36 protein-coding genes (2 of these 36 cut by a window edge) are annotated in these 57,671 nt (G+C 55.0%); 22 read left to right on the forward strand and 14 right to left on the reverse strand.

Annotated elements, in window-relative coordinates:
- Both HG15A2_RS19715 and HG15A2_RS19720 read right to left on the reverse strand, forming a co-directional pair.
- Positions 1–262, reverse strand: partial view of a hypothetical protein gene (locus HG15A2_RS19715; RefSeq protein ID WP_145062544.1) — the 5' portion only. The gene continues 185 nt to the left of window position 1, outside the view; only the first 262 of its 447 coding nucleotides appear in the window; it begins with the start codon at positions 260–262; its stop codon lies off the left edge, out of view.
- 21 nt (positions 263–283) lie between these two features.
- Positions 284–1,417 (reverse strand): DUF1559 domain-containing protein, encoded by a 1,134-nt coding sequence (locus tag HG15A2_RS19720; protein WP_145062546.1) that lies wholly within the window; start codon positions 1,415–1,417, stop codon positions 284–286.
- 504 nt (positions 1,418–1,921) lie between these two features.
- Here HG15A2_RS19720 and HG15A2_RS19725 point away from each other — a divergent pair.
- The 5 genes from HG15A2_RS19725 to HG15A2_RS19745 all read left to right on the forward strand — a co-directional run bounded on the left by HG15A2_RS19725 (position 1,922) and on the right by HG15A2_RS19745 (position 8,905).
- Entirely contained in the window at positions 1,922–2,740 is an 819-nt protein-coding gene (locus tag HG15A2_RS19725) for a PEP-CTERM sorting domain-containing protein (protein WP_145062549.1), read from the forward strand.
- Positions 2,741–2,840: 100 nt separating this feature from the next.
- Positions 2,841–4,553: a gamma-glutamyltransferase family protein gene (locus HG15A2_RS19730; protein ID WP_145062551.1), complete on the forward strand. Its 1,713-nt coding sequence runs from the start codon at positions 2,841–2,843 to the stop codon at positions 4,551–4,553.
- Between the two features lie 13 nt (positions 4,554–4,566).
- Positions 4,567–6,120: a M14-type cytosolic carboxypeptidase gene (locus HG15A2_RS19735; protein WP_218932115.1), complete on the forward strand. Its 1,554-nt coding sequence runs from the start codon at positions 4,567–4,569 to the stop codon at positions 6,118–6,120.
- A 1-nt stretch (position 6,121) separates the two neighbouring features.
- Positions 6,122–7,465: a PEP-CTERM sorting domain-containing protein gene (locus HG15A2_RS19740; protein WP_145062555.1), complete on the forward strand. Its 1,344-nt coding sequence runs from the start codon at positions 6,122–6,124 to the stop codon at positions 7,463–7,465.
- 60 nt (positions 7,466–7,525) lie between these two features.
- Positions 7,526–8,905: a hypothetical protein gene (locus HG15A2_RS19745; RefSeq protein WP_145062557.1), complete on the forward strand. Its 1,380-nt coding sequence runs from the start codon at positions 7,526–7,528 to the stop codon at positions 8,903–8,905.
- A 115-nt stretch (positions 8,906–9,020) separates the two neighbouring features.
- Here the strand turns inward: HG15A2_RS19745 and HG15A2_RS19750 are convergent, their stop codons facing one another.
- Together HG15A2_RS19750 and HG15A2_RS19755 are read right to left on the reverse strand one after the other, a co-directional pair.
- On the reverse strand, positions 9,021–9,941 hold the full coding sequence (locus HG15A2_RS19750; protein WP_145062559.1) for a sugar phosphate isomerase/epimerase family protein: 921 nt from the start codon (positions 9,939–9,941) through the stop codon (positions 9,021–9,023).
- 168 nt (positions 9,942–10,109) lie between these two features.
- On the reverse strand, positions 10,110–12,368 hold the full coding sequence (locus tag HG15A2_RS19755) for a sulfatase/phosphatase domain-containing protein (protein ID WP_246117798.1): 2,259 nt from the start codon (positions 12,366–12,368) through the stop codon (positions 10,110–10,112).
- A 620-nt stretch (positions 12,369–12,988) separates the two neighbouring features.
- Between HG15A2_RS19755 and HG15A2_RS19760 the strand changes: the two genes are divergently transcribed.
- A complete protein-coding gene (locus tag HG15A2_RS19760) occupies positions 12,989–20,314 on the forward strand; it encodes a choice-of-anchor Q domain-containing protein (protein ID WP_145062561.1) in 7,326 nt (2,441 codons plus the stop codon).
- 191 nt (positions 20,315–20,505) lie between these two features.
- Here the strand turns inward: HG15A2_RS19760 and glpK are convergent, their stop codons facing one another.
- The 5 genes from glpK to HG15A2_RS19785 all read right to left on the reverse strand — a co-directional run bounded on the left by glpK (position 20,506) and on the right by HG15A2_RS19785 (position 28,152).
- Positions 20,506–21,993: a glycerol kinase GlpK gene (gene glpK / locus HG15A2_RS19765; protein WP_145062563.1), complete on the reverse strand. Its 1,488-nt coding sequence runs from the start codon at positions 21,991–21,993 to the stop codon at positions 20,506–20,508.
- 189 nt (positions 21,994–22,182) lie between these two features.
- Entirely contained in the window at positions 22,183–23,088 is a 906-nt protein-coding gene (locus HG15A2_RS19770; RefSeq protein ID WP_218932116.1) for a glycerophosphodiester phosphodiesterase, read from the reverse strand.
- 159 nt (positions 23,089–23,247) lie between these two features.
- On the reverse strand, positions 23,248–24,552 hold the full coding sequence (locus HG15A2_RS19775; protein WP_218932117.1) for a PEP-CTERM sorting domain-containing protein: 1,305 nt from the start codon (positions 24,550–24,552) through the stop codon (positions 23,248–23,250).
- A gap of 85 nt (positions 24,553–24,637) precedes the next feature.
- The gene (locus HG15A2_RS19780; protein WP_145062569.1) at positions 24,638–25,618 is read right to left on the reverse strand and encodes a DUF1559 family PulG-like putative transporter; all 981 of its coding nucleotides are present in this window, start codon (positions 25,616–25,618) and stop codon (positions 24,638–24,640) included.
- Positions 25,619–25,722: 104 nt separating this feature from the next.
- Entirely contained in the window at positions 25,723–28,152 is a 2,430-nt protein-coding gene (locus HG15A2_RS19785; protein ID WP_145062571.1) for a hypothetical protein, read from the reverse strand.
- Between the two features lie 564 nt (positions 28,153–28,716).
- On the opposite strand from HG15A2_RS19785, the gene HG15A2_RS19790 reads away from it, so the two are divergent.
- Positions 28,717–30,204, forward strand: coding sequence for a sulfatase family protein (locus HG15A2_RS19790; protein ID WP_145062573.1), 1,488 nt, complete (start codon positions 28,717–28,719; stop codon positions 30,202–30,204).
- Between the two features lie 9 nt (positions 30,205–30,213).
- Here the strand turns inward: HG15A2_RS19790 and HG15A2_RS19795 are convergent, their stop codons facing one another.
- From HG15A2_RS19795 to HG15A2_RS19805, 3 genes are all read right to left on the reverse strand, one after another.
- On the reverse strand, positions 30,214–31,611 hold the full coding sequence (locus HG15A2_RS19795) for a dockerin type I domain-containing protein (RefSeq protein ID WP_145062575.1): 1,398 nt from the start codon (positions 31,609–31,611) through the stop codon (positions 30,214–30,216).
- A 147-nt stretch (positions 31,612–31,758) separates the two neighbouring features.
- Entirely contained in the window at positions 31,759–32,874 is a 1,116-nt protein-coding gene (locus HG15A2_RS19800) for a glycerophosphodiester phosphodiesterase (protein ID WP_145062577.1), read from the reverse strand.
- Between the two features lie 292 nt (positions 32,875–33,166).
- Positions 33,167–33,748, reverse strand: a complete 582-nt coding sequence (locus HG15A2_RS19805) for a glycerol-3-phosphate responsive antiterminator (protein WP_145062579.1) — start codon at positions 33,746–33,748, stop codon at positions 33,167–33,169.
- Between the two features lie 339 nt (positions 33,749–34,087).
- On the opposite strand from HG15A2_RS19805, the gene HG15A2_RS19810 reads away from it, so the two are divergent.
- From HG15A2_RS19810 to HG15A2_RS19825, 4 genes are all read left to right on the forward strand, one after another.
- On the forward strand, positions 34,088–35,653 hold the full coding sequence (locus HG15A2_RS19810) for a glycerol-3-phosphate dehydrogenase/oxidase (RefSeq protein ID WP_145062581.1): 1,566 nt from the start codon (positions 34,088–34,090) through the stop codon (positions 35,651–35,653).
- 46 nt (positions 35,654–35,699) lie between these two features.
- Positions 35,700–36,470, forward strand: coding sequence for an MIP/aquaporin family protein (locus tag HG15A2_RS19815; protein ID WP_145062583.1), 771 nt, complete (start codon positions 35,700–35,702; stop codon positions 36,468–36,470).
- A gap of 135 nt (positions 36,471–36,605) precedes the next feature.
- Positions 36,606–38,288, forward strand: coding sequence for a family 16 glycosylhydrolase (locus tag HG15A2_RS19820; RefSeq protein WP_218932118.1), 1,683 nt, complete (start codon positions 36,606–36,608; stop codon positions 38,286–38,288).
- A gap of 77 nt (positions 38,289–38,365) precedes the next feature.
- Positions 38,366–39,439: a DUF3500 domain-containing protein gene (locus HG15A2_RS19825; protein WP_145062587.1), complete on the forward strand. Its 1,074-nt coding sequence runs from the start codon at positions 38,366–38,368 to the stop codon at positions 39,437–39,439.
- Positions 39,440–39,457: 18 nt separating this feature from the next.
- On the opposite strand, the gene HG15A2_RS19830 is transcribed toward HG15A2_RS19825, so the two are convergent.
- Entirely contained in the window at positions 39,458–39,811 is a 354-nt protein-coding gene (locus HG15A2_RS19830) for a cupin domain-containing protein (RefSeq protein ID WP_145062589.1), read from the reverse strand.
- A gap of 16 nt (positions 39,812–39,827) precedes the next feature.
- Positions 39,828–40,976: a Gfo/Idh/MocA family protein gene (locus tag HG15A2_RS19835; protein WP_145062591.1), complete on the reverse strand. Its 1,149-nt coding sequence runs from the start codon at positions 40,974–40,976 to the stop codon at positions 39,828–39,830.
- 158 nt (positions 40,977–41,134) lie between these two features.
- On the opposite strand from HG15A2_RS19835, the gene HG15A2_RS19840 reads away from it, so the two are divergent.
- The 11 genes from HG15A2_RS19840 to HG15A2_RS19910 all read left to right on the forward strand — a co-directional run.
- Entirely contained in the window at positions 41,135–42,754 is a 1,620-nt protein-coding gene (locus HG15A2_RS19840; protein ID WP_145062593.1) for a sensor histidine kinase, read from the forward strand.
- Positions 42,755–42,790: 36 nt separating this feature from the next.
- Complete coding sequence (locus HG15A2_RS19845) at positions 42,791–43,816, forward strand: alpha/beta hydrolase family esterase (protein ID WP_218932119.1); 1,026 nt, start codon at positions 42,791–42,793, stop codon at positions 43,814–43,816.
- A gap of 278 nt (positions 43,817–44,094) precedes the next feature.
- Positions 44,095–45,246, forward strand: a complete 1,152-nt coding sequence (locus HG15A2_RS19850) for a DUF1501 domain-containing protein (protein ID WP_145062596.1) — start codon at positions 44,095–44,097, stop codon at positions 45,244–45,246.
- 257 nt (positions 45,247–45,503) lie between these two features.
- Positions 45,504–46,142: a hypothetical protein gene (locus HG15A2_RS19855; RefSeq protein WP_218932120.1), complete on the forward strand. Its 639-nt coding sequence runs from the start codon at positions 45,504–45,506 to the stop codon at positions 46,140–46,142.
- A 195-nt stretch (positions 46,143–46,337) separates the two neighbouring features.
- The gene (locus HG15A2_RS19860; protein WP_145062598.1) at positions 46,338–46,493 is read left to right on the forward strand and encodes a DUF5076 domain-containing protein; all 156 of its coding nucleotides are present in this window, start codon (positions 46,338–46,340) and stop codon (positions 46,491–46,493) included.
- A 360-nt stretch (positions 46,494–46,853) separates the two neighbouring features.
- Entirely contained in the window at positions 46,854–48,359 is a 1,506-nt protein-coding gene (locus HG15A2_RS19865; protein WP_145062600.1) for an FMN-binding glutamate synthase family protein, read from the forward strand.
- 552 nt (positions 48,360–48,911) lie between these two features.
- Positions 48,912–49,745, forward strand: coding sequence for a polysaccharide deacetylase family protein (locus tag HG15A2_RS19870; protein WP_145062602.1), 834 nt, complete (start codon positions 48,912–48,914; stop codon positions 49,743–49,745).
- Positions 49,746–49,877: 132 nt separating this feature from the next.
- On the forward strand, positions 49,878–50,867 hold the full coding sequence (locus HG15A2_RS19875) for a BtrH N-terminal domain-containing protein (RefSeq protein ID WP_145062603.1): 990 nt from the start codon (positions 49,878–49,880) through the stop codon (positions 50,865–50,867).
- Between the two features lie 261 nt (positions 50,868–51,128).
- Positions 51,129–54,590, forward strand: a complete 3,462-nt coding sequence (locus HG15A2_RS24260; RefSeq protein WP_218932121.1) for a tail fiber protein — start codon at positions 51,129–51,131, stop codon at positions 54,588–54,590.
- Between the two features lie 258 nt (positions 54,591–54,848).
- The gene (gene nagB, locus HG15A2_RS19905; RefSeq protein WP_145062605.1) at positions 54,849–56,813 is read left to right on the forward strand and encodes a glucosamine-6-phosphate deaminase; all 1,965 of its coding nucleotides are present in this window, start codon (positions 54,849–54,851) and stop codon (positions 56,811–56,813) included.
- Positions 56,814–57,128: 315 nt separating this feature from the next.
- Positions 57,129–57,671, forward strand: the 5' portion of a protein-coding gene (locus HG15A2_RS19910; RefSeq protein ID WP_145062607.1) for an adenylyltransferase/cytidyltransferase family protein. It continues 534 nt past the right edge of the window; the window shows 543 of its 1,077 coding nt (coding positions 1–543); it begins with the start codon at positions 57,129–57,131; its stop codon lies beyond the right edge, outside the window.

Here is a 57,671-nt window from a genome sequence, read left to right on the forward strand (position 1 = left end):
CAACGATCATCACGAGATAGGGTCCTTGCTCAGGGCCTTCTAATTGGGGAATCTCGTACCGGCCGTCGATAATCTTGGCACCCGCAGACTTGCCGTCAAATCCGTTGGCGGGAATCAGGTCGATCGTGCCGTTTGTGATTTGTTGGCCGTCGTACGCTACGGTGCCGCTGACTGCAAAGCGTCCCACCGCATTCTCGTCGGCGCACCCGCCAAGTGGTGCGACACACCCGAGGGCACAAAACAGCAGCGTACGTAGCGACATTGAATTAGGCATATTTGGAAACTACAGCTGTCCCGCGTCGACGATTTCGCCGCCTTCAGGGGTCGCCAAAGCCCACCAGACGACTTGATCGATCGAGTCGTTAATGAACCTCGTCGAGGCATCAGCCATGGCGACGTTGACACCGCCGGTGTGGTAGCTGCGTGAATGTTGTTGCCAGACGCCGGCATACGTGCCAGCGGAGGTCGGTTGGCACGGTGCAATCAGTTCGGCGTTTTCAGCCTCGCACCAGCGCGTGTAATCGGCAAGCTTGAGGGAAGGTCGATACGGATGCCCAGTCCCGGGCGGCAAATTCGGCGGCCAGTCGTGCATGTAAAGCGCAGCCGGACCGAAGTGCATCGCGCCGCGGGTGTCTTGCCCGGGCACCAGCCGCAATTCAGAGATCGCGGCAGTATTGCTAGTGCCGTCGCCGAATTGTCCAAATGTGCGACCCTTGATCGTCCCCTTGATTGGATCGTCGGCGTCGCCTCTCGTGGGTGGCAAGTCTGCGACGACGAATGTCCCCAGTCCCGTCATGTGCGGAACTCCATCGGCATGCGACGGCGTGACCTTCAACGGATCGGCATTCGGATCGCCAGCGAGTCGATCTTCCCACCCCTGGATTGCTTGCTGCGGGGTGATGTCGTGAGCGTAATAGAATCCGCGCCCTGCGTTCGCAACGTAGTTTCCACGGGCTCCATAGAATCCGTTTACGATGCCAATATCTGCCGGCTGATTTGCCTCCGAAGGGCAACTAAACGAATTCAGTACGATGTGATGTGCCGTGTCGTCGTTCCTGTCTCGCTCTTCCAGGCGAATTCTCCAATCGGTGCTCGCAAACACATTCGCTTCTTCAAGGTAGGGCATTAGCAAAGTGACCCAGCTTAGGAGAGTCTTTGAATCGTTACCCGCTTGTTCACGCACCTCTGCCGGTGGCAACGATCCCTGACTCGTCGCATAGTTCTGCACTGCCAGTCCAAGGTTGTGCAAATTATTCACACACTGCGTACGACGAGCCGCTTCGCGCGCAGCTTGCACCGCGGGGAGCAATAGTCCGACGAGCACGCCGATGATAGCGATTACGACCAACAGTTCGACCAGCGTAAAACCGCGTTGCGCTTGTTTAATCTGCAGGGCGCGCTTAAAGCTTCGGGACATCAGGATGTCTCCCCAGAAGAAATGAAAGTGCTCGGACGTACGGCAAAGTACCCGCTAGGAGAGTTTCTTCTCCACGGGCTGCATTCCGCTGCTCTGTTCCAATTGCGATAGTAGCACAATCGCTGCTCCTGCACCATTTTAATCTGCTGCATCCCAGGCCTCAGGAGGGTTCGCCGGAAGGTCAAGCTGTTAGGTCAGCTTCTGGGCGTGACTAGCCTGCAGGTGTCCTGAGACCGGCCTGCCGCAAATGTGACTACTCACAACAACTGGTGGAAAAACGCGGTTTGTTAGAGCGAGCCCCCACCCACAACTCGGCCGGTTCGCGTGGAATTCTCCCAAATAATCTGCAGGTGGGGCTCATTTTAGTTGGCAGTCACGCTTGCGGGTCGGTATCATAACCATTGATACAAAGAAGGAAGAAAGAGTCATGGTCGGCGGGATCGATCCGGTCGATTCGGGGGAGTTCACACTCTCAACACCACGGTCTATTAGGAGGGAAGTCTAATGAGAAGTTTCGGAATTTGTTCGGTTTTTTTGGCGGTGATTGCTCTATGCCAACTGCCGCTTGCGTCGGCGGGCATCATTGAAGACTTTCAATTCAGTGATGTTTCAGGTACCGAAATTGAGAATGCAGCGAACGACGCCGGCACGGGACATCAGTTTGATGTCGACTCTGATTTAGCCGGCGTAGTAACTAATGGCTCAGGCCAGCTTGACTTGTCCACAAAAACAAATCCCGAGTTTGGCTCTACTTATGTAGATCTTGATCCAGATTTTGCCTCAGGCACCCTGTACGGCGTGATGGAGTTGACTTGGGACTTTGACGCGAATTCACTCGACCCTGCGGAGAACGAAGAGATACGTCTCTCGCTTATTCAGTTCGACCCTCGCTCAACGTTCGTTACTGCCGAGTTCGAGATTCAGCGCGAAGACGATCTCTCGGTGACACTCTTTGGAAATGCCGTCGGCACGGGATCAGTTGATACTGGCTCAGCGACGCTCAATGCCGCACAAACGAGCAACTTCATCGCAGTCCTTGCAATTAATTTGGATTCCGATGACTTGTCTCTCCACTATTCCGACGACAACGGTGCTACCTTCAATACATTGGGTGGCGGTTCACTCGATCCAACCCGCGGCGTCGCTTCGCTACGTGCCGTCTTTAACAATGACTTCCTCAACGATCGTGTGTTAATTGACCGCGTCTATTTAACCGACACGAACCCGTTCCCTGGTCAGATTCCGAGCATCCCCGAACCAGCCAGCTTTGCCCTGTTCGCACTTGGGCTGATTGGTTTGTCAGCAGGTCGCCGTCGTCAGTAGGCACTTCTGCTGGCAAGACATCGACATTCATCATTGGCTTTCCACCAAGGCTCCGCACGTTTCGTGCGGAGCCTTGGCCTTGTTATTCGTGAAAGTAGTTATGCGTTCTCGCACGACCACAGCGATACTGTTTCTGTGCCTAACAACGCCTTGCGTTGACGGATTGGCGCAGCAACGCATCGAAGCTCAGAAGTACGCCGTCGTCAGCGGCCATCCCGCAGCGACCGTCGTGGGGCTGGAAGTGCTGCGCCAGGGCGGTAATGTCGTTGATGCGGCCGTTGCTACTTCGTTGGCGCTCGGCGTTGCCGAGCCTTACGGTTCAGGGCTCGGCGGCAAACTGGTCATGCTCTATCGCGACGCACAGACTGGCAAAGTGCATTCCATCGTGGCGCTGTGCGCTTCGCCTGCGGCACTGGATGCCGGGGAGTTCACAAAGCTTTCGGACTCGAAACGCAAATATGGCTACAAGGCCGTCGGCGTACCTGGCTTGATCGCCGGACTCCATGAAGCTCACAGCCGTTGGGGCTCGCAACCGTGGAACGACTTAGTAGAACCGGCAGCTGTATTGGCTGACCGTGGCGTCGAGATTGATGCCACCATGCATGACATGTTCCTCCCGAAAGTGGGGAGTCTGAGAAAAGATGAAGAAGCCTCGCAACTCTACCTCGTCGACGGGCAGGCTCCGCCGGTGGGTACGCTCATGCGAAATGCCGACTTGGCAAATACCTTGCGAGACATCGGAGCAGGCGGCGGGAAAGCGTTTTACAACGGCCCCATTGCTGAGAGGGTCGTGGCCGCCTCGCGTGCCAGTGGCGGCTATCTCGTAAAAGAGGACTTTGAGGACTACCGTGCAGAGGTGGGCGAACCACTGGAGATCGAATATCGGGGACATCGCATTTACTCGTGCCCTCCTCCGCTCACCGGCGGAGTCACTGTGCTTGCAGCGCTTGAGTGCTTGGAACACATGCACTCCAAGCTACCCGGGAATAATTCCAGTGATGGAGCATTTGTTCAATTCACTGATCAGGCTTGCCGATCGCTGCAATGCTTGTATCCACCAATTCGCGACCACGTGGCCGATGTGCCTACGGCTGCGCAATCTTGCCGTACGATGCTTAGTGAAACATCGGCTAAGCAATTCGCTCGTGCGGCTAGCGAACTTGATCCGCGCAATCCACTGCAAGACCCCAAGCGGACTGAGGAGAGAGAGACAACTCTGGAGGGTCTACCCGCGGCAAGCACTTCACACCTGCTGGTCGTTGACCGGGCTGGCAATATGGTGAGCCTCACGCAGTCGCTGAGCCTGCATTTCGGTGCAAGTGTCGTTGCGCCTGAGACGGGTTTCCTACTGAACGACAGCATGAGTAACTTCGCCACCCAAAGCCAAAAGTCGGTAAATCACGTTGCCGCCAAGAAGCGGGCACGCAGCACCATCGCCCCGATCATCGTGACCAAGCAGGACAAGCCATGGTTAGCTTTGGGAATCCCTGGGGGGCAGCGGATTCCTACTACTACACTTCAATTACTCTGGAGGGTGATCGACCAGCAATCTCCGCTGGAGGATGCCTTCGCTGCGTCACGTTTTCATCTGCGCAGACCGCTCCGAAAAAACGCTCCTGAGAACGTCATCGATTACGAAGTAGATGCACCCTCGGAATGGGTAGCACAGGTGAAGGATCACGGCTGGCAGCTCGAACCGCGCCCGCGAGATGGCCACTACTTCGGTGGCGGAGGAGCAGCCCAATACCAAGAGAGTGGAACCATTGTCGGCGTTGCCGATCCCCGTCGCACCAATTTTGCCGCAGGAGACTGAACCTAGGATTTTCATGTCATTCAAACTGCTAACGTCGAAGGTATTACTGGCCGCAATTCTTGGAATCTGGCTAGGTATGCTGCTAGGTACCGGCAATGCGCTAGGTCAGATTACCCTCGATGGGGATTTTGATCACGGTAGCTTGGACGAAGCGAACTCGTCTGTGAGCGGGAGCCTGGTATCACTAGCTGGCCGCGATAACTTTAATTCAGGCGACTGGAAGTGGCTCTATTTTTCCGCCGACAATGTAAACGGCCTGCAACCCACATTCCAAATTGACGACGACTTTGCCACGGGGGGTAGCAGTCTTAACAACCACGAAATGGTCTATAGCTACGACCAACAAACGTGGCAGTTTTTCGACAATAATGCCCGTAGTTCCGGGGCGGGGACTTTCACGTTTTCGAACAACGCGCCGTTTAGCCAGAATGAAGTTTATGTGGCGTACGGCCTACCATATTCCAATGGACGCTCAGTCGCACACACGGCACAAGCTGCCACAAGTCCCTGGGTTTCGCCGACCGTTAGCGGCAATGCATCGCTAGTGATCGGCCAGTCACCCGGCGGGATCGACGATCTGGGTCGGCCGATCGCGTCCCGCGACATGTACGGCTACAAGATCACCGACTCCTCAGCCACGGGACCTAAGCAGAAGATCGCCGTGATGGGTGGCGTGCATGCGAACGAAACAGTGGCCAACTACACGCTTGAAGGTCTTGTCGACTTCCTGTTGAGCGACGATCTCGAAGCGGGCCGGCTACGGAGTCTGGCTGAGATTTACGTCTATCCGATGGTCAACCCCGATGGCCGCCATGCCGGGTACAATCGCAGTACGGTCCAGCGCCCTAACCATGATCCGAACCGTTTCTGGGATTCCCCCTCCTACGGCGGTATGAGCGACGTGAAGGTCGTGGGCGATGCACTACTGGCCGACACCGGCGGCGATGTGGATTACTTCATCGATTTTCATTCGACCGTCAATGGCAAAGATGGGCACTACGGATACGTTCACCCCGATTTCCAAGCCGACCCCTTCTGGCAGACGTTGCTGCAGCTCGAACCAAGCGTCAACACGCAAAGTGCAAGTTTGGTTTCGCTCACAGGGCAAAAATTCGGTCGCGACGAGCTCAACGCCGAATTCACAATGACGTTTGAAACACAATTCATCGCCGGGGAGAACATCGACCGCTTTCACGATTTGGGTGCCAACTTTGGCCGGTCGCTTGAGCAGACCTTTCGAGTTGCTGCCGACGTGAATTTCGATCGCGTACTCGACAGCCAGGATTGGCTGCAGTTCATTGCCGGTGCAGAAACCGATCTCTCTGGACTCACGGCGGTCGAAGCCTACGCCGCTGGCGATCTCGACGGCGACGGCGTCAATAGCATTGAGGATCTTAGTATTTTCAAGAATGCTTACATTGCTGAGTACGGTATCGCGAGCTTCGCAGCACTTCTAGTTCCCGTCCCTGAACCGACTACAATGGCACTGCTGCTACTCGCGCTTGCGGCCAGGCCGCGGTCCAGCAGAAAACAATTTGATTCATACCCAACCCATCGGAGGATTTAGAATGTCTAGAATTAACTCTTGGCAAGCCTCGTGTTTAGTCGCCCTGCTCATGACAGCCACAGTTTCGGTCGCCCAAGGTGTCGACCTTGAGGCATTCGAGTTCAGCGACTCTGGCGGCACCCAGCTCAGCGCAGCGGCGAACTCCGTGAATGCTAGTAACATGTGGTCTGCCGATATTTCTGGTTCAAGCGTCCAAAGTGGTGCATTCTTTGTCGGCAAAGATCTGGACGACTTGGCAAGCAGCTACCTGCAAATCGACAACATCAACGCCGCAACCGGCAGCAGTCGATATATCGTTGCCACAATGTCAGGCTGGGAATTCTTCGACAGTGTTGTTGGCCAAGGCGAGGAAGTAAGGTTCGCTTTCATCGACGAAGACACTGGCAATAGCGGCAATACGGTTATCGGCGAAGTGCGGATCGATCGCAACACCGACAACGAGACCATCGAGTTGCGGGGCGTCGCCTCGGGGAATGGGTCGGTCGATATTGGCAACCGGGCAACCCTTGCCACTGCGCAATCAAATCCCTTTACGATGGCTTTGGAGTACAACCCGGTCTCCAGGACTTACGAAGTGTTCTACAAAGATGGCTCGAATCCCTCACAGTCCCTTGGCATCGGCAGTGTGGCTCCTGGTCGCGACGCCAACTCTGTTCGCCTTGTCGTGAACAACAATTTTTTTAGCGATTTCAGCGAGTTTCTCAACATCGATCGCGTCGCATTGACCGACACGAATCCGTTCAGCGATTTGTTAACGCTAGAAGTAAATCGCGACACGGGCGTGACCAAGCTGATCAACACGACAGGTGCGACGCTCAGTGGAATTACGTCCGGGACGCTGAGTTCCGATGTCGGGGCTGTGAATTCTGGCAGCATCAACGCGCCGCCAAGCTCCTTGGCAATCGGAGCGGAAGTGACCCTCAGCACCGGTTCCGGACCTTGGATCAAGAATAATACCGAAGATTTACTCTACGAGCTCGTCGCCAGTGGCGTCACGCGTAGTGCCAACGTCAACTTCGTCGGCAACGGCGGCCAGCGGTTTGACGTCGGCGATCTCGACTTCATGAATGGCATCACCGCTGCCGATTGGAACATTTTCATTGCCGGCGCTGAAACTGATCTTTCAGCACTGACCGTGGCCGAAGCTTACCAGGCTGGCGACCTCGATGGCGACGGCGTTAATAGCGTAGTCGATTTCGACATCTTCAAAGCCGCGTTCGACGAGGCCAACGGAGTCGGCGCTTTTCAGGCGATGCTGGCTAGCGTGCCTGAGCCGAGTTCGTTTCTCCTGGTCGCCTTCGGAGCCAGCATCTTGCTCACAACCAATCGACGGCGTACGGCTTAGCCAATTGATCAACCAGACCGCAACCTCAAGTGACTTCCAATCTCGATAAGGATTCAACTCATGCTACGCAAACTTACAAATAGAATCATCCCGTGGGGAGCCATCGGCCTATCATTGGTGTTCATTTGCACGTCACATGCAGGCGTACTGGAGGACTTCCAATTCAACGACTCCAACGGCACGACTCTCGGCGATGCGGCCAATAGTGCGAATAACGGGAACAACTGGGAACCGTCGACACAACTCAATAATTCGTCGGTACTCAATGGCGTATTTCGCATCCAGAATGACGATCCGGGATTGAACTCGAGTTACTTGCAGATCGACAACATCACTAGTGGCACGGTCTGGATGGTTGCCGAGATGGACGGGTGGAACTTCACCCCCGACCCTTCGGGCGTTTCAGGAGATTTTGAAGAAATTCGCTTTGGGTTTCTCACTAACGACGACCTCACCGGCAGCACCATCACTGCGCAAATGGAAATTGAACGAAACAGCACAACCGGCGGCATCGAGATTAACGGGCAAGCATTGGGAGTCGGATCGAATATAAGTGCCACTTCGTTATCGTTCAATCAAGCTCAACCTTTTACTTCGGTGCTCAAGCTGGATAAGACTGCGAACACCTACCAGATTCTTATCGACGACGGTTCTGGGTTTACTTCGATTGGCAGCGGCAATGTCGATCCCGCACGTGATGGCAATTCCATTCGCTTCTCGATCGGCGACAACTTTGCCGGTTCCGGTGAGTTTTTTGACGTCGATCGTTTCTATATCACCGACGTTGATCCGGTTGGTATAGAGACCGACAACCTCACGCTGCAAGTGAATACTACAACCGGCATGATGGAGATTCTCAATGACGGCACAACCCCGTTCGACATCGATTGGTATCGGATCGAAAGCACGACTGACGACCTTAACTTCAACGGCTGGAGCAGCCTCAGCGATCGTAGCGTCGACGCCATCGACGGCATCGACCCCGATTCAACAGTCGGCAACGGCATTGGCGAGACCTGGGACGAAGCGGGCGGCTCCGACGACGGGGTACTCTCTGAGTCGTTTCTGCAAAGCAGTTCGGTCTTCGGCAACAATCGCTCCGAGACTTTGGGCAGTGCGTTCAAAGTTGGTGGAGATACCGACTCGCTCACGTTCGAGTACCGTAGCGCAATCAATGGAGCTGTGTTCACCGGTGATATCGACTTCGTCACGGGTGGCCTTGCAGCCGACATCAATGGGGACCTCAAAGTCGATGGAGCTGACTTTTTGCAGATTCAGCGCGACAACCCGTCGCTGATCCCGAATTTCCAAGCCGAGTACGGCGCTGGCTCCAGTGCCCAAGCTTCCTCAAGTGCCGTGCCAGAGCCGACAGCCTTGAGTTTGCTCGCGGTGATGCTGGCCGTCACTACGTTAGGAGTCCGCCGGCGGGAAGTCGCGTGATTCAACCAGGCGACCCAGTCCTGCTGCACCAAGTTCGTCGAACCTGCGATAGACTGCTGACTCTTGACAGCGGGCCGTCTGACAGGGCTACCATAGAGACCAACTACAAGGCAAACTAGGCGAATGCCTTGCGGATCTCGGCGAGGTGCTTGGGGCACTCTGTGCGCGGGTCGCCCGCTTCTTCGTACTCCAGGACGATATATCCGCGGTAATTGGAGTCCTTTAAGATGCGAGCGAGTCGATCGTAGTCCGTCGGCTGCTTGTTGGTTCGCTCTTCGTTGTTAGAAGTCACCACTTTCACCTGCACGTTCAGTGCGTAGGGGGCAATCTTCGCCAAGTCGGTGTAAGGGTCGTCGTAGTAAAAGTTCCCACTGTCGAGATTCACGCCAAACCACGGGCTGCGGACATCTCGCACAAACGACAACACGCCTTCTGCCGTGCTCGTCGGACCGCCGTGATTTTCCAACGCTAGGTGAATGCCATGCTCGCCCGCGTACTGGCAGCACGCTTCGATTCCTTCGACCATCAAGTCGTGCGTTTGCTGCTGCGACTGACCCTGCTTCGGTTTGCCGGCGAAGATGCGAATCACCGGCGCGCCGAGCACCTCCGCGCGGTCGATCCATCGCTTAACGTCGGCAATTTGCCGATCTCGTTCCGCACCGGGAGGAAACCCAAAGTCGTTCCCCACTGCTGTGCCCGAAACGCTCAGGCCCAAGTGAAAACATTGCTGCTTGAGCTTGCGAAGATCGGCGTCGGTTGTATCAGCGGGGAAGTAGTACGATGTGAGCTCGGTCGCATCCAAATTCATCTTCGCACAATCGTCCACGAAGTCCGCCAGCGTGAGCTCTGCAGGATCGCCGGTGAGCAAGTCGCGATAGCTGTAGGCAGCCAAGCTCAACTTGAACTTGTGCGATCCATTCCTCGCGATGGGCTCGATCGCCGAAGCATGCTTCCCTGGAGAACCAACTCCACCAGTGGCCGCTGTTGCGGCAGCGCAGCCCAGCATGAACTTTCGACGATCAAAATTCAGTGACATGTAATGGCTCTCCGTAGATGGAAAAGGATAAAGTGTAACCGCCCATGACCTACGGTCAGCGCGGGCGCAGATGCGAGCAACCTGCCAATCTCTGCCAGACTGCGCATCCTCAAGGCGCGCAACGGCTTAGTCAACTTCGTATCGCTCTAGCAACTACAGACCCAGCATCTATAGTCCCAGTTCCTGAAGCTTCGGCTCGAGCGCTTCGGCCCAGCGCTGGTAGCCTTGTTTGCTGAGGTGGAGTGCATCGGGCATGATCTCTGCGCTGAGACTGTTATCGGGTTCCAGGAAAACCTTGCCGATATCCAACCAATGAACTTGCTTACCATCGGCAAAGCGGCGAATGCGTTGGTTGATTGCCTGATTGTTCAGGCGCTGTTCGTCTAACTCGGTCCGCCCACGCGGGAAGATGCCGTGCAGCACGACCTTGGTTTCGGGCGATTGGTCGGCGATAATCTCCAAGATTCGCTCGATGCCCGCTGCTACTTCCGCCGGGTCCTGCATCATGTGCCCCGTGTTGTTCGTTCCGATCATCAGAACAGCGACTTCGGGCTTGATCTCCGAAAAACCTCCACCATGTTGCAATCGCCAAATGATGTGCTCAGTGCGGTCGCCGCTGATACCTAGGTTCACCGCATTGCGAGGCGCAAATGTTTCTTCCCAAATACTCTTACCCCCATTTTCCCAGCTATGGGTAATGGAGTCTCCAATAAATGCCAGTCGAACCGGATCACTACCCTTCTTTACACGACTCTTAAGCAGGTCTTCACGTTGCTTCCAATTCTTATCGTCGCCGCGCGTCTCGGGAATGACTGCCGAATTTACTTCGTAGAACGATCGCTGGTTTCGGTAGAGCTGCTTCATGCCACGTAACACCTCTGCATATTCTGGATCGTCGTGGAAGCTGGTCAGTTCTTGTGGATCGACCTCCAGGTCGAACAGGTTCCACTCCCTCGTTCGTGGGAAGTACATCAGCTTGTAACGCTCCGAGCGAACACCGTCGTGCTTGGGTACGTTGTGCACAGCATCGTTTTCGTAGTAAGCATAGTAGACCGCGTCGCGCCAGTCTGAAGGGGCTTCGCAGTTTCCCCGGAGCACGGGCACGAGGCTCCGCCCTTGAATCTCTGGCGGAACGGGCGCCCCGGCTAGCTCCAGAAAGGTAGGAGCGTAGTCGATGTTTTGAATTAAAGTTGGAGTGCGCGACCCCTCAGTAATCTTACCAGGCCAACGGATAAGGAACGGCATTTTCATCGACTCTTCGAACATCCAGCGTTTATCGTACCAACCATGGTCGCCCAAGTAGAAGCCCTGGTCTGAGGAGTAGATCACAATCGTATTCTCTGCCAATCCCGTCTCGTCGAGGTAGGCCAATAGCCGCCCTACCCCGTCGTCCACAGCGGCGATGCAGCGCAAATAGTCTTTGATATATCTTTGGTACTTCCAACTGAGGATCTGCGTATCGGACAGACTGCCGGCGCGCATCTTTGCTAGGAAGTCTTGGTTTTCTGGCTCATACTGTGCATCCCATGCTTGCTTTTGCTCCTCCGTCATGCGGGCATACTCCCCATTGCGCCCTTCCGTCTTAAAATGCTTTGGGAACTCAATTTTCCCATGCAGTTTCATGTCATGTCTCCACATCATGTGATCGCGGATCGACATCTCGTTTTGCTTGAGCAACTCCGAACGATTAGAGTAGTTGTCGTGAAGTGTCGGAGGTTCAGGAATATCCGACTCTTTATATAAGTCAAAGTGACGCTGCGGTGGCGCCCAATTGCGATGAGGGGCCTTGTGCTGGCACATCAACAGGAACGGTTTCTCAGTATCGCGATCTTGGAGCCAGTCTAATGAAAGGTCGGTAATAATATCGGTGCAGTAACCCATCCGCCGGTGTCGACTACCATCCATCTGAATAAAGTCGGGGTTGTAGTACGAACCTTGTCCAGGCAGCACTTCCCAATGATCGAAACCGGTCGGATCGGACGACAAATGCCATTTGCCGATCAAGGCAGCTTGATAACCGGCTTGTTGAATCAGTTTAGGGAATGTCGTCTGATTCCCATCAAAACGATTCCCGTTGCGTAAGAACCCGTTCTTGTGGCTATGCTTGCCCGTCAAGATGCAAGCTCGCGAGGGACCGCAAATGGAGTTGGCGCAAAAGGAGTTAAGAAACACAGCACCTTCTTGAGCAAGCCGATCGATGTTCGGGGTCTCGTTGATCTTCGATCCGTACGCGCCAATTGATTGCAAAGCGTGATCGTCGGAGAAGATGAAAACGATGTTCGGTTGCTGATCAGCCGCGAAATTTTCGGCAGAGCCGATAGTCCCCAGCACGAAAGCCCAAAGCAAGAAAACACCGAGAAGCTGCGGCGAATGCAACGCTACCTTTGTGGGGGTGCAGTTTCCAGGGAGATAGAGAGCTCTCATCATGATTTGGGGCATGGACCTGACAGTCGGGGTAAGAGAAATCTGGATGGTAGGGGCAGGCTTAATACTCTCGGCAGCGCCGCTAGCGAGCGACCTAGCACAGAAAATAGCTGGGGCAGGAAACGCTGGAAATAGTTTACCTGAAACCAGATAATCTTCCAGCAAATTCTGCTCTCGCGGCAATTGACTATGTTGCCATTGGTCAGCAACTTTGCCGATGCAACACCTGTTCACGCACTGTCACTTTGTGGCTCTAAAAACCCGGAGTTTGGGGAAATCCGCCTGCTGTTTGTGTCTTGCCTACATGTGTGCGACAATTGATGAAGTTGACCCGAAATGTATTGGGTCTCCCAAACGGTAACCCTTATATGGAGAACTGATTTCGCTTAAGGAAGTCGGCTGGCCGCTCGTCAATACTCTTATCTTGTTTGATCTGCCAGAAGGCGCTCGTGTTTTCTTCCACCTCAGGTGACGTAATAGTCGTGCTAGGTGGGAGAAAACGCCAGCGCCTTTTTGCCTGCGTTGATGAAGGAGATCCGTAAGGTAAGTCCAGACTCCGACGGAGATCTCAGCAGCAGGAAATTGCTGCGAAGTCGATTCGACCTACATTGAAAGACCATTTCATGTCTCGCATGCGACTCTTTGAGTGGCTTAACAGCCATCGCAACTTCCGCTTCAATAATCTCCCTCGCCACGATCGACGTCTAGGGTTCGAGCCGCTTGAAGCTCGCCACCTATTAGCAACCTTCATGGTAACCAACACCAACGACAGTGGTGCCGGTTCACTTCGCGAAGCGATGAGCGATGCTAACACAACTGCCAATGTCGGAGGAATCGACGAGATCCACTTTAGCATTGGATCGGGCACGCAATCGATTCAGCCTCTGAGCCCGTTACCGACCATCACCGACCCCGTGGCGATTCTTGGCAATACGCAACCAGGTTTCACCGGGGTGCCCCTGATCGAGCTGGATGGCGCATCGCAAGTTTCCGGTGCCGGGTTAAGGATCGACTCGGGAGGTTCCGAAATCCGAGGCATGGTTATCAACCGATTTTCGTCTCATGGAATCGTTCTTGAATTCGGTGGTGGCAACCAAGTGACCGGCAACTATGTGGGAATGAATTCCACGGGGCAGACGATACTCGAGAATGAAGGGAATGGGATCATTATCTTTGAGTCAAATGACAATGAGATTGGCGGAGTCCTTGAAGTAGAAAGGAACGTCATTTCCGGCAACGCTCTCAATGGAATAACGATAGTCAGCAGCTCGGGTACCAAGATCAAGGGAAATTATATCGGGCTCGACGCAGGAGACGGAATAGTTCGAGGCAACGAAGGCGATGGCATCGCGATCTTTCGATCGCCAAACACTATAGTTGGTGGTGATAATCCTGGCGAAGGGAATGTCATCTCAGGCAATAAGGCCAATGGAATTGTCGTTTTTGGAACTGACTCAACCGAAAGTGTGATCCAAGGAAATACTATTGGCTTAGATAGCACCGGGATGCTCTCCAGGGGCAACACAAGAGCGGGAGTCGTAATCACCCATGAAGAAGGACTTCCTGAGACGGGGGCTTCAAAAACGGCCATCGGCGGCTTTACGCCTGGGGCGGGGAACGTGATATCCGGGAACGGGCGGAGCGGGATCGAGCTGCTTCGCGTCCACGAGAATGTCATTCAAGGAAACCGAATCGGCTTAACAAGTGATGGCTTAGGGGTGCGAGCGAATGGGATGAGTCAGGATGCTTCTTTCTCCCATGGCATCGATCTCTATGATTCTTTTGACAACTTCATTGGGGGCGACGATGACGATGATGGCGTGCTCGATGACATGATCTTGGCACGCAACTATATTGCAGGCAGTATCGAGTCGGGTATTAGTATCGCTGGCGCTGCTTCATCGGGGAACGTAGTCCGCGGTAATTATATTGGGACGGATATCAACGGCCTAGGTGCGAGTAGTACCTTCGGCAACGGGCTCTCAGGAGTACATATCGATACCGCGTCGAACAACACCATTGGCGGCGTCGAGCCCGGTGCGGGCAATCTGATCAGTGGCAATAAAGAAGGCATTCGCATCTCGGGCTCAACTTCCACCGCCAATGGCATCTACGGCAATGTTATCGGGCTAGACGAGCAGGGCGACAAACGGGGCAACGAGTTCGGTGGTGTCGTCATCGAAGGAGCCTTTGGGAATTTCATCGGCGCTTTCACTGGAACTCCTGGCACCAATCCAGGAAACGTGATCTCAGGAAACGACAGTCATGGTGTCATCATTCAGGGTGTTACGGCGAAGGAAAACATTGTCCTGGGGAATCTTATTGGCGTAAATTCTTCGGGTGAACCGGCGGGCAACGATGGTGACGGAGTGTTCATTGACAACGCGCCTGACAATCGGGTTGGCAATACCGATTTCATTTCCCTCAAAGGAATGAATGTCATCTCAAAGAATGTCGCAAATGGCATCCGTATCGAGGGTATTTTGGCTTCAGGCAATCGTATCGCTGCCAATCACATCGGAGTTAATCTTGCCGGAACAGTTGCTGCCGGAAACCTTGGGCGGGGAGTCGCTATTATTGGTGCTCCCGATAACTTTGTCGAAGAGGGCAACGTCATCTCGGGCAATCTTAGTGCCGGAGTTGTCATTTCTGGCGCGCTGGCAATCGGGAACGCGCTAACGGGCAATCTGATCGGCGTTGCCTCTAATGGCAATGATCCTCTCGGCAACTTATTGCACGGTATTTTTGTCACTCAGAATGCAAGCTCCAACATCATTGGAGATCCGGTCGGCGATGCGGGCAACGTTATTGCATTCAACGGCGTCGTGCTGGGATTACAAGGACATGGCGTCGTGATAGAGTCAGGTCTTTTTAACCAAATTCGAAAGAATAGTATCCACAGCAACAGTGGCCGAGGTATCGATCTTAACAACGATTCGTTTACGGTGAACGACCATCTCGATGTTGATGGAGGTGCAAATGCATCTCAGAATTTCCCTGTCGTCTCGAAGGTTGGATTTGCTGGGCCTGTCAAAACGATCACTTGGTCATTGACGGGGCCTGCGCTGGCGACATTTACATTCGACTTTTTCGCCAGCGATTCCCTAGACCCTTCCGGATTTGGCGAGGGGAAAACCTATCTAAATACCCAAACCGCGATAGCCGATGACAATGGCTTGGTCAGCCATACGACAGTGTTCGATTCGAGCGACCAGTATATTTCGGCAACTGCCACCGACGTGTTAGGCAACACTTCCGAATTCTCGATGGTCGACACCGATGGCGACGCCTTGGCCGACGCTTGGGAGCTGACAGGAATTGACTTCGACGAGAATGGTACGATCGATCTGCCGCTCAATTCCAATCCGAATCATAAAGATATTTTCGTTGAGGTCGACGCGATGGTTGGTCGCGCGCCCGACCCCGGTGCCCTCACAGATGTCGTCGCAGCGTTCGCTTCGGCTCCAAACACCCTGGTGCAGAATCCGGACGGTGAGAATGGAATCTTTCTGCACGCAGCGCTCGACGAGACGGACGTTTCGCTTTCTGCATTTCCTAATAAATGGATGGAAGCTAGCGTTGTAAAGTTGGCCCAGTTCGGCACCGAGGCAGAACGAGACGATGCCAATGCGGCGAACATCCTAGCGGCAAAAGGACTGACCCACCGCTGGTCGATCTTTGCAGACACGCATTCTGGTGATAGCAGTGGTGGTTCGTCGGAGCCGTCAAGCAACGACTTTTTTGTCTCGCTGGGTTTATGGAGCACAACTCCAGGCGTACCTGGTGGCATGCCCGGCGGTACACACCAGCAACAAGCCGGCACCTTCATGCACGAACTGGGGCATACTTTGGGTCTCGGCCATGGGGGCGATGATGCTATCAGATATAAGCCCAACTACCACAGTGTGATGAACTATATTTGGCAGACGCCCGGCCAAAAACTTCCGACAACTGGCCGCCCTACTAATGCCAACGAGCATGCCTACTTCGATAGTTGGGTCCTAGACTACTCACGCCAGGTCTTTCCTGATCTCGATCAGCTTAATCTCATCGAATCCGAGGGGATTGGAGGCGACCCAGGAAACACTGTGAGAATTCAGAGCACCAGCCGATATGTGAAAGAAGGCGGGCCTGTCGATTGGGACAAAGATGGCCTATTCAATGAGACGGTGCATGTTACCCTTACCCCGGATTGGAGGTTTGGACTCACGGGTCATGAGGATTGGTCGAATTTGCAGTATTATTTTGTCGAATCGAAAGACTTCGCCGACGGGGCATCAACAACTAGCTCAGATAACGAATTGACCTTCGAATTGTGGCAGAGCCTGGTCGACTGGCACGCGCTACCCGGCGACTACAACCTTAGCGGCACCGTCGATGCAGGGGACCTGACCGAGTGGCAGGACACCTACGGACAGGCCGCAATTTCTCCGTTCGCATACGCGGATGGCAACGGCAATAGCCTTATCGATGGTGCCGACTTTCTGAGGTGGCAAAGGAACTTCGGTAGCGATATCGATGACCCCGGGCAACTTCAGTTTCTGCAACCCAGCTATACTGTCACTGAAACCGCTGGCGTGTTCAACGTGATCGTGGAACGAATCGGCGGGACCCAAGGCGCCATCACAGTTGACTATGAATTGGAAGACGGCACGGCCTTGTCCACTGAAGATTACGTTGACGCCAGCGGGACATTATCTTTTGCTGACGGCCAAACGAGCCAGTTCATCAGCGTCGAGATTATCCACGACGAGTCGGCCGAGAGCGACGAGTATTTTAATATCACGCTGAGCAACCCCACAGGGGGCGCCTCGCTGGGCAATCCGTCAACCACAACCTTTACGATTAGCGAAACTGAACCGCCGATCGTAGTCACCAACATCAACGACTCGGGCGGCGGTTCCTTGCGCCGAGCAATTCAAACAGCTAATCTCCGACCCGGTGCCGATACGATCACGTTCGATGTCGGCATATTCGCCACACCGCAAACAATTTCGCTGAACACGGGTGAAATCGCAATTAGCGAAGCGGTCACCATCGATGCGACGGCACTGGCGAATAACGTGACGATCGATGCCAACTTGCTATCGCGTATTTTCAACATCACCACCACCACCGGCGATTTTCAGTTCAACGGCCTCACGCTCAAGGGCGGCCAAACTACCGGCTTTCATGCCAACTCCTCAGACAATACCTACAGTGGCGGAGCCATCCGATCGCTCACTACCGGGAATCTTACGTTGGATAGCAGCACGATTTCCGGGAACAGCACTGCGGGATATTATGTTTCAGGAGGAGGGGTGTTCGCTGCTGGCGATGTCACGCTCACGAGCTCCACCATCAGCGGGAACAATAGTTATGGCTATGGCGGAGGGGTGTCTGCCGATGGCAATGTCACGCTCACCAACTCCACCGTCAGCGGGAACAGTAGTTATAGCAGTGGCGGAGGGGTGTCTGCCGATGGCAATGTCACACTCACGGGCTCCACCGTCAGCGGAAACAGTGTTACAGGAAGTTATTCCTATGGCGGCGGGGTGTTTGCTGCTGGCGATGTCACCCTCACGGGCTCCACGGTCAGCGGGAACAGCGGTGTTGACGATGGCGGTGGGGTGTTCGCCTTTGGCAATGTCACGCTCACAGGCTCCACGGTCAGCGGGAACAGCAGTTTTGGCGATGGCGGAGGGGTGTCTTCCTTTTTTGGCAATGTCTCGCTCACCAACTCCACGGTCAGCGGGAACAGTATTTCCGGATTTTATGCCTATGGCGGAGGGGTGTTCGCCCGTGGCAATATCACGCTCTCTCAAAGTACCGTCACGGACAACGAGGCGATCGGCACAACCGCAACCGGCGGTGGCATTCGGAACTTCAACGGTACGATCATCATCGATGGTTCGATCGTAGCTGGCAACACGGCTGGCGGCGGCATGGATGACATCCACCCAGGCACGGGCACGCTCAATGTCAACTTCAGCTTGATTGAACAGACCGGCCTGACGATCACCGGCACCAATAACATCATCGGGCAATCGGCAAGCCTGGCGCCACTCGCCGACAATGGCGGACCAACCCTGACGCATGCCCTGCTCGCCGATAGCCCGGCGATCGACGCGGGCGACCCCAACCTTTTGTTCGACGCCAATGAGTTCGATCAACGTGGCGCGCCGTTTTTCCGCGTGTTTGACGATCCGGCGGTAGGCACGGGTCAGGACATGGGCGCCTACGAACGTCAGAACCTGCCCGGAACTCACATAGTGGTCGACACGTTCATGGACGAGAACGATGGCGACTACAGCGCCGGCGATCTGAGCTTACGCGAGGCGGTCGAACTCGCCAACAGCAACGTGGGAGACCACACAATTACGTTCGACCCAGGGGTGTTCGCCACTCCGCAAACGATCTTGCTGACACTCGGTGAAATCGAGATTACCGAAGCGGTTACCATCGATGGCCCTGGGCAGGAACTGCTCACGATCGACGCCCAGCAGCAGTCGCGCATCTTCCATATCACCGCCTTCACTGGTGTCAATGTCTTCGCTGGGGATTTTCTACTCGCCGGGCTCACCCTCACCGGCGGCCTGACGACGGGCGACAGTAACATATCCGGGGGATCTGCCTCGTCCGGCGGCGGCGCCATTCGAGTATCGAGAGGCCATCTCACCATTGACCAGAGCACCATCAGTGGAAATAGCACGACGGGCCTCAACTCGAAAGGCGGCGGGATTCATACGTATTTTGCCGATGTGACGCTCACTAACAGCACGGTCAGCGGAAACAGTACCGCCGGCGACGGCGCCCATGGCGGCGGCATCTCTTCGCACTTCGGCACGGTGACGCTCACCAACAGCACGGTCAGCGGAAACAGCACGACCGGAGACTATGCCTCTGGCGGCGGGATTCATAAGAGTGTCGGCGCGTTGAATCTGACCAACAGCACGGTCAGCGGAAACAGCACATCCGGTTACCGTGGCAGAGGCGGCGGGATCTCTACCAGTGGTGCTGAGGTGACTCTCACCAACAGCACGGTCAGCGGAAACAACACCGCCGGCCAGAATGCCAATGGCGGCGGGATATTAACTTATGGCGCTATTGCGATGATCCATAGTACCATTACCGCCAATCACACCTATCATGCTATCTCGACCGGTGGGGGCATCTGGAGCTTCAACAACCCGATCACCATCACCAATTCGATCGTAACGGGCAACACGGCCGGCGACGGGATGGATGACATCCGCCCAGGTACAGGCGCGCTCGATATCGACTTCAGCCTGATCCAGCAAACGGGGCTGACGTTCACAGGCACCGATAACATCATCGGGCAATCGGCCGACTTGGGGCCGCTTGCAGACAACGGCGGGCCAACCCAGACGCATGCGTTGCTCGCCAGTAGCCCGGCGATCGACGCAGGTGATCCTAGTATTGTGTTTAACGTGAGCGAATTCGATCAACGCGGCGTCGGCTACGCTCGGGTAGAAAATGGTCGCATCGACATCGGTTCCTTCGAAAGTAGCGAGCCGATTGGTGCCTCTGCCAACTTCGATAGCGATGTCGTCGGGGGTGACTTCCTGGCTTGGCAGCGTGGCTGCGGTATTCAACTGCCGAATGCCCTGAAAGCCGATGGGGACACAGAAAATGACCTGGACGTGGAACTGGGATCCCACCTGCGCGGGAATGACAGGAACTCTCAAGTGTTGTTGAGTGATGACCTTACTGCTGTCGCGATGGCTATGGAGTGGATAGGACAGACTTCCCTTGAAGTCGATCCTATTACCGAGGATGAATCGACGCCGGATGGGGCGGCACTCGATGTGGTATTTACGTCGGATTACTCAATCCCAGTGTCTCCTGTTAGTGCGGACAGCGAAGCATTTCAAGCAAGGTCCGATGATGAGCATCAACGCGAGGTGACTTGGCTGTCGGGCGAGTTGTTGGAGCGAGTGTTTGGGTAGGCAGAGGATCGGCTCGTTCCCGTAGAAGAACAATAAGTCGCCTGATGCATCGCAGATATGCCTGAAGCGTTTCGAGGACTCATTCCGTTCCAATTATACTGCCATTTGGCGGCAATTCATGCCAGCGTCGATAGCCTGAGAACACCGACAGTTGATGAGCACGTACCTCACAGCGAACAAGTCTACGGAAGTTAGCTTTCCCAGTTCATCGAGCGATCTACCGCTTGCTTCCAGCGGGATCGCAGTGCCGAAGACTGCTCGGCTGAGATTTGCGGCTCGAAACGAACATCAACGGCCCATTGGTTGGCGATTGTTTCGCAGTCTTTCCAAACCCCTGCGGCAAGACCAGCCAGATAGGCGGCCCCCAGCGCGGTAGACTCCGTAACGACGGGCCGTACGACGGAGATCTGCAACAGGTCGGCTTGGAACTGTAAGAGGTGCGCATTGACGCTCGCCCCCCCGTCGACACGCAATTCCCCCAGTTCGACACCCGAGTCGCTTTGCATGGCACCGACGAGGTCGGCCACTTGAAAAGCAATCGATTCGACCGCGGCCCGCGCGATGTGTGCTGCAGTGGTGCCGCCGGTGATACCGACGATCGTTCCGCGTGCGTAGGGGTCCCAGTGCGGAGCGCCGAGACCAGCAAAAGCAGGCACGACAAAGACGCCGCCATTATCCTTAACAGAATTAGCGAGCGCTTCCACTTCCGAAGAGCTCTTGATGATGCCCAAGCCATCGCGAAGCCAACTCACGACTGCACCGCCGGTGAATACGCTCCCTTCAAGGGCGTACTCCAACTGGTCGCCCACTTGCCAGGCAACTGTGGTGAGCAGATTGTGCTCAGAAGTCACCGCTTCCGGGCCGGTGTTCATGAGCATGAAACAACCGGTGCCGTACGTGTTCTTCACGGATCCTGGCACATAGCACGCTTGCCCGAACAACGCAGACTGTTGATCGCCGGCGATTCCGCCGATCTTGATTCCCTTGAGCTTATCCGAAGAGCTGACTTCGCCGTAGACTTCACTCGAAGGACGTATCTCGGGCAGCAACGCACTCGGTACTCGGAAGCATTCGAGCAATTCATCGTCCCACTTGCCGGTATGAATGTTCATCAACAAGGTGCGCGAGGCGTTCGACACGTCGGTGATATGCAGCTTGCCACCAGTCAGATTCCAGATCAGCCAAGCGTCGATCGTGCCGCAAGCGAGCTCGCCCTGCACAGCTCGCTCGCGTGCTCCCGGCACCTTGTCCAAGATCCACGCGATTTTGGTGCCACTAAAATAAGGATCGAGCACGAGCCCTGTCTTCTTCTTGACAAGCGCCTCACGCCCTGCGTCTTTGAGTTCCTGACAGACCTTCGCAGTCCGTCGGTCCTGCCACACAATTGCTGGGTGGATCGGCGCTCCTGTCTTGCGATCCCAGACGACGATGGTCTCTCGTTGATTGGTAATTCCCAGGGCCGCGATGTCAGCAGCTTGCACCCCATTGGACGCGAGCACCGCTTCTGTGACTTCCAACTGCGAAGCCCAAATTTCCTCTGGGTCGTGCTCTACCCAACCTGGTTGCGGGTAGTGCTGTTTAAATTCTTTCTGCTCGACGCCAACAATCTTTCCGTCATCAGAAAACAGGATTGCACGAGAGGAAGTCGTGCCTTGGTCTAAAGCAAGGATGAGGGCCATCGAATTACCGATTGATAAGGAGGAAGTTGAGAAGGAGTTGCACTGAAATTAGATAGGGTGGATTGCAGGAGCAATGAAGAACTCCGCATAGCAAAGACATCTCACATTTCGGCGCTATAGCACCGCAATACTTTGATTCACTAGGCTGCCCCCACTAACGCCCTCGGGCTGCTGCTAAAAGTCGTCTGGCTACTTGGCCGCAGGTTCGAGTGTCGGACTTGGTTTCAATGGAGCGTTTTCTAGTGAGCTCTCAAGTTGTTTCGCACTGGGCATTAACTGCTCCTGGGTCGCGTGTCGCAGAAGCTTGGGCACGTTTGTCGTTATTGATTCATAGCCGCTTTCTGCGAGCCGAATGGCTGCCTCGGGTTGATCAACGGTCCACGCATGGAGGCTCAGGCCGGCCTGTTGGCAGCGTAGGATAAATGCCTCATCATAGGCCGGTTTATTGGCCTTCAAGTCGATCCCGTCGGCGTCGTGCTCCACGGCAATCGCGATAACCCGTTCGTGTGTGGGATACCAATGATCGAGTTTCTTATCGAACTTGAATTCAACTAGCCAATAGGCTTGCACCTGTGGCAGGGCTTGTTTCGCAGCTTTGATGACATCGCGTTTGAATGAGATAATCCTGAGGTCTTGGTAATTGACATCGCTCTTGGCTAGCACGTTTACAAGATGGGGAACAATCTCCGGTCCGCATTTGATTTCAATATAAAAAAGCTTTCCTTGGGGGACAGTAGACAAAACATCAGAGAGCGTGGGCATTCGCTCGCCGGCAAACCGCCGACCCTTCCAGCGGCCGACGTCTAGTTTTTGGAGTTCGGCAAGTGTCGATTCTGCAATCTTGGTGTCCACACCACAGAGGCGTTTGGTCGAAGCGTCGTGAAAACAGACAATCTGCCCATCAGCCGTGAGATGGAAGTCGCCCTCGATGCCGTCAGCTCCTTGCTCCCAGGCTAGTTGAAACGCGCTGATCGTATTTTCTGGTGCGTCGGACGACGCGCCTCGGTGCGCAATAATGGTCTGCCCATAAGCTTCGGGCAAAACGCCATTCGCTAGGCACCAGAGGACTGCAGTGATGAACACTCGGTTAATCACATCATTTCTTTCAAAGTTTCGCGATGCGTGTCGACGTGGGAGTCCCACTGAAGTGGGTCTCCATGAGGTAAACATTATAGGTCAAGACAAAGAAAACCCCCACCGTGGTAGACCACGGTGAGGGCGAAAATCTTGACGAAATTTTAGCATCCTTCAACACTAGCTACGTAGCGAACGTCTCCGTAGTCCTAGGACTCCGACAGCGCTCATTAGCAGCAGCACCGACGAAGGCTCGGGCACTTGCACCCGAAAGAGCTCAAATGTTCCATCAGTTCGAGAGTCAGCGTGATAGTAAACAAATCTGCTATCTGAGCTGAAGGAAATTTTATCGACTCCTGAACCAACATCGGAACCCGGGTGATTCAAGGTGTGGTTTTGAACCGAGGGAGTACCACCTGTGATCGGGATAACGTACAGCTCATTGACACCGTTGGTGTTCAAGTCGCCCGCGAAGGCAATTTTAGTTCCATCGGGGCTGATCTTGAAAAAGCCGGCGTCGAGATCGACATCCGTGTTCGACGGAAGTAGCGGAGTGGCGTTGCCGCCGGCAATTGGCAGGCTATAAAGCTCGTCAACTCCGTCGGTGGTGAGATCGCCTCGGAAGATAATTGTCTGCTGATCCGGGGTCACAGCCATGAAGTCGATATCTCCTACGAAATCGTTAACCGGATCGGGAAAGTTGGAGATGAGAATAGGTGTCGGAGTTGCAGCCGTGGAGCCATCGGCAGCCGTGCGATAGAACGCATCCTCGGGCGTGCCGTTGCCTGCACCTAGCACTGGCGAACTGAAACCAGAGAAAACGATGTCAGAACCGACTTGGGCATAACTACCTGTGTCAATTTCTGAAATATCGTGCTGGATTAGATCAGGTCCAACCAAAATACCTACCGTAGGATTGAGCACCGTAGCAGGCTGCGGTCCCACACCTGGGAACGAAGTTACGAACAACGATTTGGTATCGGAGAAGAACAGGGAGTTGCCATCAGAGCTGACCTGCTGATCGTAGGCGTTGACCCTGCCGCTAGTGAGCATCGTAACAGCCTGCGACCCACTGGCCGGAGCTAAGTAAAGCTCGTTTTCCAGTGTGGGATCGTTAATATCCTCTTCATAGCGGATGACCACGTTCAACCCGTCTGGTGTCCAAGCAATGCCGCCGTCAACGTCTCCGACGCCAGCTGGATTGATCTTTACTGCCGTGCCACCACCAATGGGTGCCACCCACGCCTGGTCATCGACCGTAAGCGGACCATCTGGGGCCTCATTCAACGAGCCAACAAATGCTATCTGCGTGCCGTCCGGTGAGATAGCGAATTCCTCGAAGTCGCCGACCGCTACAGCGGGATTGAAATTAATCACAATCGCACTGGCGTCGCCTGCCAAAATGGCGATCAAACTCAAGGCAACGACAGTTGCTGTGGGGATTTTGTTTTGCAACAGAATCCTCGAACTCTTCAAAACATTCATTAGAACTACTCCTCCCAAAAGGTTAAAAAAACCAAAAAGCATTCCGCTAGTAAACTACTATTTGAATGCGAACGACAATCAATCTTTAAGGGTAATCAGTGACAATTTCTTCCCCAGCTCTGCTGTGCAGGGCTGCAAATACGACGGGGTCAAGATCCTCTTGAATGAAATGTACCGAGCCATCTCCATAGCAGAAGTTGGCTCCTGAAGTGTGGAAACTGTAAATCTCCTCCTCATTGGTACAGTTCATCAGTGCCGTCTCACCGCAGGCTCTACTGCCTCCTACCGACATAAAATTACTGCGGTCTGCCCAGCTTATGCCCTGTGTGTTCGGAGCATTGCCCGTGTCGACTCCGTTTTTGTAGATTAGCGGGCGACCCGCATCCTCGAACAGCATGAACGAGTTGGACAAACCGTCGGTGACATAACGCATCTTTGTAGGGTCAAAATCGTCAACCCGGTCAATCTGCTTGAAACCCCGCGCGTAAGGGTGCAAAATGCTCGCCCACTTTGTTTCTACATCATCGGTTACGCCTAGGTCCATTAGCAGAGCATGGGCAAAGGGAGGGCTCTTATTGATGTTAACCGAGACTAGATAGTCCGTCGTATTCTCAACGAGGCGCTCCCCCACGGAAGGGCATTTCATTACCGGCATGGGTGTCTGAACATGCTCCCAGTTCGTCGAGCCGTCCGGATTGGGTTGAACCTTTTCATCCCAGTCGAGCTTCAAGTAGATCCGCTCCGCCATATTGCCTTGCTCAACAAATGGCAGCACAAAAGTCATGAGGCTGTGCTCCCAGCGAATCTGTCGCCCGTTGATCGCCTCCTTTTCAGTATAGGCAGGGGGGAATTCGCCTCTCTGTTCTTCATACAGCAGGCACGCTAGCCCAACCTGGCGCATCTGATTGACACACGCCGCACGCCGCGAGGCTTCGCGAGCCGCTTGAACAGCAGGGAGTAACAGACCCACCAAGACGCCGATGATGGCAATCACCACCAACAACTCCACGAGGGTGAAGCCCTGATTAGCGCGATCAAAGTGTTGCTTCGGTCTATTGAGTGTCATGTCGAATCCCTTGCTATCCTCGAAACTTGTTTGCAAGCCGAGAATAATGACGTGTGAAAAATAATGACCAGTGGTATCAAAACGATTAGATAAGCAGTTGGGTATCAGGAGCGATTGGTCTTGCGAGTTGAAGTTGCGGAAAAGATGAACATCACTAACCCGCACAGCAGCGCGGAAGACGGCTCAGGAACCATGCTGGTTGAAGCAACAGCAGAGTTGTCAGTCCCGTAATTGCTCTGAATGTCAGCTAGTACCGAAGCGTCGTAAGTCCCGGGAAATCCTCTTTGGAATTCGAGAAAGTCTGCTCCGTCTACTTTCAGATCAGCGTTCAGGTCTCCATCGAGCCCCGCGCCTGCCAGTTGCAAATCGTCTACGAAGTCGATAAAAGCAAACGAGAAGGCGGTATCTTCCAGTCCGTCGACAGAAGGCGTTGCGAAGGAGTCGATGCCCAGAATGCGAAAGTTATCGCCGTCTTTCACATAGGACATAATATTGTCGTCGTCGTTACCTTCGCTAACTGAGTTGAGCAAAAGCATGCCTTGCTCATTGGTCTTACCGGCGACCACAAGGATGTATTCGCCCTCATCGTCCCTCGTAAGAGTGAAGCCTGCAGGGGCGGTTGAATTAACAATCGTACCGTCGGCGTTCACGCGACCGGCGACCAAGTTCTCGGCATCGTAAGGCAAGTAAACGTAGTTGGCTCCGTCCGACGCATCGGTTGGGTTACTTTCCGCATCTTTGTCATAGTCTTTCACATGAATGTCCCATGAGCCATCGGTTTTCGAGGTGACGGTAGCAAAGTTATTATCATTTCCCCACGCGGTAGCCATAAGCACACCGTCGGTCTGAGAATCCACGTCAGCAATAGTTACGCCGATACGACCAATGGTGTTGTTGGAATCGACTGCGGTACCGGTCTCGAAGCCCGAGTCGGCACCAAAGAAAGCAACAGCCACGTTGATGTTATGTTCTTCGCCACTGAGAAATGACGAGGTGGAAACACTCCACAGGTTGCCGCCATCATGGGTGGTGTCTGCAATGCCGTAGCTCTTGTCGCCGAGAAAGCCCGTGTTGTCTCGAACTCCCTGAGTGACGGTAGCCAACATAACCCCGTCGCCCACGGCTAGTTCGGCACCATCAACGTAGAAGTTGAGGTCGCCGCGATTGGAGCCGATGCCAGACACGTTGATTCCCGTGCTCGACTGGGGGACGACTGCAAGCGTGGCATCTGAGGCATTGAGCCCAATGTCAGATGGTAAAGCAGTAACCTCTGTGTTCCAGCCCATGACTCTGCTGCGGCTGAAACCGGTAAGCGTGGACAGGGCGGGAATGGCACCTGGTCCGGTGGGGCCGCCAGTGAATGGAACGAACGCTAGATCGAAGTAGGTGCCGCGGGCGGCATCCTGCCCTTGCGGGAAGCTATCGGCGATCCCCCCCGTTTTTCCATCAATGGGATCGCTGTTGCTAATATCCTCGGAGAGAACGACCCAATCAGTTCCATTGCTGTGAGGTGCAAAGCTTGGCAGATTGTCTGTGCTGGGCCCACCGCTCGGGTTTCCTCCCAGGTCGTCGTGAGAACCGTGCTGATTGATGAGTAGCGACCCGCTCGTTGGCGTGTGGCCTGCGATCGACAAGCGGAAACGCCCTTGTGCTTCGCGTACCATCGTGACCGCGTTGCCGCTAGAAATCAGTACCTCAGCTGGTTCATTCGCGTTGCCCGTATGAACTCTCGCGAGTGACATATTTGGCGTTCCGAGTGGGAGAAACACAAAAGAAGAGTTATCGCCCGCTTGGCGGATCGGAGCATTGAACTGGCTATTCTCGTCGCTAACCGTGCTCTGCAAGGTAAAGGCAGAACCATCGCTCATCTGGCTCACCGATGCAAAAACCTTGTTATCTTCGCCTGAATTTGCCAAGAAAATGCCCTGGCGCCGTGTGTCCGTGACACCAGGGATGGTGATCACTGACAAGCCACTTTCTGGCGTCGTGCCACCATCGAGAGAGTCTTGCTGAATGTCTGCAGCGGTCATCCCGTTGAGCACAAACTCGTTAAAGGCAGTACCACCGTTTGAGTAAACGTTTCCGCCCACCCAGCCCTCGCTGAAGGGGAAGTAGATGGCATTAAGGTTGGAATCTAGCGAACCATTGTTGGGGAGCGTTGTACCAGGAGCATCGATGCCCGCTTTGCGAGTCGTTAGCGAGAGACTGCCGCTCGGGTCACGCACTACTGAGGACGAGGACCAGAGTGTCTCGGAACCAACAGTGCGACCCAATTCGCCGACCGACCCGAGCAGAATGCCATTGGCAGCATCGTCGGATGCAGAGGGCCCGATCTGGACCGGCACAACACCGGTGGTCCCATTGCCGACGACCGAGAAACCGCTCGTCGATTGGCCCGCTGGAATGCTGACCGTTCCGCTCGCGCTAACTTGGATGTTGGCATTCTCGACTGCCTTGGCAACTTGGAAGCCGCTCGCCATAGAAGCGAGAGCAAAAACGACGGCTAGCGATATCGATCTCAAAGGCGAGTACATGGGTTATCTCAACACCTGAAGGGCTAATGTGATGCAGAATGAAGTAAAATATTTCGCTAGGCACCATCGAGTTTTGACATTTGGAGGGAACCTTTCCCAACGGCCGAAACTCTGGTGCTAGCGTAGATCATCTTGATGGGCGTTCGCCCAAATGTTAGGAGAGGCCGGTGAAGGTCTCATGAAGAGTAATCGATTAGCTTTCCGCGGACATTTTTGGCACGAAAAAAGGCTCCACGGATCAACCGTGGAGCCTTCTCGTTATCTCTGGGCTCTCAGGATGCTTTGTGCCGAAATCGTCAGCACGAGCAAAATCGTTTTGTTACTACTACAACCACACTAAAGCCTACAGTTGTCCCTGTCAACTGTTTTGTAAAAGTAGATTTCTTCACATCGCGCAACAGCAGACTCCACAACGACTTGCAGAGTCCAGGGACACCTTGGTAATTTCCAGCAGACTACCGCGACACATCGATTTGCGATACTTTGCGAGCCGGAGTGGACCTTGTCAGTGATATTAAATCGCTCTTCTCTTTCACCGCCACTTTTCCAAGCGAAGGATAGCAAATGTCCGCACTTTCTCACCTTTACCCCGCCGCCAGACTCCCGTTCGCCCGCTTAGCGTTGAAATGCGGTTTCAAAATTACAGCCGCCTTGACGGTCGTGACATTGCTCATTTCCGCTAGCTTTGCCGCAGAGAAGCCCAACCTAGTGATCATCTTCGCGGACGACCTGGGCTACAACGACCTCGGGTGCTTCGGCGCCGACGAGATCAAGACCCCTGCGATCGATCGCATGGCGAAAGAAGGCCGGCGCTTTACCAACTTCTACGTGGCCGCACCCACATGCACGCCTTCGCGTGCCGCGTTACTCACGGGCTGTTACCCGGTGCGATCTGGGATCGACGACGATGTTGCCGTGACCGCAAGCGGTTGGCGATCACCGAGCCGGGTGGTTCATCCCAACGCACCCTTCGGCCTCGCGCAGGCAGAGGTGACGGTGGCTGAGGTGCTTAAGCAAGCGGGCTACCAGACGGGCATGGTCGGCAAGTGGCACCTGGGCGACGCGGAGCAATTCAACCCCGTTCATCAAGGGTTCGACGAATACTTCGGCGTACCTTACAGCAACGACATGAATCCGTATTACTATCTTCGCGGCACAGAGCGACTGGACGAGGAACTCGAGCGAGATCAGCAGGTAAGGCGTTTTACGGAGGAGTCACTCAGCTTTATTAAGGAGCACAAAGACGGGCCCTTTTTCCTCTACGTTGCCCACGCCATGCCCCACACGCCGCTGGCCGCTTCAGAACAATTTCGCGATAAATCCGAACGTGGTTTGTACGGCGATGCGGTTGCTGAAGTCGATTGGAGCACGGGAGAAATACTGCAAACACTGCGTGACCTGAACCTCGACAAGAACACGCTAGTCATCTTCACCTCTGACAATGGTCCGTGGTTGTCTCAGGCAGAGCACGGCGGAAGTGCCTTCCCGTTTCGTGCCGGCAAAGGCACGACATACGAAGGTGGTATGCGAGTTCCCTGCGTCGTGTGGCAGCCAGGGACAGTGCCTGAAGGAACCGAGTGCAACGAGCTGGCTACCGCTCTGGATGTGATGCCCACGTTCGCCCATTTGGCAGGCGCAGAGCCGCCCAGCGACCGTGTGATTGATGGTCACAATATTACGCCGTTGCTCATGGACGAACCAGGTGCCAAGACCCCCTACGAGTATTTCTACTACTACTTCGGTAACGAACTGCACGCAGTGCGCAGCGGTCGCTGGAAGCTGCGAACGAAGAACAAGATGATCAACGAGAATGTCTACTCCTATCGCGGTGCCAAGGTGAAAGACGTGCCGATTCCTCACGCTCTTTATGATTTACAACGTGATCCCGCCGAACAGAAATCGGTCTTCAAAAACCACCCTGAAATCGTCGAACGATTGCAGGCCGCGCTCGATAGAGCTAGGGAAGATATGGGCGATGCGCTCACGGGGGTAGAGCCTACCAACGTTCGCCCGGTGGGCAAGATTGCCAGTGCCCCAGCGATACCGAAGTAGTCGCTCTAGTTAAGCTTCCACAGCTTTGGGCTCGTACTGGTCACGGCGAGGTAGCCGCTGGCGATGGTTTCCTGCACGTCGGCTTCGGTGCGGCACACGGCGACTGGCAAGTCCGGTAATTGCGAGCACCAGCAGGCTACTAGAGGCTGGTTCGGGAACTGCGAAACTATTGGCGGCAGCTAAGCTGCTTGCATCGTAAGCTGCATGCCAGGCGGCTAGGTCCTGAGCATCGACCTCGCCGTTGCCATCGGCATCTCCTTGGGCGGTGGTAGCTGATGGCGTGTTGAAACCGCGTTGCCATACAAGCAAGTCGATACCGTCGACTTCACCATCGTTATTGAAGTCAGCATCAATTATAGGAGAAATGTACTCCACGTCACCGGTAGTTAGAAACGCCGGATTGCCCGCGATGTGATAGCTAAAGCTCAAATCCTCCTGAACGCCCGCTTTATCGAAATCAAAAGCGTTGCCCAGTGGGATTGAGGTTCCATCTGCAATCGTGCTATCAGCCGTGAGATACGACTCGATCAGCTGGTGCGTGCCAACCCCGCCCGCTTCCTCCCAGCCATTGCCATTACCGGGTGCTCCGTTGCCTTCGTAGTCGCTGTCTTGCAAGCTATTCCAGGCAACTGCGTCCAGAGAGCTGGATGCACTGGTGATTTCATAGGAGTCGATCGCAAAGCTCTGGCCTGAAGTATTTTGGAGCGTTACTTTTCCAGTCGTGGTGCTAACAACGAGCTTGAGCTTGGCAGCCGATGCCCCAGTTTCGCCAAAGCTAAGGTTGTCGATCGCGGATCGCACTCGATTCGCTCCGCCGTCATCGAATTTCAAACGATAGTCTTCGCCCAGCGTGCCGATGAAGTCAAAACTCACCGTATCCATATTGCCTGCGCTCAGTAGCCCAGTTGACCTCGTCTCGACGACCGACATGTCCGAGAGGCGAATCAAGTCGATCGTCCACCCGTAGGGCGCTTCGCTTTGGTCGGTGGCGTTGCCGATCTGGAACGAATGGAGTTCCAACGCAACCGTGGAGCCCACCGTAAATTCGATCGTTGGGTCAGCCGGGGGCTGACCGTTGGACTGGGCGCTGGCATCCACATCGAGCTGAGCAACAGGCACGTCGAAGCCCGCGCCGCCAAACGTACCGGAACTGTGAAACTCCCAGACATTTGAACCGGTTGATCCAGCGGGAGCCCATGTCAAGCCGATGTTGGGTGTCGCACCGGTGCCGTCGGTCGTCACGAAGCCGGGACTATCGCCCGTAACATTGCTGCCGAAAAACTCTCCGATGTCTGAGTTACTGCCGGGCGAAGGGCTTACCGCGAAGTTAATGGTTGTGGCAGGAGCCTGTCCTGAAGAATCGACCAGAGCGATCAGGGCTGCCAATGCGAGGTAAAGAACTTTCATGATACCCTTGCGACGAGTCTTAGATGTTTTTGACAGGTTCAACTTATCACTGCCAGCTCGCCACCACTGGATCTCCAAGGCGAACGTGGAGGCAATAAAGCAAGCTCTTGATAAGCGTCGTGAATGAACAAAGCGACCGTAGAACACTCAGCCGCGGCGGTAAGAGCAGTTGAGGCGGTTCTTTGGTATCCGCAGTGAGAGTCTAGACATTGATGCCGAGTTGCGATGCGTCATCCCGAGTGTTAGAAGTCCCAGCAAGGTTAAGGAAACGGAACTCGGCTCCGGGATGGCTAACAGCGACTGAAAAGCCCCTATTCCGTTTGCTTGCTCGTACAAGAACTTGAATTGAATAAAGTCCGTCAAGTCGTTGTCAAAGTCGAAATCTAAGTCGCCCAGAGCGTGTGCTTGTGAATAGCTCAACCCGGTGAAATCTGCGCCTCGTCCCGCATTGTAAACGAGCCAATCGGAAACGTCCAAAGTGCCATCCTCATTCAAGTCTGCCCATTCCGATGTATAGGTGACGATCTCATAGAGTATTTCAGGCCGATTGGTAGTAATGCCATCGACTCCGTAGTCGATTAATTGTCGCATGCGGCTCACATCGTCGACGGTGTAGACCACGAGCTCTAAATCGTTCGCGTGGACTAAGTCCACCGTCGCCTGACTAATCAAGTTGTGCGACCAGTCCAGGAAGTCGGCCCCCTGGGATTTCACGGTATCGATCACCGTTTGATCGATCGTGCCAGCCCCCAACGCACCGAGATTGTAAGTAGGGTCTAGAGCGTTTAAGTCGTTCAGGAAACTCCAGCTGAAGGAAATAACCCGAAACTCGGTAGTTCCGATCCCAATTTGTACGAACTCGTTGTGATAATTTACTGCAGATCCTGCCTTCCTCTCGACCACGGGTTCAACTTCCGAGGTGACGGACTCACTAATAGCTTCCGCTAGCGTTGGCACCGGCTCTCCTGCATACGCAGGAGAAAACCAGGACCCCGCATCTAATGCCTGCAGTTCTGCTAGAGTCTTCCCAGCAACTAAACCCGTGCCATTGGTCGTACGATCAACCGTGCTGTCGTGCATGAGGACCAGCTTTCCATCGGCCGAAACCCGCACGTCGAACTCCGCTAGATCTGCCTTGGCGGCCGACGATTCGATGGCAGCGAGAGTGTTTTCAGGTGCGCTCGTCGAATCGCCACGATGGGCTAATACCAGCGTTCTGCCCCCCGCTGAAGGCATCCCTGCAACGTATGCGAGTGTAACCACAGCCAAGCAGAAAAAATGTTCTCGATAGCGATTTTCGGTATGCAACTGAACCACCCCTACTGAGCCTAAGGTTTGATAGAACTAAGGTTATGGAAATTGTTTCATCTAAGAGTGTAGATAGACGAGTATTGGTGTCGCCCCTCATAAATTGGATCCACAGGTCGGCGCTGTTGGCAGATCAAGGCGGCTCGGATTTTGTTCGGTTTCCTATGGCAGTTCGTAGTTCACCCGCCAGTTGCTGACTCGCACTTACGACCGCTGGCAACCAAGGCCTCGCCAGTTCTGCGCGCTTCTACACATTTATTTCCCACAGCTTTGGGCTAGTACTGGTCACGGCGAGGTAGCCGCTGGCGATGGTTTCCTGCACGTCGGCTTCGGTGCGGCACAAACCGCCGGCGATGTGTGGGATGCGCGACTTTTTCATATCCGCGGCAACCTTCACCGCGGCAGCCGCGGGTAAGCACTCCACCACATCGGGCTTTGCCGAGCCGGCAACTTTTAAGCCCCGCTCTAGCGCGCGACTGTCGGAGAGGAAGGTGCGCAAGATAGAAAGCATTCCTAATCGCTTGGCAGCGCGGGTGAGGTGCTGATGCACGGTCACGACGCCATCTATCTTACCAAGACCCGCGAGGTATTCGAGCCCCGCATCGTTGTTCTCTAGGCCAGGAATCAGGTCGATGTGCACGAGCAGGCGCAAGTGATCTAGCGGCGGTTGCTCGAGTGATTCGAGTACCTTGGGGAGCTCGCTGATCGAAGCACCTTGCAAGATCACACAGCTTGCTTTGCACAGGGCGTCATTACCACAGGGGACTTCTGAAAACACAGGGATGACTGGCTTAGAGAAACAACGGTCGATTTGGCTAAAAGTGGGCATAAGCGTCTAAAGTGTCGCGACGAATGACGGGAAAAATTGCGTAACAATAAGTCGAATGTGAGGGAATAGTGTTTGTTACAAGCGGTTTAGGACTCGGGAAATGGGCGATTGTGGAATCATGCCTAATAACCATTCCGTTGACAGCCTAGCAATCACGAGTACACTCGACGAGTAGAAGAACAAAATAAAATCCAGCTCTAACGGCGTGTCGTGTCAAAACTTCCACTGCCGGCTAGTGCACTCAAGTGGCCTAGAGAATAATCGAGAAAGGCCCCGCGGTGTTCCGCGGGGTCTTTCTTTTTGCGCCATGGTAAAGGGACGACGAAGGACATCGCGTCTATGAAAAGCAACAACCCTACCAATATCGATAGCGATCGGCCGCTTGATAGCGAGGTGATCGATCTCCTGGTCGTCGGCGGAGGAATCGTCGGCGCAGGCGTTGCGAGAGACGGTGCGCTTCGCGGACTGAAGACGAAACTCATCGACCAAAACGACTTTGCCTCTGGCACTAGCAGCAAGTCGAGCAGGCTGCTCCATGGAGGCATTCGCTACCTCGCCCAAATGAAAATTGGCTTAGTTCGCGAAGCAAGTCGCGAGAAGACCGTCATCAATCGCATTGCGCCACATCTCTCCGATCCGTTGGCTTTTGTCTTCCCTACCCGACGGAAGTCTCCCTGGTCTTACTGGAAACTCTCCCTGGGGGTGAAACTTTACGACTGGCTGTGTGGCGGGAAAAACCTGGGCAAGAGCCGCTCACTGAATGTCGCCTCTACGCTCAAGTTGTTACCTAATCTCGATCAGCAAAACCTGACTGGCTCTGTCCGCTACTACGACGGACTAACCAACGATGCGCGTTTGGTGCTCGACACACTGCGCTCTGCCGCGGCCAGTGGTGCTGAGATTGCAAACTACACGCGCTTCGTTGATGCCTCTTACGAAAATGACCTTTGGACGTGTCAAATCCAAGAACAACATTCTGACGGGACGAGTAGCTCTGGCGAAATCAGGGCAAGATGTGTGGTCAATGCGACGGGCCCCTGGTCGCACCGGCTACCCAATTCAGAAACTTCTTTACGACTCACCAAGGGAGTTCACCTCGTCATCGACAAGACGAAACTACCCGTGCCCGATGCCGTCGTTGTTGCCGAGGGAGAGCGTATTCTGTTCGCAATCCCTTGGGGCGAGCGGGTGATACTCGGTACGACCGACACCGACTACGATGGGCCTATCGGTGCCCCGACTTGCACAACAGAAGATCAGCAGTACGTATTGGATGCGATCAACCGAGCGTTTCCAGTAGCAAACTTGGTAGCTGCAGATGTGATTAGCACGTGGGCCGGTCTCCGGCCCTTGGTAGCCGACAAACGCGGCAACCCTTCAGATATCTCACGCCGCCACGAAGTGGCGATGAGTCACCCCGGTTGGTGGGATGTTACCGGCGGCAAGCTCACCACGTATCGGCTAATGGGCGAAGAGACGATTGACCAGATTCTCCAGCATTTAGAATTGGGCAAGAAAGAGTGTGCAACGGCCAGCACGCCTTTGCTCGAAGAAAAGCTGGTTGCCGCACACAGTGGCAACTTGAGTGGCATTCTGCCGCCAGAAGTTTCCGCAGAAGCAGTCCGACACTATTGCCAAGAGGAATGGGCCCAGCATCTTGATGATGTTATGATTCGCCGGACCAGTTGGCGCTATTACCACCGAGAGCACCTGAAAATTGCCGAGCAAGTCGCCCAGTGGATGGGTGAAGCACTCCATTGGGGCAGCGATCGAATCCAACAGGAGCTAAACTACTACCGCGCCGCGACTACGAACTCAACAAGCGGCCAAATAATTCCTCGGCCTCACTTTGCAGAACTCGTGAGCCAAGCAACTCAGCGAACTCATGTAGCAGTTAAACCTTAGCGGGCAGCTATCAAATCACCAACCTCTTCTCGATTCTCTTCTCATCATGCACCCGTATCTTGCTGAGTTCATTGGCACGCTGATTCTCATTCTGCTTGGCAACGGTGTAGTCGCCAATGTCGTGCTCAACAAGACCAAGGGCAATGACAGCGGTTGGATTGTCATCACTTTTGGTTGGGGCATGGGAGTGTTCGTAGCCGTGTGGTGTGTTGGCTCTGCAAGTGGCGCGCACATCAACCCGGCAGTCACCGTTGCGTTGGCCATGGTCGACAACGATTTCACTTGGGCGAGTGTGCCCGGCTACGTGATCGCGCAAATGCTCGGTGGCATTGCTGGTGGTGCCCTCGTGTATCTGGTTTATCGCGACCACTACGCCGTCACCGAAAGTGGCGATGCCAAGCTTGCCACTTTCGCAACGGCACCTGAAATTCGCAACACCACAAACAACTTCATCAGTGAAGCTATCGGAACCTTTGTCCTGGTGTTCGCCGTGTTGTTGGCTGTAGATCCATTGCTGTTTGCGGAGCTGCCTCTTTCTGGGGGCGCAGCTGCTGAAGGCGCAAAGAGCATGAAGCTGGGGCTCGGTGCGCTGGGCGCACTGCCCGTTGGGCTTTTAGTATTTTCAATCGGCCTCTCGCTGGGCGGAACAACCGGCTACGCGATCAACCCGGCGCGCGACCTGGGGCCACGGATTGCCCATGCGATCTTGCCCGTTCCCAACAAACGTGACAGCGATTGGTCCTACGCTTGGATTCCGGTTGTGGGTCCACTAGCAGGTGCAGCGCTGGCGGCGGTTCTCTATACTGCTATTGCTTAGCCGTTTCATAAGATTGGACGATGCAGGGCTAGTCTAACGAGTCGATTGCCTCACGGTGCGAGCACCGCGGCGAAATGTAAGATGACCTTGCTACACGCACTTTTGGAGCGCCCTCGTAAGGCCGAATCTCTCAGCATGCCAACACGTAAGCTAGTTTGTTTCCGAACGCTTTGTTTCCGAACGCACTCCGGCCGACTGCCAGTTTGTCTGTTCCTCTTGTTGCTCGCGATTTGTTTGTCGCTGCCAAGTGGCATGTGCCTAGCCAAGCAGCCCGTTTGGCAACAGGTTTGGGCTGAAGAATTCAACGGCCCGGAACTGGACAAGAGCCAATGGCAGATCGCGGAGACCACGAAGCCACACAACAATGAACAGCAGGCTTATCGTGCGTCGCATGTACGAGTCGAGGATGGGAATCTCGTCCTCAGCGCTACCAACGATTCCTTTGGCGGCAAGCCTTTTAGCTCAGGCAAGGTCGTGAGCATCCAAGAGTGGCGATTCGGACGCTGGGAAGTCCGGGCGAAGTTGCCCAGCACGCGTGGTACTTGGCCGGCGATCTGGATTCTGCCTGACTCAAAAAAATATCGTTGGCCCAGCCAGGGTGAGATCGACATCCTGGAGAACCGCGGCGACTGGCCCCACGTGGTAAGCCATGCGTTCCACTACGGTACGAATCCACCCTACACGCACAAATTCGAATCGTCGCCCTACGAACTGGCGGTCAAAGGCAAGCCGGTCGACTTCCATCAGGGCTACCACACTTACGCGGCAGAGTGGGACAAGGAGGAGATTCGTTTCTTCGTAGACGGAGCCCCCTCGTGGACAGTCACTGATGAGAAACTCGATGGTTTTCTCTCGCATCAAACGGCGCCCATGCAGGTAATTCTTAATCTTGCCGTAGGCGGAGACTACGTGAAAGAAGCCCAGCCCGATGCTACCAGCAATTGGCCACAGCACATGCTAGTTGACTACGTTCGTGTCTTCCAGAGAAACTCGACCAGCAATGAAGCAGCGAGTATAAAAGCCGTTGAAGATGCCCACATTGAATCCCAAACCCGAGCGATGACCTTTAACATTCGCCTTAACACAGAAGACGATAAAGAGAATGCATGGCGACATCGCAGCGAGTTAGTCCTGGATCGCATCAGGCACTTCTCGCCGGACATTCTGGGTCTGCAAGAAGTACTTCCGGAGCAATCTTCTGCCATCGCCGAGACCTTGACTGAGTACAACAGCATTGGTGGCGGGCGCGATGCGGATGGAGGCGGAGAAGCTTCGCCAATTTTGTATCGCCGCTCGCGGTATGAGGTTTTGGCGTCTGGGATGTTCTGGCTGTCGAATACGCCTGAGGAACCGGGCTCGATGACTTGGGGCAATCATTATCCGAGAATCTGCACTTGGGCTCGGCTTTTCGATCGAAACTCTCGTCACCGAGTACTTGCACTCAATACGCACTGGGACCACGAGTCCCAACCGGCACGCTTGAAAGGTGCCAAGGTGATAGCGGAACGACTGAACTCGATCGCCAAACCTGATGAGCCAATCCTGCTTCTTGGCGATTTCAATGTCGGGCCCCAGAACCCGGCTAGGCATGCGCTACAGCAAAATCAATTGCGAGAAGCCTTTCTTCAGGTCCACGATCCTACCGACTCGGTCGGCACCTACCACAATTTCAAAGGCAAGCCGAGCAGCCAGAAGATCGACGCCATACTCGTCAGCGGAAACTGGAAAGTCCTCCAGGCGAATATCGACCAGCATGCTCTCGATGGCCGCTACCCTTCAGACCACTTCCCGGTGACCGCGGTGCTCGAGCTGCAATAGTGCCGCTTGTTGCTTGAGTCTGTACGACCTACGATGATTGGGTGGCTATTCTGCTAACCCGATATCGGAGACTCATCATGCCCCGCCCTGCCCCAATTGCGCGCGCACTCGTTGCGAGCCTAATCCTCACGTACGCGCCATTCGCGTCAGCCCAGCCGACTGCTTCCGACCAGTTCGTATCCGAAGCAAGCCGAATCGTAGGGACGTACGAGCCGAAGTCTCGCGAGCACACGCCCCAAGCGATGGCTGAGGCGGCGCAGCGGTTCCTGGAAACGTTGGACGACGCACAAAGACAGCAGGCGGCGCTTACCTTGGACGATCCCGAACGACGCGAGTGGACCAACCTCCCGGCCCGGTCAGATGCGGGCGGTTTGCAACTGGGGAAATGCAACCAGCAGCAGGTCGAAGCGGCTTGCGATCTCATGGGCACGCTCTTCAGCAAGCAAGGCTACGCGAAAATGTGCCACATCATGCTCGCTGACGATCAATTGCTCAAAGGGGGGCGGGCTCGGTCGGGATTCGGCACCGAAGAGTTCGCCGTGGTGATCTTTGGCACACCCTCGCCCGATACGCCTTGGGCATTTCAACTCGATGGCCATCATGTGGGCGTCAACTTGGCCATCGAAGGGAAGAAGCTGACGATGTCGCCCAGCTTCATCGGCACCCAACCAGAAGCGTATCACCTTGCCGACAAAAAGATCCGCCCGTTCGAAAGGGAAACCGACGGTGCGACCGAGCTCATCAACAGTCTCGATCCCAAGTTACAAGCACAAGCGATCGTGAAGCCCAAGCGTGGCAGGATCAAAACCGGCCCCGGCACTGATGGCAAAGTTCCCGAGGCTGCCGGCGTGTCGTGTGCCGACTTCAGCGATGCTCAAAAAGAGGCGCTCATGAAGCTCATCGCCCAATGGGTCAACGACTTGCCACCCGAGCAAGCAGAGCTACGAATGGAGCAGCTTCGCAAAGAAATCGACCAAATGCACTTCGCCTGGCACGGCCCTACCGCAGCAGGAAGTGACGTTTCCTACGCCATCCAGGGTCCCACGCTCATCATCGAGTACGCCTGCCAAAACCTGGGTGACAAACCGACCGATCACCTGCACTCGATGTACCGCGATCCGACCAACGAGTATGGGAAACAGTTGAAGTAGTAGAAGTGTTGGGGCACCTTAATCAAACCATTCATCAGCCGGATCGAATGCTGGCACGCACACATTGAGTATTTTCAATGGTTTCCCAGGTTCGCTAACGGCCCGGTGCCGGCAGCCGGGGCGGATCAGAACGGCATCGCCGGGCCTGACTGCATGACGATCACCGTCAAGTTCCACAAAGCCGTTGCCTTCAATCACGTAGTAAAACTCCGTCATCGTCTTATGGAAATGCGTGCGTGCGTTCTCCGTGATATCCACTTCGTGCAGCGAAGCGGGGCTCTCCGCCTCTGCAACAAACGCGCGCCGTGCCTTGCCGCACGGGCAAGCAATCGGATCTAAATTTGCGATTTGTGTGATTGAATAGTTCGGCAAAAGCTTCTGGTGCTCCCTAATAATCCACGTCTACCCATTGGCTCGCTTGGTTGCTCTTGAGTACCGCGTCGCAGATGGCGATTTCGTCGTGGCCGTCTTGGAACGTAGCGAAGTCGCCCCCCTTGCGCACGCCGCGGATGAAGCCATACACGTTGCGAAACAGGTTCTTCGGTGCGTCTGGATATGCCTCATTATGCCCACCAGGGTAGTGTGCATATTCGCGTGCTTCCTCATACAGCAAGCTCGGGTCTTTCATCAGCACTTCATTCGGTCCGTCGCGCCGGCCAATCCATAGCTCGTTGGGGCGCTCTTGATCCCAGGCAATGGCCCGCTTCGCGCCGTCGATTTCGTAGAACAGGCGATTCTTCCGACCTGCAGCACACTGATTGACCGTCAACACACCGTGGCAACCATTCTCGAATTCCACGAGGATCGAAGCGTAGTCTTCGGTCTTGATTTCTACGTCTTCCAAGTCCTCTGGCTTGATCTCTTTGCCGGCGTAGGTTTCGACTTCCACCTTGGGGCGCTTGCGCACGGGATGTATCGTTTGCATGTCCGCCATTAGGCGTTTGATTTTCAAGCCGGTCACAAACTGCACCATGTCGCACAAGTGCGACCCGATATCGGCGACCGCGCGAGAGTCGCCGCCAATCTCCGGCTCCAGTCGCCAATTCCAGTCGTTCTCTTGTAGTAGCCAGTCCTGCAGATAACTCCCCTGCACTGCCAACACGCGACCAATGTCGCCACGCTGACACATGGCGCGCGCTTGTTGCACCAGCGGGTTGTAGCGGTAGTTGAAGTTAATCGCGTTTACTTTTCCCGATTCGTTGGCCAGCCGAACCAGTTTTCTTGACTCGGTCGAGTTCATCGCCAGCGGTTTCTCGCTCACGACATGCTTTCCTGCTGCGAGGATCGCCTTGTTCACCTCGAAGTGCAAATGATTCGGCGTGCAATTGTGGACGACCTCAATCTCGGGATCCGCCAGCATGGCGTGGTAGTCGCCGTAGCCTTTAGGAATCGAGAGCTCTGCTGCCTTGGCTTCCGCCGTTGCGTTGTCGCGCTCTGCGACGGCGACCACGTCGATACAACCCACGCGCCGCAACGCTTCCAGATGGGCTGGGCCAATGAATCCGGTGCCGATGATGGCGGCTTTGGTATTGCTCATAGGTTTCGGTACTAAGGTTCGAGGAATAGGGTTATGATGTGCCCAGCAGGAAGTCTGGCTGAGGACGATATATTAGCATATTTGATTATTGCGGGCGCTGGGCCTGTTAGCCGTTGCTTCGGCGGTCCGTGGAAGAGTAAAGCAACGCTCATAACAAAATGAAAACAATTCAGAACAAGACAATGGTGGGCGTCCAACAGAGGCAATGGAAGCATCTGTTCGCGCTAATCTCTGGCTTTGTTGCTGTTCTTGGGATGCTCGTCATCACCAGTTGGCATCTCGGCTGGACGACCGTCCTACAGATCAATCCGTCGCTTGTTCCGATGCAGTACAACACGGCTCTTGGGTTCTTGCTTGCAGGAGTTGCAACATTGCTGCTCGCTTACGGGAAGAAAAGCTGGGCTGTGGGCCTCTCGTATGCGTTTGGCCTCATCGGTTTCTTGACCCTGCTAGAATATGTGCTTGGCGTCTCCTTTGGCATCGACCAGTTTTTCATGGAGCACTACATCACGGTCGAAACCTCTCATCCAGGACGAATGGCCCCAAACACAGCTCTCTGCTTTGTTCTGACTGCGATTTCCCTAGTGGCTGCTGCATCTATGCGACAGCACAGTGCAACCACCGCCGTGACATCGTGCGTTATCTTCTCGCTTGCACTGGCAGCGATTGTTGGGTACGCGGGAGGCATTTCTGAGGCGTATGGCTGGGGTCATCTGACAAGCATGGCAATACATACGTCGGGAGCGTTCATTGTGCTGTCGATCACACTGTTTACCTGGTCCTGGACTCGTCAGCGGCAGTCTATTCCTCCGTGGCTTTCGTCCGTAGGTGGAATCATGGGAGTCGCGACGACATTGCTTATCTGGCAGGCGATTGCTTCGAGTGTCAGCTCAGTCACCTCTACGACAATATTACTCACCGGGATCTCTGCGACGGCTCTTCTTGCGGTTCTCATCGAAGCGTTATGTCGTCTCAGAGCGGCCAACGTTCATATTGAATTGGAGATTGCAGAACGCCAAGAGATTGAAGATATGTTGCAGAGACAAGCAGAGAAACTAACACGAGCCAATGAAGATCTCGAGCAGTTTGCTTACATAGCCTCTCACGACTTGAAATCGCCATTGCGGGCAATCGATAATTTAGCCAGTTGGATTGCCCAGGACGTGGGGGAAAGCTTGCCCCCGAAATCTCAAGAGCACCTGACCTTGATGCGAAGTCGCGTGGGACGTATGGAGGCTCTGCTGGGTGACTTGCTCGATTATGCGCGAGCCGGTCGAGACGCAGGCGTTGCGCAGGCGATTGATTTCGGAGAGCTCGTGCAGGACATCCTCGAAACGATCAACGTGCCCGCAGAGTTTCAGGTAGATTTCAACCCCGTCATGCCCACACTGCGAGCGCGAAAATCGGCTCTGCGACAAGTGATGATGAATCTCATCAGCAACGCTATCAAACATCACGATCGTCCGGACGGTCGCGTCACCATCACAGCCACAGAAGTCTCGCCCAACGACATCGAAATCATCGTGAGAGATGACGGGCCGGGGATTTCTGCGGAGTTCCACGAGCGCGCCTTCAAACCGTTTCAAACGTTGCAATCCCGCGACGAGATTGAAGGCACCGGTATGGGCCTGGCGATTGTGAAAAGGCTGATCCAGAACGAGGGAGGTAGCATCCAGCTCATCTCTCCTGCAGGCCAAGGAGCCCAGTTCCGCATACGCATGCCGAAAGAAATGCCGCTACCTGAGGAGCTTCCTGGGGTTGGATCGAAACAGGTGTGACAGCCTATCCCACAATCCGACTCCGCAGAGATTCTCGTGACAATCCCAGCCCGAAAGAGAAGCTACTTCGCATTGGCGCTGATCGGCGCAACACTCATCGCAACAGTCAGCATTGCTCAACGGCGTGCTCGCCGCGCGCAGCCTACCGGCAAGAGCGTCGCGATAACGCATGACGACCGTGAACGCGAATTCCGCATTCACGTGCCAGCCTCATGCAGCGAGCAACAGCCCGTCCCCCTAGTGCTATGCCTGCACGGTGGAGGTGGTAACTCCAGCCAGGGGTCCACCATGGGAATGACCGATGTGGCCGATCGGCATGGTTTCATCGCGGTGTATCCCAACGCGATTAATCACCATTGGAACGACGGACGCGAGTCTCCCAATTTTGCTGAGCACGACAAAACAATCGACGATGTCGCATTTCTCACAGCCATCGTCCGGCAAGTCCGAGAGGACTACGCCATCGACGCCAACCGGGTTTTCGCCACGGGTGTTTCCAATGGCGGGTTCATGACGCAGCGGCTGGCAATCGAGCGACCCGAGATATTCTCTGCCGCAGGAGTGATCATCGCATCGATGGGCGTGCCGCTGAAGGAAAAATTCAAACCTGAATTACCCGTGTCGATTCTCTACATGAACGGCACGGCCGACCCGCTGGTGCCCTACGACGGCGGACCGATCCGTGTCGATTTCTTTCCTCGCCTCAGAAAGGCGCGAGGAGAAAAGCTACCAGATCGCGGCAGTTGCATTCCTACCGACGAGGCGGTTGCTCTGTGGATCAAGCGTAACGGCATCACTGCGAAGCCTAAGGTTGGCGAACTCGCCGATAAGAACCCCGACGACGAGTGCACCACGGAGTTCAGCTTGTGGACCGGCGGCGAGCGCGGCACGACCGTGGCGCTTTACAAAGTGGTCGGCGGCGGCCACACCATCCCGGGAGCGAAGCGTAATTTCCCGAAAAGCTTAGTCGGCCCCACCAGTGGAGACTTTGACGGGTTCGAGACGGTCTGGAAGTTCTTCAACGAGCACGCACGGCTGCCTGAGAATGTCTCTGCCGAATGATGCATTGGATTCTCCCCCCGGGTAGCACCGACACTTGTTCCGCAAAAAGCGTTGCCACCTCTATCGCCTTGCCGGAAACGTGTCGGGTTCGCTTGCGACATGAGGCATCCTAGTTTCGTATTCTAGCCTCTAAGACCTCCTGTGCTGCGCACACCGCCACTTCTCCCTTGCATGACCACACGGATTGGTTAGGTGAATCAAAGGGAAAGTATCGGTGCTACCAAAAATTTCAAGCTGTGCACAACTTACAGACCTAGCACTCCAGCCAGAATGAAACCTTGCGACCCTATCACTTGGCACCGTTCCAGGTCTTCGCTCCGCTGATTGTGCAGCCACCTCTTTATCGCATCTGGCAGAAACACATGCGGGACCTTCCGGCAAGCTGTGCGCCCTTCGTAGTCGCAATTCTCTTGCTCGTGTGCGGCACATCGCAGGCCCATGAACAAGTTAGCTTCTCACGCGACATCAAACCACTACTCGCCAAACGCTGCTTCGCTTGCCACGGACCGGATCTCGCCGAAAGCGCCCTTGCGCTTCACGAGCGCGATCAGGCCCTCGCGATCACCGATTCGGGTGAAGCGGCTATCGTGTTGAGCAAACCAAACTCCAGCGAGCTCCTGCGGCGAGTTTCTTCCACAGCCGAAGACCTTCGCATGCCGCCCGAGGGCGATCCACTTACGCCACGCGAGGTCGATCTCCTAGAACAGTGGATTTCTCAAGGAGCAGACTATCAGTTGCACTGGACGTTCCTACCGCCCAAGAAATCTTCCTTCCCCAAGTTTCAAGACACTGGGCAAGACAGTTCTTGGGTAGCAAACCCGCTTGATGCCTTCATTCTTGCGAAGCTCGAGGCGAAGGGTTTACCCCCCTCGCCGCCGGCAGAAAAAGCAGTCCTTGCCCGCCGAGTTTACTACAACCTAATCGGCCTACCGCCGACGCTCCAGCAGATGCAAACCTTTCTCGACGATAAACGCCCCGGTGGCAACCACATCGACCACAACTGGGATGCCCACGGCGACTTGATCTATAATCACAGCCAAGATGTCAGCGAAACCGACCAGCCTATTGCCGCTTCGCTCAAAGACCTCCGCCAGCGCGGGCTGCTCGACAAAACCTTGGTGGTGCGGGGCGGCGAATTCGGTCGGCAACCGACCGCCGAATACGCCGAAGGCACCGGCCGCGACCACAACAGCTACGGCTTCACCATGTGGATGGCCGGCGGCGGTATCAAAGGCGGCACAACCGTCGGCAGCACCGACGAACTAGGCAGCCGCGCTGTGGAGCGCCCCACCACCGTCAAAGAGCTCCACGCCACAGTCCTCCAGCAAATGGGCCTCGATCCGAATCACCTCACGTATTTCTACAACGGGTTGGACCAGAAGCTCGTGGGCGTGGAGCCAGTCGAGCCTATTTGGGAGGTGGTTGGGTAGGTTTGGGCTCTTTGCTCTTTGACTGGGAAGTGGGAATAGCTGCCGTTTCGGACGTGCCTATCGAGCCAGGTGTGTACCCCTACTCGACAGCTTATGAATCGTCGTTCGTGCAAGTCGGTGCCCGCGCCGGGGGTCCTTGCACGATGCCTCGGTACCAATTTGCGTTGACCACTTCGCGTCGATTACACTCTAGAGAACTCCAAACTGCAATCAGGTTGACGGAGTTTTCCACCACTCTACTTAGGGAATCGTATCTAATGAAATTCACAGTAGCCCTACTGGTCTTAACTCTCGCAGTTCTCTTGCAGCCAGACTGTTCCGCTGCGGGGACCTATCTCAATCAATCGAATATCACTGTCGCAGTTGGACCTGGCACCTCCCCGGGAAGTTTTAACAATACTTTCGCCAACGGACAGACTATCGAGAAAGTGATAGACGCGCCCACGGCGACCGCGGAAGAAACTCATAACCAAGCAACTCACATCTGGTTCACAGCGGACAACGTGGGAGGCGGGCTCGAACTTGTTTTCGACTTCGGAATTGCCTACGACGTTGGCACGCTTCATTTTTGGAATTACACTGACGATTTCTATGATGTCGACAACATCGATTTCACCTTCTTTGGCCTCCTCGGCCAGCAAGTAGGCACGCTGTCTGTGCAACCCGACTTAGGCTCACCCGGCGGAATCGCCGCCCAAGACATTGCACTGGCCGCACCACTAAACATTAAGTCCGTGACTGCATTTCTTACGGGTGACAATAGGCAGGTTGATTTCCAAAACATAGGCTTCACCGCAGAAGTATCGCAGATTCCAGAGCCGACGGTTCTTGCTATGGTCCTAATCGCCGCGGCAGTAGGCGTTTTCAGACCACGTCGGCGATTCTTCTTGGGCTGAGCCTTGCCCTACGCCTTGCCGGCGTTGTTCGGTAGCGATTCTCGGTAGCACTCCAACAAATGGGCCTCGACCCCGAACCACCTGACGTACTTCTATGACGGGTTGGATCAAAGGCTCGTGAGTGCTGAACCGGTAGAGCCGAATTGGGAAGTGATTGGGTAGTGGTGAAGAACTCGAACTTTAGGATCAAACAACATGCGTGAGTTACCGATACCTGAAGGCGTCAATCAAGACGATGATGCCACGGAGCTCTTGCGATTCTGGCTGGCAAACGGCAAGCCGAACGTGACGCTCTTGCTCGGAATGTACGAAGACGCTGTTGAATGTGATGTCGACGAATTGTGGGCATGAGGAAATATCCTGAGTGACATTGCTCAGCATATCGCCAATGGTCTCGAAGAAAGTCACGCCTGGGACTTCAATCAGTCGGTGCAAAGTCTTGTTTCTCACTTCAACTCAGCAATGGCAAAGCGGGCACCTGGCTCGGAAGGCAACTATCCAGACGATGCCTAGCTACGGCAACAAGTGCAACTTGCGGCAGCCACCACAATCCCACCGACCCACCCCACCGGCACAATCAGCCGCACCAAACGCTCTATTCGGCCGCCCCATCCAGCCCCCCATGTTGCCAAAAAGCTACAGTTCTCTGAGTGCTGGTGCGCTCAGAATGAATGGACTTGGGTTTTGATGCACTCTGGAAAGGGCAGCAGCATGTGGTGGACTCTTGGATTAATCGTGGCGGTAGTCGCAGTGTGGGCGTTGCATGATATTGTGCAGAAGAAGCACAGCATCTTGCATAACTTTCCCGTCGTCGGGCACTTCCGCTATTGGCTCGAACATATCGGGCCAGAGCTGCGTCAATACATCGTCACGAGCGACAACGAGGAGCGTCCCTTCAGCCGCGCACAGCGCCGTTGGGTGTACGCCTCTTCCAAAAGTGAGAACAACTACTTTGGCTTTGGCACGAGCGTCGATCTCGAAGAGCATCCCAACCATGTGATTATCAAGCACAGTCCTTTTCCGCTGAACGATCCTCACCCGGGCGATGCGAACTTTGACGCCAGCTACTCGATTCCCTCGCAAAAAGTACTCGGTGAGTATCGAGGACGTCGCCACGCATTCAAACCCGAGTCGTTGGTTAACATCTCAGGCATGAGCTTTGGCGCCCTCAGTGGCCCCGCCATCGAAGCAATCAATCGTGGTTGTGAACTGGCGGGCGCGTTGCACAACACCGGCGAAGGGGGCGTCTCTCCCCATCACCAGCATGGCGGCGATCTCATGTGGCAAATCGGCACGGGCTACTTTGGTTGTCGCGAGAAAGATGGAACCTTCTCTCTCGAACGCCTCATGGAAGTCGTCGAGAAAAACCCCGTGCGTGCGCTAGAAATAAAGCTTAGCCAAGGTGCCAAACCGGGCGTCGGCGGCATGTTGCCTGCGGAGAAAATTACACCTGAAATTGCCGCGATACGTGGCATTCCGATGGGTAAAGATTGCCTGAGCCCCTCATCGCATCGCGAGTTCGACAGCGTCGATAGCATGCTCGATTTCGTTGAACTCCTAGCCCAAGCCACCGGATTGCCGGTGGGCATCAAGAGCGCGATCGGAAACATGGACTTTTGGAGCGATCTAGCATCCCAAATGGCGACGACCAATCGAGGCGTCGATTTCATTACCATCGACGGTGGCGAGGGCGGCACCGGCGCAGCACCGCGCGTGTTCTCCGATCACGTTGCCCTGCCCTTCAAGCATGGCATGAGCCGAGTCTATCGCGAGTTTGTCGCCCAAGACCTGCAAGACCACGTCACGTTCATCGGCTCGGGCAAACTCGGTTTCCCCGAGCAAGCACTGTTGGCGTTTGGTATGGGTTGCGACATGATTTCCGTAGCGCGCGAAGCAATGCTTTCGATCGGCTGCATCCAGGCCCAACGTTGTCACACCGGCTTTTGTCCTGCTGGAGTCGCCACCCAAAACAAGTGGCTCATGGCTGGTCTCGATCCGACTCTCAAAGCGGCGCGCCTGGCGAACTACTTGGTCTCGCTACGCAAAGAGCTCTTGCGCCTGTGCCGCGCGTGCGGAGTAAGCCACCCCGCCTATATGACGCTCGATCACTTTGAGTTGCTGGGTAAGGGCATGGCTACCCAACCCGCCGCCGATGCGTTCGGCTACGACAAAACGGTCACCCAGGCTGCGACTCTCTACGAGGGTATAGTTAGGTAAGTCTTCTCGGTAGGTGTTTCTCCGAACCGAGAATTTGTCTAGCTGAGTTCTAGAATGGGCAAGCTCCCTGTTTCTACAACGAGCTAGATCAAACGCAGGTGGCCGCGAAGCCGATTCGGAAAGCAATTGAATAGCGGAGAATCCATCGTTTGCTTCTTCAGAAGATGAAGCCGTCTTAGTTTCGGTGCTGCTCTCCTAGTTGGAAGACATGGATATCGCAATCTGTTCGCGGACGACACAATCTTGTGTTGGTGTGCCCTAACAAAGCGAGTCGCTTCCGTTCGATTTTTGCCTTTGCAATTTCACGTAGGTGAATCAGACTGTTGGGGACATGATCGCCAGAATCTCACTCGAGTCCCCTAAGGAACCGGCTACAATAACGTCAGGGTGTTCGTTGAAGATAGGTCGTCTAACAACATCAAGCCCTTTCGGCCTGGTCGTCCTGAGGTAGATCGCTCAATCGGCGAAAAGGCCGCCCATTCTATTCCGAGTTAAACGGTCACCTGCCCACAATGTGTAACAACCTACTGAAATCAGTAAGGATCCTCTGAAATGCGAAACCAGACTCTGACGCTGCTCTGCATCTTACTTCTTGCCTGTAGTCACGTATTCGCACAAGGTGTTGATGCGGCTAGTGGTTCAAAAAAAGAAAGCCACTTTACCTGGCCGGATGGCGCCGTGGCTGCAGTTTGTTTGACCTACGACGATGGACTGGATTGTCACTTAGATCTTGCTGCCCCAGATTTAGAATCACACGGGTTTCGCGGGACCTTTTATTGTCATGGAGCTTCCGGATCTTTAGCCAAACGAACGGATGAATGGCGGGCATTGGCCAAACGTGGCCATGAATTGGGGAATCACTCGCTTTTCCATCCCTGCATGGGTGTCGAAGGCAATGGGAAGAAGAGAGAGTGGATCGTTCCAGAATATGCGATGGAAAACTATACCGTTCGTCGAATGAAAGATGAATTGTGGGTGGCGAATACGCTTCTAAGAGCGGTGGACGGGAAAAAGGAACGCACCTACGGCTATACCTGTTCCGAAAGTGATGCCGGCGGGAAAAGCTTTATCCCTGAAGTAAAAAAGCTCTTCCCAGGCGCGCGGGGTGTTGGTCCTGTGCCTAACAGCATGGCAGAGTTTGATTGTTACTACACACCCAGCTTCATGGTCATCGATCATCCTGCGGCTGATCTAATCGCGCAAGCCGAGGAAGCAGCAAGAAATGGCACCGTGGCAACGCTCATGTTTCATAGCGTTGGCGGCGGACACCTTAACGTTTCGAAGGAAGCACACCGCGAATTCTTGGGCTACCTGAAGAGGAACAGGGCTCGGTTCTACGTGGCCCCCTTCGTAGACGTAATCAACTGGGTTCAGAAATCACGATGAGAATCGTGGACCAGTAATTCTCAAGATCCCCACATAATCCTGCGTTAGAAGCTCTGCTTGACGTCAGGAATTCAGCTTCGATACGATCCACCGATACCTTCTATCCATTAGTTATTCACCTAGTGCGATCAGATGAAGTTAGCCCATTTCGACCCATTTGTAGGCCAGCACTGCGAAACGACGGCCGCTGGTTGCCTGCTTCGGCATCTTGGGATTGAGCTGACCGAACCGATGCTCTTTGGTCTCGGCGAGGGACTGGGGTTCATCTATTGGAACATGAAGACGATGGACTTCCCGTTCATTGGCGGCCGCGTCAAACCCGACTTGCTAACCGAGAACCTTTGCCGGAACCTGAATCTGACTCGAACCATCCAAGAAACCGTGTCAGTCAAGAAAGCGTGGGAGAATGCGGCTCGCTTGATTGATGCAGGCATTCCCGTCGGGCTGAAGCTCGATTGCTTTCATCTTGATTACTTCTCATCAAAAATCCATTTCGCGGGGCACTATGTCGCCATGTACGGCTACGACGAGGAGTTCGCGTACTTAGTCGATACCGATCAACAGGGTGGGAAGGTCAAGACTTTTCTCCAGAATTTGGCATTGGCCCGCAGCGAAAAGGGCCCCATGTCGTCTAGGAATCTGTCGTACTCGATTTCCTGCGATGGCGAGCGACCAGATTTGAGAGAGATCCTCAAGACAGCGATCCACAACAATGCAAAGGATTACCTAAGACCACCGATCACGAACATTGGGTACAAGGGTATCCTGAAGACAAGTCGCGAAATCAAGAAATGGTTTGAGACTAGCAAGGATCGCAAGCGAGACTTTCAAACCACAGCAACGCTCATGGAACGCGCCGGCACGGGAGGAGCACTTTTCCGCAACCTTTACCGGGATTTTCTGTTAGAGGCTTACGAGTTGACTTCGCAGTCCGAACTCAAGGATGCTTCCCACGCATTTGACCAAATCGCAACACTATGGACGAGCGTGGCAGACCATTTTCACGAGGCGGGAGAAACTTCCGACGTGAAACACATCAACGACGCGGCGGAAGTTTTGGTCGAGCTCTCTGTGAGGGAGAAGATCGCGATGGAAGACTTGCTGCGTGCGACCGCGAAATAACATTGAGCAGTGGACGATAGTTGAAATGCTCCCGAGCCGACCCCGACGCGACGGGATCCCCCAGAGGCGAATCGCGACTATCTGCCAACAATTAACCGCTAGTGGCTATCCGCAAACTCATTGGCTATAATCTCCCCAAATGCCGATCGGGGAGGTCGGCATCGATTCCAAGTGGTGTCTCCCACGCTGGTTCTCGTGAAGCTTCGCTAGAAGCGCCAGGCTAGTGACTTGAATTCTCATTTCCGTGAAGGATTTCAGTGTATGAACACTTCTCGTCGCCCATCGTTTCTCTCGCGTTGCGGCAGTTCAACTTTGCATCTGAACCAGCGCCCTGGCAATCGCAGGCAACTGCGATTTGAATCGCTCGAAGACCGCCGTCTGTTGGCGGCACTCACGGTCAGCAGTTTGGACGACACGCTCGACGGCGGCAGTCTGCGCGAGGCAATCAACGTCGCCAACGGCAATGGCGAGGCGGATACGATTGAATTCTCGCTCTCCGGCACGATCAACCTGGGCTCGCAGCTGCCGACGATCACCACGGACATGAACATCGTGGGGCCCGGCGCAGAATTGCTTACGATCGACGCCGGAAACGGCACCGATGGCCTCTTCGCCACGGGCGATGGCTTTCGCATTTTCTCGATCGATAGCCTGACGCCCATTCAAGTCGAGATCAGCGATCTCACACTCACCGGCGGAGACATCGGCACACCGATTTCAGGCTCCACCGCAGGGGGAGCAATACTAAATCACGAGAATCTGCTTCTCGATCGCGTCAACCTGGTTGCGAATGCTGCGAGTTCCGTCGGCGGCGGCATCAGAAATGTGGGCGATCTCGTCGTCAGGCAGAGTACCTTCTCGGGAAATACGGCACTCACTGGGGGCGGACTTTCCAATCTATCCCTTACTTCTAGCGTCGGCACTGCGACCATCGTCGATAGTACCCTCTCTGGGAATTCAGCAACAGGTACGGTTGTCTTTGCCGGTGGTGGTGGCATCTACAACAACAGTAGCGCGGCCGTAACTATCACCGGCAGTACCTTGTCGGGGAATTCAGCGACCACTCGCGGCGGCGGTATCTTTAATCGGGGCACGGCGACACTCACCGGCTCGATTGTCGCCAACAGCACAGCGAACGAGGAAGTCGATTCCACACTGGGCACGCTCACCGGTTCCCACAATCTCGTCGAAGACGGCAGCGACGGACTCGCCGACACCATCACCGGCGACCCGCTGCTTGGCCCACTAGCCAACAACGGCGGACCCACTCAAACTCACGCACTCCTGCCGGACAGTCCGGCGATTGATGCGATTGCGCTGACGGCGCCGGTGCATAGCTACGAACTCAACGGCACGTATGCCGACTCGTTTGGCGGACCCGATTTGGTTCCCCTCGGCGGTACGCTGGTCGGCTCGGGGTATGAATTTGAAAATAACGAAGGTTTGACCCTATTGTCGGCTAGCAACGACCCGGGAGAGTACACAATCGAGTTGGAGTTTTCTTACGTTGCATATGACCAGGGCAATCCCTACCAAAAAATTATCGATTTCAAGGATCGCGGCTCTGACAACGGCCTGTATGCCCTTAACGACACGTTGGTGTTTTACGAGAGCGGACAAGTCGCTGTGTCGGGAAGTGTTTTCACGGCCAATACGCTGCATAACCTCGTTTTCTCCCGTGACGCGGTAACTGACGAGATTGCCGCCTACGTGGACGGGACGCTGTTGTGGACTTATGTCGACTCAAGCGACCAGTCAGTGTTCAGTGGCCCCGACCAGATCATGCGGTTCTTCGAGAATGAATCAGGGCCTAGTGAATCTGAAGCCGGTTTTGTCGAACGCATTCGTATCTTTGACGAGGTATTATCGCCCGAAGAGGTCGCCCTGCTGGGAACATCTTTCGACCAACGCGGCGCACCCTACGCGCGTGAAGTTGGCGCAGGCCGGGACGTCGGTGCCTACGAAGCCCAAGTCGCCCCATCGGCTGATTTCGACAACGATCTCAAGGTCGACGGGTTCGACTTTCTTACCTGGCAAATCGGCTTCGGCATGGCGGACGCTTCGCGCGCCGACGGCAACGCCGACGACGATACGGATGTCGATGCCAGCGACCTAGCTGCTTGGCAATTAACCTACGGGCAAGACTTCAACGGCCCCACCGGCACTGCGGGCGGTTGCCAGGCGCACAACAACGTGCAGGCTTCGCTAGGTCTCAACTACTTGATCGCCACGCAAGGCACCTTTCCCAGTGGCGCTTTTGCCCCTAACGGCGTGCCCTACATCGGCGAGGTTGCGCTGTTTGCTGGTGATTTTGAGCCGAATGGGTGGAAGTTTGCCGATGGCGAAATTTTGCCGATCTCTCAACACCAAGCTTTGTTTAGCCTTCTAGGAACCACCTACGGCGGCGATGGTGAAACAACCTTTGGACTGCCCGACTTGCGCGGTCGCACCGCCATGGGTGAAGGAACTGGACCGGGGTTAACTCCCCGCTCACTGGGGCAGAAGCTCGGCACAGAGACTGTTACACTCACCACGTCGCAACTTCCTACCCATAGCCACTCCGCGATAGGCGGCACTGTCGACACGACCCAAGTGGGCAACGGTGCAGCGCACAACAATGTGCAACCTTCGCTCGGGTTGAACTATGTCATCACAGCGCAAGGTAGCTTCCCAAGTCAGAGCGGCGGAGGTGCGTTTCACAACGGGTACTACGGTGCGATTTCGGTCTATGCTGGCTTTGAATATGCTACCGATGGCCCCCACTTGAATGGACAGTTGGTCCCCACCAGTCAGAATTCGGCCTTGTTTAGCCTCCTGGGAACTACCTACGGGGGCGATGGGAGAACCACTTTCGCGCTGCCCGACTTGCGTGGTCGTATAGCGGTGCATGAGGGGAACGGAAATAACTTAGGAAGTCGCGCCGGTGTCGAAACCGTTGCCCTGGCAACCAATCAAATGCCCGCCCACACACACACATCGCCTGGTCCCGATGACTTCACAGGTAGCACGGGCAGCGGCCAGGCGCATGAGAATCGGCAGCCCTACCTAACCGTGAATTATGTGATCAATCTCCAGGGAGACTTTCCTTCAGAAAGCGGGGGGTTTGGCACTAGTAGCCTTGGCGCTATTGTACCCTTCGCTGGCAACTTTGCTCCTCAGGGGTCCGCATTCTTGGACGGTCAGTTGCTTTCCATCGCTCAGCACCAGTCACTCTTTAGTCTCCTCGGAACCACCTACGGTGGCGATGGCGAAATCACCTTTGCACTGCCCGATCTGCGCGGGCGCACACCCGTTGGTTTTGGGCAGGGAGCAGGGCTCACCAATCGCTCTCTGGGCGAGGAATTTGGGGCGAGTACTCATACGCTTACTCAGAGCCAGATCCCAATCCATCAGCACGCTCTGGATGGTAGCTCAGCTGCGGTTGCACTAGCTCCGACTCTCACGCTCCTCCCCAGTTCCACCAGTACAAACCTCTCGCTAGCGTATTCGCCTCTTTTGGCGGACGCACTGTTTGGTGAAGACGCAGATGCAACTGAGGAGCAACTTGCGGTCCAACCACCAACCGCAGAAGCCATTCATACAGCCGGCGGCGAAACCGACAAGCGCAGCTCAACGACATTCGACTTCGCGGAGCTTGATGCGGTTGGTTCCGGTCTTGAAGGTGATGAAGCTCAGCAAGAACCTTGGCTCGCGGACGAATTGTTAGAACGTGTATTCGGCTAATCGATTGGATAGGGCTCCCCCTGATCTGACATGCGTAGGCAGTCGCGTGCGCCGTCTAGTGGGTTCAATCCAACTATCAACGCCTTTCAGATCGGATCAGCTCGTCGCAACTTCCAACGAATCGTTCCACAGACCACTCCGATTGCGCAAAAACGGCATTTTCTCTGCCAATTCCCAGGCGAAATGTCGCTCCGACTTTACTACAATGGACAGCTTCATTTGTGATAGAATCTTGCCCTCGCGAGGAAAAACCGTTCGATGAGTACCGCTGAAAGTTCCGCCGCCCCGATCACCAATTCCCACGGCATGGAAGTCGAAAAGATTCCTAGCCACGTTTTTCAGAACGCCAAAAATGCCAGTACCTATGTCGCCGGGCAAATCGCAGACCTAATTCGGCAACGCAGCGATGCCGGCGAAAACTGCGTCCTGGGGCTCGCGACGGGCAGCACGCCGGTTTCCGTATACGATGAACTGGTCCGCCTGCACGAAGAGGAAGGCCTTTCGTTTCAGAATGTCGTGACCTTCAATCTCGACGAATACTTCCCAATGGACTCCGATGCGCTACAAAGCTACGTGCGTTTCATGCAGGAACATCTGTTCGATCGCGTCGATATCAAGCCAGAGAACGTCCACATCCCCGATGGCACCATCGACGAAGCCGAGGTTGCCAATTACTGTCGCGACTACGAGCAAGCCATTACCAGTGCCGGCGGAATCGACATTCAAATCCTCGGCATTGGTCGCACCGGGCACATCGGTTTCAACGAGCCGGGCTCAGGGCGTGAAAGTCGTACGCGTTTGATCACGCTCGACATCGTCACACGTCGTGACGCTGCCAGCGACTTCTTTGGCGAAGAGTACGTGCCGAGTCGCGCCATTACGATGGGCGTCGGCACGATTCTCGAAGCGAAGCAGATTTACTTGCTCGCCTTTGGCGAAGGAAAAGCACCCGTCGTCGCGGCCGCCATCGAAGGGGAGATTTCTAAGTCCATCGCTGCCAGTTTCCTCCAGGATCACGCCAACGCGAAAATCATTCTCGACGACGCAGCCGCCGAGCAACTCACGCGATTCCGTTGCCCGTGGGTGTTGGGCTCGTGCGATTGGAACGAACCGCTCATTCGCAAAGCCGTGCTCTGGCTCTCGCAGCATTTGCAGAAACCCATCCTCAAGCTCACCGTCGAAGACTACAACGAGGAGGGCCTCCAAGACTTGCTCGCTCAGTACGGCAGTGCCTACGACATCAACCTCAAAGTGTTCCGCCATCTGCAAAGCACGATCACCGGTTGGCCCGGTGGCAAGCCAGAGCATGCTCGCCAGCCGGGCGATCGTCCACAGAATCATGAAGACATCTTCCCGAAACGTATCATCGTGTTTTCGCCCCACCCGGACGACGATGTGATCTCCATGGGCGGGACCCTCGGGCGACTTGCCGATCAGGGGCACGAAGTGCATATCGCGTATCAAACCTCGGGCAATATCGCAGTGTTCGACCACGACGTGCGAGAGCAGGCCGAATTGATTGCGGACTTCAACAATGCGTTTGAGCTCCCCAACGAACAAACGAGCGCCCTGCTCAGTGGCATGCAGGAAGCGCTTGAGAACAAGCTCCCTGGTGAGGTCGATAGTGAAGCGGTGCAAAGGGTCAAAGGACTCATCCGCCGCGGTGAAGCCCGCGCCGGAGCTCGTGTGTGTGGCGTACCGGCCGACAAGTTGCACTTCATGGACATGCCGTTTTATGAAACGGGGCGCGTGCGCAAGAAGCCGCTCGGCGAAGACGATATCGCACTCACGGTCAAATTGCTGCAGCAAATCAAGCCGCATCAGATTTATGCCGCCGGCGACCTTTCCGACCCGCACGGTACGCATCGCACCTGCTTGAAAGCTATTTTGGAGGCTTGCCAAGAGGTGCAGGAAGAATCTTGGTACGAAGTGTGCGACGTGTGGCTCTATCGCGGTGCCTGGCAAGAATGGAGCCCGCATCAAATCGAAATGTCGGTGCCGCTTAGCCCGAACGAAATGCTCCGCAAGCGAAACGCGATCTTCAAGCACGAGTCGCAAAAAGACCGCGCCCTGTTCCCCGGACCCGACCCGCGAGAGTTTTGGCAACGGGCCGAAGATCGCAACCATAAGACGGCCCAAGTCTACGATGCGCTCGGCCTGGCAGAGTACGAAGCGATCGAAGGCTTCGTACGTTGGAAGGGCGATGTGCTGAACCTGCTTTAATCGCGTCGGGTCCGCTGTGCGGACCATCGGATGGCATGGCGGACCACCAAATAGCATGGTCCCGCGAAGTGTTTCGCTGATTCCAGCATCGCTAGTCCATTTCTGCCAGAGCAGCCTAGTTTAGTGTTACGCCTCCAGAGTCTGGGGGGGAGGCGTAGCGCGCCGGCTACTTTGCGTAGCGTCTCGCTGCTGCGAACTAGAAAACGCATGAGTCAGCAGCCGCGTTCCGTCCGCCCGCACGGCGGACCCTACCCTAGAAAGCCCGCTGTGGTCGGCTCGGGGACGTTCCCCGCATGCCATGCTATAATGGCTAGTATGAAAAAAGTCTTTGTTTCAGGTTGCTACGATATTCTCCACGCGGGGCACGTGCAGTTCTTCACGGAGGCTCGTGCGCTGGGCGACCACTTGACCGTGTCGTTTGCTTCAACCGAGGTCCTCTGGAGTCACAAGCACCGCCGCTCTTCGCTACCAGACGAACACAAGAAAGCTCTCCTGGAGAGCATGACGGTCGTCGATCACGTAGTCGTGGGGAACGGCAAGGTACTCGGCCTGGACTTTCTCGATCACTTCAAGGCCATCCGTCCCGATGTGCTGGCTGTGACGAGCGACGACAATTACGAAACTGAAAAGCGAAGACTCTGCGAAGAGACCGGCGCTGAGTATCGCGTTCTCGCGAAGTCTCCGCCGCAATTCGAGCCGATCTCTACGACCGAAATTGTACGCTTCATCCGCGCCCCCTCAGAAGCGCCGCTGCGAATCGATTTTGCTGGCGGCTGGCTTGATGTGCCGAAGCACTCCCGCGAAGACGGCTACGTGGTGAACTGCGCGATCTCGCCAGCGGTCACCTTGAAGGAATGG

The sequence above is a fragment of the Adhaeretor mobilis genome (assembly GCF_007741515.1).
Taxonomy (GTDB): Bacteria; Planctomycetota; Planctomycetia; order Pirellulales; family Lacipirellulaceae; genus Adhaeretor; species Adhaeretor mobilis.

What these genes read in the sequence shown, in the direction of transcription:
- HG15A2_RS19820 (WP_218932118.1), top strand. Translation starts at nt 36,606, where the DNA reads ATGCCAACACGTAAGCTAGTTTGTTTCCGAACGCTTTGTTTCCGAACG.
- HG15A2_RS19755 (WP_246117798.1), bottom strand. Translation starts at nt 12,368, where the DNA reads ATGATGAGAGCTCTCTATCTCCCTGGAAACTGCACCCCCACAAAGGTA.
- HG15A2_RS19835 (WP_145062591.1), bottom strand. Translation starts at nt 40,976, where the DNA reads ATGAGCAATACCAAAGCCGCCATCATCGGCACCGGATTCATTGGCCCA.
- HG15A2_RS19815 (WP_145062583.1), top strand. Translation starts at nt 35,700, where the DNA reads ATGCACCCGTATCTTGCTGAGTTCATTGGCACGCTGATTCTCATTCTG.
- HG15A2_RS19730 (WP_145062551.1), top strand. Translation starts at nt 2,841, where the DNA reads ATGCGTTCTCGCACGACCACAGCGATACTGTTTCTGTGCCTAACAACG.
- HG15A2_RS19760 (WP_145062561.1), top strand. Translation starts at nt 12,989, where the DNA reads ATGTCTCGCATGCGACTCTTTGAGTGGCTTAACAGCCATCGCAACTTC.
- HG15A2_RS19875 (WP_145062603.1), top strand. Translation starts at nt 49,878, where the DNA reads ATGAAGTTAGCCCATTTCGACCCATTTGTAGGCCAGCACTGCGAAACG.
- HG15A2_RS19870 (WP_145062602.1), top strand. Translation starts at nt 48,912, where the DNA reads ATGCGAAACCAGACTCTGACGCTGCTCTGCATCTTACTTCTTGCCTGT.
- HG15A2_RS19720 (WP_145062546.1), bottom strand. Translation starts at nt 1,417, where the DNA reads ATGTCCCGAAGCTTTAAGCGCGCCCTGCAGATTAAACAAGCGCAACGC.
- glpK (WP_145062563.1), bottom strand. Translation starts at nt 21,993, where the DNA reads ATGGCCCTCATCCTTGCTTTAGACCAAGGCACGACTTCCTCTCGTGCA.
- HG15A2_RS19775 (WP_218932117.1), bottom strand. Translation starts at nt 24,552, where the DNA reads ATGAATGTTTTGAAGAGTTCGAGGATTCTGTTGCAAAACAAAATCCCC.
- HG15A2_RS19725 (WP_145062549.1), top strand. Translation starts at nt 1,922, where the DNA reads ATGAGAAGTTTCGGAATTTGTTCGGTTTTTTTGGCGGTGATTGCTCTA.
- HG15A2_RS19865 (WP_145062600.1), top strand. Translation starts at nt 46,854, where the DNA reads ATGTGGTGGACTCTTGGATTAATCGTGGCGGTAGTCGCAGTGTGGGCG.
- HG15A2_RS19790 (WP_145062573.1), top strand. Translation starts at nt 28,717, where the DNA reads ATGTCCGCACTTTCTCACCTTTACCCCGCCGCCAGACTCCCGTTCGCC.
- HG15A2_RS19795 (WP_145062575.1), bottom strand. Translation starts at nt 31,611, where the DNA reads ATGAAAGTTCTTTACCTCGCATTGGCAGCCCTGATCGCTCTGGTCGAT.
- HG15A2_RS19740 (WP_145062555.1), top strand. Translation starts at nt 6,122, where the DNA reads ATGTCTAGAATTAACTCTTGGCAAGCCTCGTGTTTAGTCGCCCTGCTC.
- HG15A2_RS19785 (WP_145062571.1), bottom strand. Translation starts at nt 28,152, where the DNA reads ATGTACTCGCCTTTGAGATCGATATCGCTAGCCGTCGTTTTTGCTCTC.
- HG15A2_RS19805 (WP_145062579.1), bottom strand. Translation starts at nt 33,748, where the DNA reads ATGCCCACTTTTAGCCAAATCGACCGTTGTTTCTCTAAGCCAGTCATC.
- HG15A2_RS24260 (WP_218932121.1), top strand. Translation starts at nt 51,129, where the DNA reads ATGAACACTTCTCGTCGCCCATCGTTTCTCTCGCGTTGCGGCAGTTCA.
- HG15A2_RS19825 (WP_145062587.1), top strand. Translation starts at nt 38,366, where the DNA reads ATGCCCCGCCCTGCCCCAATTGCGCGCGCACTCGTTGCGAGCCTAATC.
- HG15A2_RS19745 (WP_145062557.1), top strand. Translation starts at nt 7,526, where the DNA reads ATGCTACGCAAACTTACAAATAGAATCATCCCGTGGGGAGCCATCGGC.
- HG15A2_RS19840 (WP_145062593.1), top strand. Translation starts at nt 41,135, where the DNA reads ATGAAAACAATTCAGAACAAGACAATGGTGGGCGTCCAACAGAGGCAA.
- HG15A2_RS19860 (WP_145062598.1), top strand. Translation starts at nt 46,338, where the DNA reads ATGCGTGAGTTACCGATACCTGAAGGCGTCAATCAAGACGATGATGCC.
- HG15A2_RS19855 (WP_218932120.1), top strand. Translation starts at nt 45,504, where the DNA reads ATGAAATTCACAGTAGCCCTACTGGTCTTAACTCTCGCAGTTCTCTTG.
- HG15A2_RS19810 (WP_145062581.1), top strand. Translation starts at nt 34,088, where the DNA reads ATGAAAAGCAACAACCCTACCAATATCGATAGCGATCGGCCGCTTGAT.
- HG15A2_RS19780 (WP_145062569.1), bottom strand. Translation starts at nt 25,618, where the DNA reads ATGACACTCAATAGACCGAAGCAACACTTTGATCGCGCTAATCAGGGC.
- HG15A2_RS19735 (WP_218932115.1), top strand. Translation starts at nt 4,567, where the DNA reads ATGTCATTCAAACTGCTAACGTCGAAGGTATTACTGGCCGCAATTCTT.
- HG15A2_RS19750 (WP_145062559.1), bottom strand. Translation starts at nt 9,941, where the DNA reads ATGTCACTGAATTTTGATCGTCGAAAGTTCATGCTGGGCTGCGCTGCC.
- nagB (WP_145062605.1), top strand. Translation starts at nt 54,849, where the DNA reads ATGAGTACCGCTGAAAGTTCCGCCGCCCCGATCACCAATTCCCACGGC.